We start from the raw sequence: 57,671 nt of genomic DNA on the forward strand, positions 1-57,671 counted from the left end.
TCGACATCGGTGAAGGTCGTCGTCGGCACTGCGAAGGAGAAGGCGGAGCCTACGGTGGCATTCTGGGTCGTCGTCTGGACGGCGAGCACCGGTGCGTCGTTGGCACCGTGGATGGTGATGGTCAGGCTCGCGGTGGCAGTGGCCCCGGCGCTGTCGCGCATCGTGTAGCTGAAGACATCGCTCAGCGTGTTAGTGGACTGGCGCAACGCCTGGACGGTCGCATTATTCTCGTTGATCGCATAGCTATAGGCACCCGATGCATTGAGCACGAGGCTGCCATAGGTGCCGGCGAGCGCCGTGCCGAGCGTGCCGGCCGTCGCACCGAAATTGACCGCCGTCACCGTCTTGGTGTCGCCGGCATCCGGGTCGGTATCGTTGGTCAGCACATTGCCGCTCGCAACCACGCCGCCCGAACCATTGGCGACACCACCCTTCTCGGTCGCGTCCCCCGTATCGGCTACCGCCGTCGGCGTCGTGTTCGACGACGATGTCGGATTGAACATCACATCGACCCAATAATTCGTCTGCTGGAAAGTGGCCGAGGGGAACAGGCTGCTGGCGCCGTATCTGTATACGCCGTTGCCGCTCGCAGGTGCCGTCAGCGGGCCACTGGTCACATTGGAGGCGAAGTAGTTTGCGGTCGAGGAATAATGACCGGCATTGGTGTGATAAGATGCCGTGTAGGTCTGCCCCGGCGTCAATGTCACTGGACTGGAGAAAGTCGCGGTCTGCCAGCCGCTGGCGGTCTCGTTGGTGAAGGTGAGAGTGGCGAGCTGCGTACCCGTGCTCGACCAGAGCGTCCCTGTATGCGTACCCGTATCCTGGCTACCCTTGTAAAAACGAAGGCCGGTGACGGTTCCTGCGACAGAGGTCTGGAACTTGACGCCGAGCTCGACGGCAGACGTGTCGTCGGTATTGACGACCGCCGGCGTGGCCGCGCCGAACAGGGTAGCATAACTCGGCCCGCTAACGGTGACCGTACGTCCCGCCGAAGGGGTCTCAAGGTTGACGCTATCGTCCACCGCACGAGACAGGATCGTGTAGGTACCGGCTATCTGCGGCGACCAGCTATAGGTCCAATTCTCATCGCCTGTCGCTGGATGCCAGCTCGCACCATTGTCGGTCGAAACCTCGACGCTTGCGATGACCCCACCGCCCGTGTCGACGGCGGTGCCCGTGATCGTGACAGTGGATCCAACCGCCGCCGTGGAGGGTGATGTGATGACGGAGGTCGGTGCGGCATGGTCCGTGGAACCCGTTGCGGCCGTGAGCCCGGATTGCAACGTCCCAGGCTGAATGCCCATGTCGGCAAGCAAATTGACCATCGCCTGTTGCACGCGAGGATCGGACGGGGTGGCCTGATTGTCGTGATTATCGCTCAAGCCCCATGTCCAGTAGACAGTACCGGCGCCGAACACCAGCGCACCGCTGGGGGCACGATAGAGCGTCAGATTATGGGTGGCGTTCGCATTGCCGGTCGTGTTTCCGTAGTCGAGCAAGTAAGTGCTGACCGGGAGCGTCGTCGACGACAGCTTGACGAGGCCAGCAGGATCGAAGCCATTATCCGGCGCCTCATCCCACTCGTAACCAAGATAGTTCTTGGTGAGCGTCGCCGTCTGGCCTGGTTGAAGATTGGCAACGCTCGTATTGCGCCAGAAGCGCAGGTTGGCGTCGTCATAGCCAACGGTGATCGCGCCGAGGTTGCTGCCGACATCATCGACCTTGAATAATTGGCCGGTCAGCGAATTCTCGGGATTGCCGCCGCCAATGGCGGGTGGGCTGAAGCGTGGATCGCGGAAGGTGCCTGTCCATTGGTCGGAAGGATCAATGTCGCTGCCGGCCCATGTCTCCTTGTAGGTGATCAGGGTGCGATAGGGTGTGCCGTCGGCGCTGTAGGCATTGCCCCAGCGCGTGCGCCAATAGACCTCGTTGCCGCTCCAGAACATAAGGTTGACGCCGGCATCGCGCGCAGCTTCGACATTGGTCCTCTGCTGTCCCGACCAATATTCGTCATGCCCGGCATCAACATAGGTCTTGTGATTGAGCAGTAGGCTGCCATAGCGGTCGACATCGATGCCGGACATGTAGGAGACGTCATAACCGTTCTGTTCCAGCCAATAGATGCCAGCATATTCGGCGCCGAACAGATAGTCCTGCGGACCGGCATAGGTGCCGACCCCGCCGCGGGTTGCAATCGGCCTGTTGTAGCTGACCGCATAGGCGCGGCCAGCCCCTTGCCCCGTCGCTGGACCGTTGCCGCCGTACAAGTTTGCGCCACCCCAGCCGTTATAGGCCTGCCAGGTCTCGTCGGCGGTCTGGAACACGATGTCGCTATGGCTGGCGTCGTCGCGCACGATGAACGGGATTTGATTTTCGCCGAAAGTGCCATCCTGTCGAACGAGCTTAGCGATATAGACGCCGGAAACCGCGTCGGCAGGTACGGTCCAGGAAGCCGAAACCGCCCAGTTACCGGCGTCGACCGTGCCTGTCGTGGCATTTCGCAACGGATTGGGCTGAACCTGCAGTCCGGTGTGCTGCAGGGTGTCGACCTTGCGCGCACCCATACCGCCATAATAGCCAAGCCGGTAGATATCGATGCGATAATTGGTGGAATTCGTATTGATCTTGAAGTTGATCGTATTCCCGTTGTCGACGCTGATGTCAGTCGCAAAGCCCTCGATGTTGGAGCTGCCGGCACCATCGATGCCCCACTCACTCTCCGGGTTACCCTGCTTCTGGTTTTCCAGTACGATGGGGTTGACGGCCGTCGCCGCTGCCGTTGCCGTTGCCGTCAGGCTCTGTGTCCGCAATGACGGCTGCGAACTGCGCATTGTGGTGACCGAGCCGGAAAGGGTGCCGATGCCCATGCCCGTACCGGTCGCCTTCCCCGTTTCTCCACCGCCAGGCAACGAGCCGTTCCCCGTCGGGTTCGTCCATCCGGCGGTTCCGCGCCAGCCCACAAGCGGAGACAGGTCACGGCCGAGAAGCGGATCGCTGACCGAAGCCCCGAAGGCGGCCTTGAATGTTGTCACATGGTCCGGCCCGTCGGTCAGCCTGGTGCCGGGCAGTTGACCGTCCTGCTGCATCAAAGCGCTGCCATGGGCCCAATCGAGAAGACGTATGGGCGAGGTATAGTAGCCGCATCCGCAGATACCATAGGGCATGCCAGACGCCAGTGATCGAGCTCCAGCAGCTTGCTCAATCGCCTGCGCTGACGGACTCGACTCGAGAATGACGACATTGCCGGACGCAGTGCGTTCTCCTGCACCTGTGGCCAAACCTTCTGCTGATGAGGTCAAGCTCGGCTGCAGATATGGCGCCAGGGGATCGTCGCCTATCAGGTTCATTCCAGCATAGGCGCGATAAAGGGACGATACGGCCCCGAACGCAGTTCCGCTCGCACCGTGCTCGAAAGGCGCAAAGACCGGCCCATGAACGCCCGGCAGAGGCGTGGCAGAACCACCGCTTCGAGCTCCATGGGCCACTGCAAAAGCGTCGGGCAAGGCTACGTGATTGATATTGTCACGATCGTCCGTGTCGCCGATCACCTCCACTCTCTGTTCAAGGTCATGTCCATTGAGCGCAGAGTTGTTATGGGAACTGTCGACAGGGGTGCCATGCTTTTTTGCGTCCGCAGTCTGTACGGGTGTCGCAACCTGAGCACTGTCCTCTTGCTTATCGGCGGTCTTGCGCGACCTCGCCTCTCCACCGACGGCTAGCCACCGCGGGACCCACGAATCCATCAAAATTGGGCGCGAAGCCCACCGATAAGCATTGCGATACATGGTGTGACCTCTCGCGAAATTGTCAGGATCAAAATCAATGAGGATCGTTCGATACGAGGCGCTCCAAGTATAGCTAAAAAACAGGCGGGTATATCCTACCCATTTCGACCTACATGAGGTATCCCTTTAGGCAAAAGCTCTTTCTCATAGAGAAGTCGCTCGCTTTCCACGCAGCAACCGATCGCACGATCGTGCCCGGCGACGACCTCTAACCGACTTGAGCGGTCATGTCTGTTGCCTTCCAAAATCCGTGCACTGCCTCAAAATCGTGCGCCTGACCGCGTCCGGAGCCGTTCCAATCCGAAAGAACTAGCTTTTGACGCAATCTTCGCCCGTTTGGAGTATTGATGCATCGCTGTAACAATATAGGCTCTGCCCCGCCGCAACAGCACGCCGATATCGCAGGATATCGCCTGCAAGGGAGGGAGCCCCTTGTGCGGTCAAAATCTGGAAAAAGCGAGAACTGACATGAGACAATCCATGGAGAGGGTCATGGAGCGGCGGTTGAGTGCTATACTCGCCGCCGATGTGGTCGGTTACAGCCGGCTCATGGGCATGGACGAGACGGGCACGCTGCAGGCATTGAACCGCCATCGCCGCGAGCTGATCGATCTCAGCATATCCGATTACAAGGGCCGGATCGTCAAGCTGACGGGGGATGGCATCCTGGCGGAGTTTCAGAGCGTCGTGAATGCTGTCGCCTGCGCTGCCGAAATCCAGCGAAGTATGGCCGTGCGCAACGAGAATGTACCAAGGGAGGAGCGCGTCGAATTTCGCATCGGAATCAATCTCGGCGATGTCGTGGTCGAAAATGACGATATCTTCGGCGACGGCGTCAACCTTGCCGCACGTCTGGAAACCGTCGCCCCCGCTGGAGGCGTCGCCGTCTCGTCAATCGTGCGCGATCAGGTTGGTTCACGCCTCAATGTCGGTTTCGAGTTTTTAGGTGAACACGTGTTCAAAAATATCCACCAGCCGGTCCAGGTCTATATGGTTTCCTTCGAAAGACCGAGTTCGGCGCGCTTTGTCGCTCAAAACCGCAATACGTGCTTCATCGCGGTCCTACCCTTTACCAATATGAGCGGGGATGCCGATCAGGATTATTTCTCCGACGGCATCACGGAGGATATCATCACCGATCTTTCGAAGATCTCCAGCCTGCATGTGGTACCTCGCAACACGGTCTTCACCTACAAGGGCACCTCGGTGAAGGTGAAGCAGGTCGCCCAGGAACTCGGCGTGCGTTACGTGCTGGAGGGCAGTGTGCGCATCGCCGGCAAACGCGTACGCATCTCCGGTCAGCTCATCGATACGATGAACGGCGATCATCTCTGGGCCGAACGCTATGACCGCGACCTCACCGATATCTTCGCCATCCAGGATGAGATCACCAATGCGATCGTCGAGCAGCTGAAGGTGCGGCTTCTGCCGGAGGAGCGCAAGGCGATCGCCGCCGAACCGACGGCTAATGTCGAAGCCTACACCTATTATTTGCGTGGCCGGCAGCTTTCCCACAGCTGGACCAAGTCTTATCTGCAGCTTGCCCGGCGCATGTTCTACAAGGCCGTCGAGCTCGATCCGGACTACGGCCGCGCCTATGCAGGCATTGCCGACTGCGACGCGGCGATCCGAGACTGGGCACCAGCAGACGTGCCCTTGGAGCGTATCCTTCAAACGAGCGCGAGAGCCCTCGAACTCGACCCGGACCTTGCTGAGGCCCATGCCTCCAGGGGCCTAGCGCTTCATCAGAATGGAGAGGACGACGAGGCGACGGCATGTTTCGAACGCGCCCTGGCCCTAGATCCCAATCTCTACGAGGCGAATTTCCACTATGCCCGCATCTTCTTCATGCGTGGTGATTTTGCAGAAGCGGTGCATTACTTTGCGCGCGCGGCCGACATTCGTCCCGACGATTACGTATCGCCGATCCATCTGATGTCCGCGTACCACTCTCTCGGGCGGGTGCGAGACAAAGAAAACTGGGCGCGCATAGGCATTGCAAGAGCGGAGCGGGCGCTGAACCTCAACCCGGAAAATTCGGGCCCGGCCCATCGCGGCGCCCTTGCCCTTGCCCATCTCGGCGATGCGGTGCGCGCCTACGATTGGGCTGCACGGGCAATCGCTATCGATCCCGATGATATCGTCGCCCAATACAACCTCGCCTGCGTCCACTCGGTGCTGGGCGATGTGGAGCGGGCAATCTATATCCTGGAAGGTCTGTTGCCTCGCAGCTCCGTCTACCACATCAAGTGGTTCACGCATGATTCCGACCTGGACAATCTGCGTGGCCATCCGCGCTTCAGGACGCTCTTGACAGAGGCCATGAGAGAAAGAGAACGGATCACCGAATAAGGCTGGAGTGGGAGAGATTGCTGTCTGGGCGGCCAGCATTTCCCCATCTGAAGGGCCTACATTACGACCCGGCGCTATCGCAGGGTCACCCGCGCGCGCCAAGCCGGCGGGAAAAACCGGCTCGGCAGTTTATTTGACCGGACACAGCAAAAGTGCCGCACGAACCGAACCTGTGCTTTCGATTGATTGGCGACCGAAATATCGGCCAAATTGGCTCGTTACCGTCGTTGCCTACACCAAAGTCCAGTTTGATGCCTCCGCCACTCTGGTAATTCCCAGGTTGAGAAGCTTAGAGCGAAGCCTAGCTTCCCGTTGCGATCCACCCCTAGACAAAGCACAGGAGCCTTTCGATGAAATCCAAGGTAGCTGATGTCCTGACAGAAGTGCTGCATTCGGCGGGGGTCAAGCGAATATATGGCGTGGTCGGAGACAGCCTGAACGGGCTCACGGAGGCGCTTCGGAAAAGAGGCGATATCGAGTGGGTCCATACCCGCCACGAAGAGACGGCCGCCTTTGCGGCGGGAGCCGAGGCCCATCTCAGCGGCGAACTGGCCGTGTGCGCCGGAAGCTGCGGCCCGGGCAATCTCCATCTCATCAACGGCCTGTTCGACTGTCATCGTTCGCGGGTCCCGGTCCTTGCCATTGCCGCGCAGATACCTTCGGCCGAAATCGGCAGAGGCTACTTTCAGGAAACGCATCCCGACCAGCTTTTCCGGGAATGCAGCCATTACTGCGAGCTCGTCAGCCATCCGGAGCAATTGCCGGCTGTCATCGAAACGGCCATTCGCACAGCTATCGGAAAGCGCGGCGTTGCCGTCGTCGTCATTTCGGGCGACGTGGCATTGACCGATTTTGCTGCCAAGATTTCGAACCCAGCCGCGCTCACCCTGTCCCAGCCCAACATCGTGCCGGTGAACGATCAGATCGATCGATTGGCCGCGCTACTCAACAACAGTTCGAAAGTCACTCTGCTTTGCGGCCGTGGCTGCGAAGGAGCGCATGACGAGCTAATAGCATTTGCGGATCGGCTGAAGGCGCCTATCGTCCATGCGCTCGGCGGCAAGGAACATGTCGAGTGGGACAATCCCTTCGATGTCGGCATGACCGGTCTGATCGGCTTCTCTTCCGGTTACAAGGCCATGCTTGAGTGCGACACGCTTGTCATGCTCGGCACCGACTTCCCATATCGGCAGTTCTACCCGACCGATGCCGAGATCGTGCAGGTGGATACTCGGCCGGAAAATCTCGGCCGCAGGGTGCCTTTGGATCTGGCGATCGTTGGTGATGTCAAATCGACATTGACCGCGACGCTGCCGAAGCTCACGGAGCGAACGGACAGGGATCACCTGGACGAGTGCCTTGCCGCCTACAGGAAGGCACGGGAAGGCCTCGATGACCTCGCCACCGGCCGAGAGGGCGGCAAGATTCATCCGCAATATGTGGCACGCCTTCTGAGTGAACATGCATCTGACGATGCCGTTTTCACCTTCGATGTCGGCACCCCCACGATCTGGGCCGCACGTTATCTGAAAATGAACGGAAAGCGTCGTCTGATCGGATCCCTGGTTCACGGATCGATGGCCAACGCCCTTCCTCAGGCGATCGGGGCACAGGCAACATACAAGGGGCGCCAGATCATCAGCATGTCCGGCGACGGCGGCTTTGCCATGTTGATGGGCGACTTTCTGACGCTCGTTCAACAGAATCTGCCGGTGAAGGTCGTCGTCTTCAACAATTCCGTTCTCGGATTCGTAGCGATGGAAATGAAGGCTTCGGGGCTCCTTGAGACCGGCACCGAACTCAAGAATCCGGATTTTGCGGCGGTTGCCCGCGCAGCCGGAGTCCATGGGCTTCGCGTGGAGAATCCCGCCGAACTCGATAGCGCCATCAGGGAAATCCTGGCGCACCCCGGCCCGGCACTGCTCGACGTCGTTACAAATACCCAGGAATTGTCGATGCCGCCCAGGATCGAAGCGGCGCAGGTGAAGGGTTTCGGTCTCTGGGCCATTCGAGCGGTGATGAACGGCCGGGGAGACGAACTCGTGGACCTGACTGTCTCGAATTTTCTGTCTCGATGAGGTCAGACGCTGCCCGTCGGTGCCAATACTGACCGAAGCCCCAATCAGTTCAGGTAAGCATCGCGCCAATCACTGCCGGAACCGATCGTCGTGCCAGCCGCGTCGAACAAGTGGACGAAAGGTTCGCGTATGGCGATCGGAATCCGCTCACCGGAGACCGCCCGGCTGATGCCACGCAGAGCGACGGTGAAACCATTCCCGGCCGCCGTCTCGGCATGGATGATTGATTCCGAGCCGAGGATTTCGGTATCACCGACGGTAATTTGCAGGCCGCCTTCGCCGATCTCGCAGTGTTCGGGCCTGATGCCGAATGTAATCGGGGCGCCATCGGCCAGATCAACCTGGCGACCGGGCAAGGGAACATGGGTGCCATCCTCCAGTGTGACGCCCAACAGGTCACCGGTGCGGCAGACCTGACCCGTCAGAAGGTTCATGGGCGGTGCGCCCAGAAAGCGAGCAACGAAGAGGTTTGACGGGCGCGCATAAAGCTCGATCGGTGGGCCGACCTGTTCGATGCGGCCTTCGTTGAGCACGACGATCTGATCGGCCATGGTCATCGCTTCGACCTGATCATGCGTGACGTACACCATTGTCGACTTCAGCCGCCGATGCAGGCTGATCAGCTCGCCACGCATTTTCACACGCAGCTCGGCATCGAGATTGGACAGAGGCTCATCGAAGAGAAAAGCCTTCGGTTCCTTGACGATGGCGCGGCCGATCGCAACACGCTGGCTCTGGCCGCCGGAAAGCTGGCTCGGGCGACGCGCCATCAGATGCTCGATCTGCAGGATGTTCGCAGCCTTGGCGACGCGGGCGGCAATCTCCGGCTTGGCGAGCTTTTGGTTCTCCAGGCCGAACTTGAGGTTCTGCTCGACACTCATATGCGGATAAAGCGCATAGGACTGGAAGACCATCGCCATGCCGCGTGCGGACGGCAAAAGATGATCGCAACGCTGCCCGTCAATGCGGATTTCGCCTGACGTGACTTCCTCCAGTCCCGCCATCATGCGCAGCAGGGTCGACTTGCCGCAACCGGAGGGTCCGACAAAGACAGTGAACGAACCGTCGGCGATCGTCAGATCTATACCATGGATGACTTCGAGACTTTGAAATGCCTTGCGGACATCCTTGAGTTCAATGCCGGCCATTACGCCACCGTCCCGAGTTCAATCGACTGCCCTGCTCCGATGGGCGTCTTTCCGGCAAGCCGATGCTTCAACCCGTCCACCGATATTTCGGCGGCGTTGAGGCTGCCGCCGAGCACTGCAAGACTGACGCCATCGCCCTTGCGGGTCAATGTGCCGAATGCGCTGCCGGCCGACCAGAACAGCTTGTAGTCGCCTTCCACTTTCGGTGCGAAGGCAAGCCTGCCAGAGACGAAATCGGCGCTGAGACCGGAGAAGGCGTTGACCAGCTGCCAGGCCGACATAGAGCGTGCATAGTAGGAGCCGCATTCGATATCGTTCCAAGGGTTGCGGCGCGAACCGTCGTGACGATTGCGGGCAGCGCGGACGATATCCATGCCCTCTTCGATCAGGCCATGCATAATGAGGTGTGAGGCGGCCATATATTCGATGCCGGTCCAGACCTCCTCCGCATAGGGGGCAGCCACCATCGGCTGGCGGATGCCTTCGGGATAGGTTGCGATCAACAGTCCCGCCTCATTTTCATAGGCGTAGTTGCGGCAGGGATTGAAGTGGTCCTCCAGCGTCGGGCGAAAATTGTTCTTGTGCACCGATTTCAGTGCGGTCCTCACCTTGTCCGCGTCGAGGAAATCGCCGATGCCGGCAACCTCGGCATGCCACTGGCCGAGGATTTGGTCGGCGATGCAACCCTCGCCCATCTGATATTTGAGCTCCTGGAACTCCTCCGACCAATAGGTTTCCATGAAGCCATCGGCAAGCACGCCGGCGGCGCGGCCGACATCGAAGGGGGTGAGCACCCCCTTGTCCGATAGGTCGATCTTCTGAATGAACCAGCGGCCATTGAAGAGCTCGGAATTGATATAGGCTGCGCCCGCTTTTCCCATCCGCGCTGTCTTTTCCGACAGTTCACCGTCGCCGAGGACGGCCGCCATTTCGGATATGCCAAGGAGAGCCGCCACATACATGGAGGCGAGCCAGGAGTTCGGGCCGAACAGCTCCATGTCGAGCGTCTGGTGCTGGCGGCCGGATAGGATGCCGCTTTGATCGGGATCCCAGCGATCGGGATTTTCCGGCGACCAGGCATATTCGATGGCCCGTTTGACGTTCGGCCAGTAGCGCCGCAGCCAGTCCGTATCGCCGCAGAGCTTCCAGTCGCGATAAGTTTTGATGATCGCACCGAAATGGCCGTCGGCGCAGGGGCCGATAATATCGAAACCGGAACCGAGCGGCAGTTTCTGGCGGAAGGTCAGCCCGCCCGTCGGCAGCTGATTGTAGGTGAACTCGGTCTCGCGCAGCGTCCGCTCGATTGCGGGAAAGAGGTGCGAGATCGCCTGCTGATAGTTCCAGACATGGGTGCAGCTGCCTTCGCAGGAGCCATCCTGAGTATGCTGGCCTTCCCAGGCCCAAAGCTCGCCATTCTCCAGGCGGATGCAGGTGGCCGTGCGCAGTAGCGCCAGCGTCGCGCTCGCTGCATCCTTGACTTCCGCCGGAAGCGTCGTGTCGAACAACCCGTCGCGGAAAGCGGCAGTTTGCGAGCTCAATGTATCCCAGCGCGTCAGGGCTTCGGTTGCGCTTGCCGTCGAGTCCGCCCATTGCGTCGCATAATAGTTCGTCCAGCTGGGCGTCGACCGATCGGGAATGGTGCCATCCGGTTTGTCGCGATAGGCCCAGTAGACATCTCCCTGCGGGAAGTTCCATGTGATGACGAAGCGCACCTTCTTGCGCGCCCCAGGCGCGACCACAAAGCGGGCCGCGAGTGTGCCATGTTCCGGCTGCAGGCTCATGTGCCGGGAAGTGCGCGGCTCGTCATAGTGCCGCTTCGGCAGACGGCCAGGTCGCGCGAACTCCTTCCAGTAGACGGCGAGATCGTCGAACCACTGGCCGCGATAATGATGATCGGTATGGTCGACATCATCGGCGTCTGTCGCGATCGTCAGGTCGCCCCGTTGCGTCGCAGGCAAGGTCGTATCGGACGAGGTCAGATGCAGGCTGCTGATCTTGCCTTCCTGCCTGAATGTGTGGATGCCGCTGTTCGAGCCATAATTGCCGAGTGTACCGGCAAGCGTATAGGTCAACTGATCCGGCGTATCGTTGACAACATCGAATTCGAACATCGCAACCGGCATCGAGGAATCCCGATCATTATGCGGAATGAAGGGACTTAGCGCCGAAAGCCTGACGCCGCCGGGAAAGCGCTCATCCTTGAAGACGAGATCGGCGGTCGGGAAGCGCCCGTAGAAATCGACCTCACGGAAATGCGGCACGCCGACCAGCGTCTGCCGGTTGGCGCCATGGCCAAAGCCATCGAACATCTTGCGCAAGCCCGGCGCGCCGGAGGGATTGAGATCATAGGGTCCGTTCAGGACGCGGGCATCGACGAGCTTCCCGTCCCTCTCGGCCTTGATGGCGAAATGCGAGTAGCCGTTATAGCCCTGAAGTGCTGGCCGATTGCGGATCGACCAATCGATCAGCCGGCCGCTACCCGAGATCGACAGGCCGCCCGATCCGATGCCGCCGAGCGGAAAGGCGATATAGCGCGTGCGCTCGCCCGTATAGGCAAAGCGGGCTTCGATGGAGGCGAGATCATCCCACATGAAAATACAATGTCCCTGATGTTAGTTTTTGATGCCGCTCATCGTGATGCCTTCGATCACGAATTTCTGGGCAAGGAGAAAAAGAAGAACGACCGGCAGGATCGACATGCTCATCGCTGCCATGACGACCGAGAGATTGCCCGACGCCATGTAGCCGCGCAGCACATCCATCGCGACCGGCAGCGTCAGCGATTCATTCGAGCTCAAGAGGACCTTTGCCTGGAAATAGTAGTTCCAGGTCTGGGTGAAGGTGATAATGCCGAGCGCCGATAGGGCCGGGCGAAGCTGCGGCAGCGAGATCCGCCAGAAGATCTTGAAATAGCCGGCGCCATCCATCAGCGCCGCCTCCTCCAGCGCCTTCGGCTGGCTCAGCATGAATTGACGCACCAGGAAGATGCCGAAACTGGAGGTAAGGTACATGAGCGCCAACCCGATCGGCCTGTCGAGCAGACCAAGGCGTGCGTAACCCAGATAGATCGGCAGGATCGTCACCTGTGCAGGAAACATCAGGCCGATGAGCAGGATGAAGAACAGGGTGTCACGACCGCGGAAATTCAGCCTGGCAAAGGCGAAGGCGGCAAGTGTGCAGGTCACCATCTGGCCGATGGTGACGATGACGGCGATCATCACGGAATTGAAGTAGATTTCCAGGAACGGCACGCGCGACGCCAGGACCTGCCGGTAGTTGGCGAGATTAAAATTCGGCGGCAGGAAGCTCGGCGGCAGCTTGTAGGCGTCCGAAACGGGACGGAAGGACATCGAAAACAGCCAGAGGAATGGCAGCAACATGCCGATCGCCATCACCACCATGGTGGCGATGATCGCCCAGTCGATCCAACGCTGGGCGGCGCGCGTCTGGATAAGCTCGTTCATTGCTGCACCCATTTGCGCGAGACGATCTGCTGAATGGCGGTGATGATGAGGATGATCACGGTCATGACGACGGAGATCGAGGCGGCATAACCGATCTGGAAACTTCCGAAGCCTTCCTCGACAATCTGGATCGACAGCGAGCGCGTGGCGTCACCTGGCCCGCCCTGCGTCAGGATGACGATCGATTCGAAGACCTGCAGCGCGCCGATCGAGGCATAGACGATGCAGAAGAAAACGACCGGCGAGATATAGGGCAGCGTGATGCGGAAGAACTGACGCCAGGCAGGTGTCCCGTCCATGACCGCCGCTTCCAGAATGTTCTTCGGCACGCCCTGGAGGGCCGCGATGAAGATGATCATGAAGAAGCCGGTATTCTTCCAGACGTCCATGATGATGATCGAAGTCATCGCCTGGCCGGCGTTCGTCAGCCAGCGGACCCCGGGAAGGCCGATCAGGCGGAGGTAATAGTTGATGACGCCGAGATCATCGCCGTAGAAGTAGGTCCAGACGATCGAGACGAAGGCGGCAGCGATAATGACCGGCAGGAAGAATGCCAGCCGGAAGAAATAGAGCAGCCAGCCCGGCATGGCGCGGTTCAGCGCCAGCGCCAGCAAAAGCCCGATCGAGACATTGAAGGTGACGGCAAAGAGCGCGAAGCGCAGCGTGTTCCAAAGGATCTGCAGCGAACGCTGATCGGTGAAGAAGCGGACGAAGTTGTCGAAACCGACCCATTGCGACCCGAGCATGGGATCGTAATAGGCAAAGGCAAGGATTGTCGTGACGATCACCGGCGCAATCACGAAAGTCAGATACAGTATGCCTGCCGGCAGGACGAAGAGATAGCCGGTCGCCGCCTGTGCGCGACGAAGCTGCGATGTCTGGCGTCTTTCAATGGTTGCGGTCATGGCACCTGTCTCGGATGGCGGGCATGGTTTGTCATCCGCCGCGTCCGGAGCGGCAGACGCCTTCAAGGCAATCTGCCGCCCGGCCGCGACGGCGGGAGGAAGATCGTGAGAGCCCTTGGTCGATCAGCCGCCCATGCGCTTCTTCAGCCTTTCGAAGGAGGCGTTGAGTTCGGCATCGGCCTGCTTGACGCCGTCGGCGATCTTGACCTCTCCGGCCATCATCGCCGTGTGATAGCGGATGAAGATCTTCTCGACCTCCTGGAAATTGGCAGGCGAAGGCACCGCCTTGGTATTCGGCAGCGTCTGGTAGTAGAGCGCTGCACTCGGCGGGAAACTCAGGAATCCGGGTGTCTCGGCTGCCGACTTGCGACCGGGAACACCGCCACCTTTTTCGCCCTCTTCCTTCTGCGTCTCCTCGCTCGTCAGTTCGAGGATCAGTGCCTTGGCAAGATCGGGTTGCTTGCTGGTCTTGGCGACAGCGTAGCCGCCAAAGCCAATCACCGTCGTGTCCGTCACCTTGCTCGGCGGAATGGCGACGTCCATGTTCAGCTTGTTGTTCTTGGCACTCTGAATGATCCAGTGGCCGCGGCTGATCATGGCCACCTGGCCGGCCATGAACTGATTGTCCATCGTATCCTTGCCGGGGATCGGCGAGACGCCGTCGACATGAATGAGGTCGTAGAGGAACTGCAGGCTCTCGGCGACCTTTGGATCGAGCATGTTCGATGCCGTCCACTCGTCATTGATGACGCCGGTCCCGTTCGAAAAGAACCAGGGCTGAATGAAGAAATTCTGGTTTGGCACTTCATAACCGAACTGGGTCACGTTGCCGGACGCATCTTTGACCGTCAGCTTCTTGGCGACGTCGCGGAACTCGTCCCATGTCCACTTGCCATCCTTTGGATAGGCGATGCCGGCTTTGTCGAACAAATCCCGGTTATAGTTGATCATGATGTTGTTCCAGCCGATCGGGATATAGTTGATATCCCCCTTGTAGCTCGACTGCTTGAAGAGGCTCGGCGCGAAGTCGGAAAAGCCCGGATTGGCGGCAACGAAATCGTTGAGCGGCAGAAAGAGGCCGCGCGACGAGAAGCTCTGGAAGGTCTCGATAGCCGTGCCGTAGACATCGGCTTGCTGGCCGGAATTGAATTGGCTGAAGACCTTGGTGACGTAGTCGCCCCAGCCGGTCGAAATCGGATCGACGGAGAGTTCAACCTTGACGTTGGGGTACTTCTTGTTGAAGCGCGCAATGGCGTTGGTCATGGCGGACAACTCGGCGTCGCCGCCGAAGCCCTGCATCTTCAGTGTCGCCGTTGCATCCGATTGCGCGAAGGCGCGCCCGACACCTGCGCCGGCGACAAGAGCAGCAGACGAAATCAGCAGCGAACGCCGCGAGAACTCATGCATGTAATCCTCCCTTTGCGCCTCCTTCCGGCGCGTTCCCATCTGTCCCGGCCTCCACCGGTCGAAACGTTTCGTATTCTTTTACTGAGATTTCGCGGACCCAGATCCCTCCCGGCTCCGCGAGCTGCCATTTGCTTAGTCGAAACGTTTCGTATAAGAGCATCAGAACGGCCCCATGGCAAGAGGTCCGAGAAAAAGCTCTGGAGGATGGGATGGCCACCATCAAGGATGTGGCGAAACGGGCTGGGGTCGCCATATCGACGGCATCGGCCGCGCTCAATCGTTCAGCCCCAGTCAGCGACGAGGTGATCGCCAAGGTCGAGGCCGCCGTCCGCGACATCGGCTACATCCCGCATGCTGGCGCGCGCAGCCTGCGTATGGGCCAGTCGCGGCTGATCGGCCTGATCCTGCCGGATATTACCAATCCGCATTTTGCCAAGGTCGCCAAGGTCGTCGAGTCCGCCTGCCTCAATGCCGGCTATATGGCGGCGGTCTATTCGACAAGCGAGGATCATGACCGCGAGCAGCAGATCCTGACCATGATGCGCATGCAGCGCGTCGAAGGTCTCATCATCATTCCGACGCGCTCGGATGCCGAGCATGGCGCCCGGATGATCGACAAGATCCATGTGCCCACAATCCTGCTCGACAGCTTCATTGAGGGCTTGCCCTATGACGTGATCAAGCTCGACAATATCGCGGCCGGCCGCATGGCCACTGAGCACCTTATCAGCCTTGGCCACAGACGGATCGCCGTCACCATCGGACGCAACAATATCGTCACCGGTGAAGATCGTCTTGCCGGCTATATGCAGGCGCATGCCATCCATGGCCTGCCGGTCGATCCGAGCCTGCTTCTTGAGGGGCGTTTCGACCAGGCGCTGGCGCATGACAGCACGATGAGGCGCATGCGTGAGCCGGAGCCGCCGACAGCGATTTTTGCGCTGTCGAACATGATGACGCTCGGCGTCCTGAACGCTCTGCGCGAAATGGCTTTCAAGGTGCCGGACGACGTCTCCGTCATCGGCATAGATGATTTCGATTTCGCAAATATCATGAACCCGCCGCCGACCGTCGTCGCCGCCCCGGTGCTTGAAATGGCCCAAAAGGCGATCTCCTCTCTGCTCAACGAGATCGCCACAAGAACGCCGCCAAGCGCTGCGCGCACGGTCTTTCCCCCTAGGCTGATCCTGCGCGAATCCTGTGCTGCGCCGGCGGACGAGCGAACCGAGGCATGACATTGTGGGGCCGCAGCAGATTTCGGTGCCCGCGACCGTTAACGCAGCGTTGAATGTCGTTGCGCCCGCTTCATAAAAGCATCATGCACATTTGTAATGGAAACGGCTTAATCGCCTGCCATCCTCAGTCATCACACGGATTGTCTTCATGGAATTGTCCTCGACCGCCGCGCGCCTGTCGCCGGCAGCCTCGCCCCGCCTGCTCGTGCTTGCCGAAACCGCCCTCAAGGCAGGCGAAACGGCGTGCAAGGCGCTCAGACGACGCACGGCCGCCGAGATGGTCCACAAGGCTGCCCGCGACTATCAGACCGAAATCGATGTCGCAGTCGAACGAATCATCGTCGAGGAGATGATGAACGAATTCCCAACCTATGCGATCAAAGGCGAGGAAGAGGTCGGCAACCGGCAGGGCGGCGCGGACGCGCCGGTCATCTATATCGATCCGATCGATGGAACGACCAATTTCGCCTGGGGTATCCCGCATTTCGGCATGACGATCTCGATCGCCGAGGCCGACCGTGTCGTTGCCGGGGTCGTGTATGACGCCATGCAGGACGAGCTCTTCAGCGCCGAGGCCGGCGGCGGCGCCTGGCTGAACGGCGAGCAGATCCACTGCGCCGAGGTCGCCGATATCCAGAACGTGCTCGTTGGCGCCGGCCTGCCGATCCCCGGCCAGGTGAAGGCGGTCCCGGAGGATCTCTATTTCGATGCTGTCAGACGGCTGATGGCCAATACCGCCGGTGTGCGTCGGCTCGGTTCGGCAGCGCTCTCAATCGCCTATGTCGCCTGCGGCCGGTTAGACGGCTTCTTCGAGGATGGTCTGTTAGTGCATGACTTCGGCGCTTCGGCGCTGATGGTCGAGGAAGCGGGCGGCATCGTCACGCGCTTTTCCGGCGCTGGCGTGAGCGGCAAAGGCGATATCCTCGCGGCAAGCAAGGCACTTTATCCCTGGCTGCAGGCAGGCTTTCAGCCGAAAGCCTGACTTATTCAGGCCGTAAAGAGCGGCTGCACGGTTGCAGCCGCTTCGGCCGATCCCGACTGATGGATCAGCGCGTTGTCGCGGAAGGCGAAAAAGGCGGAGCAGCTCGCAGTCACGAGCATACCGGCTCTGATCATATCGCTTGGCGCAACCATCGCCTTTAGCCTGAGGCGATCGGCAAGGTCGATATCCACGATCTTATGCGTGCCGAAATCTGTAACGCGATGGACCGTCGCCTCTGCCGCCTGGCTGGCGGGACGCACCGTCAAAGCTTCCGGGCGTATCGCAAGTGTCACCTTTCCGTCTGCAACGGGAATGGGGAAACTGAACAGCGGATGCGCGCAGACCCCGTTATGGATCTCGGTCTCGACGAAATTCATCGAGCCGATGAAGCTTGCGACGAAGGCCGTCTGCGGCGCGCGATAGATGACGCTCGGCGGTGCGACCTGCTCGGTGCGGCCGTCGCGCATGACGACGATGCGGTCGGCAAGCGCCAGGGCTTCATCCTGGCCGTGAGTGACGAAAAGCGTGGTGATGCCGAGCCTCTGCTGGATATCGCGCACTTCTTCGCGCAGCCGCTCGCGCAGGTGCTGGTCGAGGCTGGCAAAGGGTTCGTCGAGCAGCAGGATCTTCGGTTCGAGGACGAGCGAGCGCGCAAGGGCCACGCGCTGCTGCTGGCCGCCAGAAAGCTGCGTCACAGCCCGTCGTCCGTAGTCGGCAAGACCAACGAGGACCAAAGCATCCTCGACACGCCGGCGGATCTCCGCCTTCGGCAGGCGCCGCAGCTTCAGGCCAAAGGCGATGTTGTTAAAGACATCCATGTGGGTCCAAAGCGCATGGCTCTGGAACACCATGCCGGTCGGGCGCCGCTCCGGCGGCAGGGTCGTCACGTCCTTAGCGTCGATGCGGATGCTGCCGCCCGTCGGCCGCTCAAAGCCGCCGATCATGCGCAGCAATGTCGATTTGCCGGAACCTGACGGGCCGAGCAGGCAGACGAGTTCGCCATCGCCCACCTCAAGCGTAAAATCGCGAACGGCAAAGGTATGGCCGAAGCTCTTCGAAACGCCTTCGATTGCCAGATGTGCCATAGTCCTATCCTTTCTGCCGGCGCTCAGGCGCCCAAGCCCCTCGCAAAGGCGCCGGTCCCGACAACGCGTCGCGCAAACATCAATGCCGCAAAGGACGGCACCCACAGCATGACGGAGAGGACGGCGCCATATTGGACGACGATCTGGCTATTGATGAAGCTGATCATCAGCACCGGCATGGTGCGAATTTCCGGCGCGCCGATCAGCCAGGCGCCCTCCGTCTCATAGAACGTGCCGACGAATGTCAGGAGCACTGCGGTTGAGATCGTCGGCGCAGCCTGCGGCAATGTGATAGACCAGAAGACGCGAAGCGGCATTGCGCCGGCGTCGCGCGCGGCCTCCTCCATGCGCCGGTCGACATTCTGGAAGGCGGCCACCGGGATCCAGATCATCAGCATCAGCGTGCCGACGAGCTGGATCAGCACCACGCCCCAGAAGGTGCTGATCAGCCCCAGCTGCAGGAAAATGCCGGCAATCGCCACCAGCAACCCGAACTTCGGAAAGGCGTGTGAAGCGAGAAAGGAGAGGAAGAGGACGTTGCGCCCTGGAAAACGCATGCGCGCAAAGGCGTAGGCCGCAGGAAGACAGATGATCGCCGATAGCACCGTTACCGTCGCCGTCAGCCGCAGGCTGAGGAAAAGCGCATCCCAGACATCCTTGCGGGCCAGCGTCTGCGACCAGAAACGCAGCCCGAATTGCTGGGGAATGACCGAGGGAAAGCGCCAGACCTCCGTGAAGGCCCAGGTGGCAACGACCAGCAGCGGCAGTGCGATGAAGAGCGTCAGCAGCAGCGAGAGAGCCACACCAATCCAGTCGAGTTTCAATGTGGCCGCCTGGCGCATCATCGGCCCTCGCGGTTGCGGGCGATCGACCAGACGTAGACGACGCCGAAGAAGAGGCAGAAGCAAAAAGTGATGACGGCCTGTGTCAGGGCATTCAACGGGTCGTTCATATCGGCGAAGGTGCGCTGCATGAAGGGTCCCATCATCTCAGGCGAAGCGGGACCGAGCACGTAGGGGAGCGTGAAGGCCGAGAATATGCCAAGCACGGCGAAGGATGCCGTCACCAGCAGCGAATTGCCCATGCGCGGAAGGATAATCGAGATGAAAACTCTCAAAGGTCTTGCACCGACATCGCGGGCAGCCTCGATGGAGTTATTGGAAACGGATGAGAGCCCGGCCGCCAGCATCAGCACGGTCAGGGGCAGATTGTCCCAGACGAGGCCGATAACCGGTCCCCAGGGCGTCAGGTAGGGGCTCGGCAGTTTCGGCAGCCCAACGGCGTTAAGCAGGATGTCGACCGTACCATTCGGCCCGATCGTACGGATCAACGCGTAGGAGAGAATGATCGAAGGGACGAACATCGGAAAGATCGCAAGCCCCTGGACATAAGCAGCAAGGCGGCTGCCGGAAAACCGCAGGTAAAGCGCAATCGGAAAGCCGATTGCAAGCAGGAGCAGACCGCAGATAAGGGTGGTCCAGAGCGTCAGCCAGAGATTGTTCAGGCTGTACCCATCCGTGAAGAAGAAATGATAGGAGGCGAGCGAAAACGCGATCGTCCCGTCCGGTTGCCGCACGAAAATGGTCGCGGCAACTGCCGAGAAGATCGGAAAGATAATCAGCCAGCCGACCAGAAAGACCGGCATGCCGACGAGGAGGAGCCCGTAAAGGCTTCCCCTGCTAGGAGGCTGAGCGCGGTCAACGACCGCAGGCTGCGCCGTATCGACCGCCATCAGGTGCGGCTGATGCCGGGCGCGACGTTGCGGTACCAGCCGTCGTTGATCGCCTTTTCCCAGTCGCCGCCCGGGAAGGTCGGGATGGTCGCGGGGATGACGTCGGCATATTTCTTGCGCAGGTCTTCGGAAACGTGATCCCAGGAAACGCCCGGGAAGCCGCCAATCTCGGTGATGATGGCTTCCTGCATCTCGCTCGTCAGCATGAAGGCGGCGAGCTTGAGGGCAGCATCCCTGTTGGCGCCGTTGGTGAAGATCGTCATGGCAGAAAACCCGCCGCAGAGTGCGAGATCGGAGAGCTGCACGAGGCCGGTCGTCTCGGGCAGAACGCCCTGCGAGATCGCCTGCAGGACCTGATCGGACCAGACCGGGGCCATGGTAACGACGCCCTGAGCGAGAAGCTGGATCGACTGCGTGTTGCCGGCGGTATAGGCGCCCTTCTGATAGAGTGACGGCGCGAGATCATTGAGGATCTTCCAGGCCGGCGTCAGCGACTGTTCGGCAAAGTCGGCGCTGAAATTGTCGATCTTGAACTTCTTCGGATCGCGGCCATTGGCTTCGTGGATCGCACGGCGAACGAAATTTCCGCCCGAACCGCCCTTGTCCGGGCGGTTGTAGATGAACTGGCCGGGATTGGCCTTGATCCAGGCCGTCAGCTGTTCCCAGGTCTTAGGAGCGTCCTTCGGGTCGAGCTTGGTCTTGTCGCAGGCAAGCAGAACCTGCGAGCCGCGATAAGGCAGCGCGTAGGGCGTGTCGATAGCGAGGGGGTTGACGCGGTCGAAGCCAGGAACGTTCTCCGCGGAGAATTTTACCCAGAGACCCGCATCGATACCGCCGGCCGGAAGGCGCGGATCGAAGGATTCGAAGAGATCTGCCTGCGGATCGGTCTTGGTCTTCAGCGCGGCGAGAGCGCGATCGGCGATGGCGCGCAATCCGTTATTGTCGCCGCCATCGGTCACCTTCAGCGCGACTTCCGGATGCGCTTTTTCGAAAGCCGGACGGATGATGTTATTCCAGAGGTCGATGATATTGGAATCCGAGCCGCTGTAGAGATCGATCGTGCCTGCGGCGGCCGAGGCGAAACGCGGAAGGGCAAGAAGACCCGCGGCCGCCGATGAGGTGATCAGAAATTCGCGCCTATTCATACCTGTCTCCCTTCGTTCTCGAGGCCGCGCCGCAGATGAGTTCTGAGACTTGCTAACTCCGGCGCGTAACATCGGAATGACAGAAGCGAAGAAAATGCACACGTGTGCCAAATGCTGGTAGACGAGGCCGATACTCGATTCCGGGCAGCATTATCGACCCCGGAAAATTCGTCAGACAAGTTCGTTATTTCCTGAGTGAAACAGCCCGGCCAGAATGCCTGGCACCAAGGAGTGGTCAATACGCGACTTGATCGCGTGGGCGTGAGAAAGCTCGCAGTTAAGCCGCTGCCGGGCCTACAGCTGGCTTCCTTGGTCCGCTCGACCGGGTTGCGCGTCAGACCAAGAGATTGGAGGCGACGATGCGCGGAGGTGGTGGACGGGGTTAAAACGCATTTCCCAAGAGTCTCCGGAAACACCCTGTATTTCGCCGTTTACAAGCCGCATAACTCGTTTCCGACACCTTTCAGCAAACAACCCCGTCCACCCCCTCCAGCAGACGATAATCATTTCGAATCAACCGCCTAAGCCGGATGGGGTTACCCCGTCCATACACCCTCCACCTCTGTGAACCCCGTCCAGAATCTGCCGTTGATGGACGGGGTTCCAGGACCGGACGGGGTTGCCGTGGACGGGGTTCGTCATCCTTCAGGAAATAAAAACCGAGGTTTGGCCGCCTCCATCGTCTTTACTCCGCAGCCTGCCGCAGTGGGGTAAAACCGATTTGCCGTCGCTGCGGGCTTTCTTGCCGCAACGTCCGCAGCATCTCCTCGTATTCCTGCTCCATTTCCGGGGTGACGGACGGGCGGACTTCCTGGAGCGCCTTGGAGAAATCCTCTTTGGTCACGGTGGAAGCGTCGAGCGAAGTTCGCAGCGCGATGAGTCCAGCGCGACGCGTCAAGTCCTCAAGGTCGGCCCCGGTAAAGCGCACGGTCTGTTCGGCGAGTTCATCCAAATCGACATTGTCAGCCAATGGCATCTTCTTCGTATGGATACCGAGGATTTTCCGCCGCGCTTTGGCATCAGGGACCGGAACGTAGACCAGTTCGTCAAAACGGCCCGGTCTCAGAAGCGCGGGATCGAGAAGATTTGGCCGGTTGGTCGCCGCCATGACAACGACGCCCTGCATGTCCTCCAGACCATCCATCTCTGCCAGAAGCGTGTTGACCACGCGTTCGGTTACCGCCGGCTCACCCAAGCCTCCGCCACGGGCCGGAGCAAGCGAGTCGATCTCATCGATAAAGATAACCGTCGGGGCGACCTGCCTGGCGCGCTCGAACAGCCGCGAAACCTGCTGTTCGGATTCGCCATACCATTTCGACAGAAGGTCGGATGACTTCGTCGCCACGAAATTGGCTTCAGCCTCGCGCGCCACGGCTTTTGCGAGCAGCGTCTTGCCGGTTCCCGGAGGCCCGAAGAGCAGGAAGCCCTTGGCGGGGCGAATGCCCATCCGCTTGAAGGACTGCGGTGCGCGCAGCGGCAGCTCCACACCCTCCTTCAGCTTCATCTGTGCTTCGTCCAGTCCGCCGACGTCCTCCCAGCGCACGTTGGGTGCCTGGATCATGATCTCACGCAGAGCCGATGGTTGAATACGCTTCATCGCCGACAGGAAGTCATCCTGCGAAACCGTCAGCTTCTCCAGAACCTCACTCGGAATACCTTCCCGAAGATTGATGTCCGGCAGCACACGTCGCAACGCATCCATCGCTGCTTCGCGAACGAGTGCCCCCAGATCCGCGCCGACGAAACCGTAGGTCGTTCTGGCGATTTCGTCGAGATCGGTATCTTCCGCAAGCGGCATGCCACGGGTGTGGATGGCCAGGACTTCGCGCCGCCCGTTCTGGTCTGGAACGCCGATGACAATCTCGCGATCAAAGCGTCCCGGACGCCGCAGCGCCTCATCGATCGCGTCGCGCCTGTTGGTCGCACCGATAACGACAATATTCTGCCGGGGCTCCAGCCCATCCATCAAAGTCAGGAGTTGGGCAACGATACGTCGCTCGACCTCGCCAGTGACCTGTTCACGCTTCGGCGCGATGGAGTCGATCTCGTCGATGAAGATTATGGAAGGAGCGTTCTGCGAGGCTTCCTGGAAGACCTGCCTCAGCCGTTCCTCGGACTCGCCGTATCGGCTGCCCATGATTTCGGGTCCGGCGATATGGTAGAAATTGGCCTCCGTCTCGTTGGCGACGGCCCGGGCAAGAAGGGTCTTGCCGGTTCCCGGAGGCCCGTAGAGCAATACGCCCTTCGGCGGGTCGATGCCGAGGCGCTGAAAGAGCTCCGGATGGCGCAAGGGCAGTTCCACCATCTCGCGGACCTGTTCGACGGACGAGCCTAGACCGCCAATATCATCGTAGGTGACGTCCGCGCGGCGTGCCTCCTTCGGCTCCTCGAACTGCGGACGCAGCTCGACTGTGGTCTGCTCTGTCATCTGGACGATGCCACGAGGCTGCGTCGAGACGACAACGAGCCTGATTTCCTGAAGACCGTAAGCCGGAAGATTGAACCGTGGATCCCTTATTCGTTGCTGCACCGATGTCGAAACGACGTCTCCCGCAACCATCGGCATCTGGAGGAAAGTTCGCTGCAGAGCCTCACCTGATCCCTGTAGCACCAAATTCTTCTGCGCCGGCGCCAGAACCACCTTCGTCGCCGGACGCGCCTCGGCTTTGCGGATTTCGATGTGGTCTCCGCTCGTCACTCCGGCATTTACGCGTTGCAGGCCATCGAGGCGCACAATGTTCAATCCCTCGTCATCGGGATAGGGACGCATCGCGACCGCAGCCGTATGGCGCTTGCCGATAAGTTCGATGAGGTCACCCTCTCGAATACCAAGCTTGCTCATCGCGCTCGAAGATAGGCGCGCAATGCTTGTTCCCGCATCCTGCGGTCTCATGTTTGCAACTTGCAATGTGAGTATCTGATCATCTGAGACGGACACAAGAACCTCCATAAAGTCGGGAACTGAAACGCGTAAGGATCGGCACGAGGATTATTACGCCCGATGACCCTGTCGGAAGAAGTGGATCAAAGTATAGGGCATGGATGACGGTTTTCGAGCCGCCGCATTGATCCAGTCTGTGTGCGAGGCGGCTGCGACCATAAGCGATGCATCGCTAGCCGATCGGCCTTAAGGAAGGCTGGGCGAGCAATTTCGCTCAAAACTTTCTCGACTGAAAAGCCCAGAGGGTCCATGGCACGCGCAAATCCGTCGAAATGCGAATTGGTTCGGCCACTGCTGAAGAACGTGCCGATGACGGCGGCCTGACACGTCCCTCGCCGATGGCCGAGCGCCTTTACAAACAGCATCGGGACGCTGCTTTCAGGACGCGGATCGCCAACCACTCATCGAAGCAGAGAGCGGAGCGCATCTTTTGCTGCGCTCGTCACCGCATCGGTGGTGATGCCGAACTTCTCGTAGACGTCGCCGATTTTGCCCGACGCGCCGAAGCTGTGCATTCCGACGAACCTGCCGTCGAGCCCGAGATATCGGTCCCAACTGTCCCGGACGGCCGCTTCCACCGCGACACGCGCCGTTCCCTGCCCGAGAACCGCGCGCTTATAGTCGGGCGTCTGCGCCTCGAACAGCAGTCGGCAGGGGATGGAGACAACTGCAGTTGGAATGCCTTCCGCCTGGAGCCTGGCTCTTGCCTCAGCGGCGAGGTGCAATTCCGACCCGGTCGACATGATCGTCAGCTGACGCTCGCCGCCCGCAGCTTCAAGGAGAACATATCCGCCTTTTGCCGACAGGTTTTCGGAGCCCGGCTCCTTTCTCAGAAGCGGCATGGGCTGGCGGGACAGCGCAATCAGCGCAGCCCGCCGCGGGGCGTCGAGAATGGCCTGCCAGCATTCCGCCGTCTCGATCGGATCTCCCGGGCGGAATACGGCAAGGCCCGGAATGGCGCGCAGCGCCGTCAGATGTTCGACCGGCTGATGTGTCGGGCCGTCCTCGCCGAGGCCGATCGAGTCATGCGTCATCACGAAGATCGACCGCACCTCCATCATCGCCGCCAGTCGAATGGAGGGGCGCGCATAATCGGAGAAGGTCAGGAAGGTGCCGCCATAGGGGATCAGCCCGCCATGAAGAGCGATCCCGTTGATGGCTGCAGCCATGCCATGCTCACGCACGCCATAGTGAATGTAGGAGCCATTATATTGGCCAGGCGCGATCTCGATCATGGATTTGGCCTTCGTATTGTTGGAAGGCGTCAGGTCTGCCGATCCGCCGATGAGCTCAGGGAGCGCTTCTGCGAGATGGTTGAGCACAATCCCGCTCGCCTGCCTGGTCGCAAGGTCCTTTTCAGCAGAGAGAAGCTCTTCTTTTGCCGCCTCGATCGCCTTCGTCCAGTCCGAGGGCAGTTCACCCTTCATGCGGCGTTCGAAATCAGCGCGAATGTCAGCCTTCGCCGTCTGGACCCGGACCGCCCAGGCCATTCGGGCATTGCGTCCCTTCGCGCCAATCTTTCTCCAGTCTTCCAACAGGTTGGACGGAATCTCGAAAGGTGGCGCATTCCAGCCGAGTATCTTGCGGGCGCCGGCAATCTCCTCTTCGCCGGGGGCGTCGCTATGGGCCTTCTGCGTGCCGGCGCGGGTCGGAAAGCCGAAGCCGATGATGGTCTTGCACGCGATCATGGACGGGCGATCGGTGACCCGTTGGGCTTCGACGATCGCATTGCGGATGGCGTCGGTATCGTGGCCGTCGATTTCCTGAACATGCCAGTTCGACGCACGAAACCGCGCCGGCTGATCGTCGGATTCCGCCAGGCTCGTCGCGCCGTCGATCGATATCGAGTTATTGTCCCAGAACGCGATCAGCTTGCCGAGCTTCAGATGGCCGGCCAGCGATATGGCCTCCTGGCTGATGCCTTCCATCAGGCATCCGTCGCCGAGGAACACGTAGGTATAGTGGTTGGATAGATCGTCACCGAACCTGGCGTTCATGATGCGCTCGGCAAGTGCGAAGCCGACCGAATTGGCAATGCCCTGTCCGAGCGGACCCGTGGTCGTTTCGATCCCCGTAGCATGGTGATATTCCGGGTGCCCCGCCGTTCTGCTGCCGATCTGGCGAAAATTCTTGATTTCGTCGATCGTCATGTCCCGATAGCCGGTCAGATAGAGCAGGCTGTAGAGCAGCATCGAGCCATGACCGTTGGAGATCAGGAAACGGTCCCGGTCGAACCAGTAGGGATCTTCGGCATCGAATTTCAGAAATTCGGAAAAGAGCACGACAGCAATGTCGGCCATGCCCATCGGCATGCCCGGATGCCCGCTCTTGGCCTTCTCGACGGCGTCCATCGAGAGAAACCGGATGCAATTGGCCATGTCGCGCAGGTGTTGATCGCGGGGCGCCGGTACAGACTTCACGGATTCCGTCATGATCGTTTCCTCAGGTCTGGGTGAAAGGACAAACCGAAGATAGTGCCCGATGCGGACTGGGCTACTGCGACATGTTGAAATCTCGCCACGAACGCCTCATCCAATGGTCATCTCGCCGACCGTGGCTCGTTCCGGGTTCGATTGAGACATTCACACACGCCGCGATCGCTCCTCACGAGCGATCGACAATGGGTTCGAAACGCGTAATGACAAGTCCCAAAGATGGTTGCGGCTAGTTTTGCTGCAGCCGCCAAGTCCGAATTTCAAAGGGCATGATGTCGGCAGGTCCCGCACGTTCGATCGGCTCTTCTAGGATGTTCAGAGGTCCTGAAGCCTGCCACCCCGAGGGCAAGGCGATTGAAAGACGACCGCGCCGGCCCGCAGGCTCGTAAAGCCGCAGGATAAGGCCTTCGCCCTCCTCTGCCGGTTTCAGCCCCGAAATGGCAACCGGTATGCCCTGCACACCGAGGGGCGATAATGTGCCCGCCGAAAGCCCAGTCGCCTCGACGGTGACCAGCGGCTGATTGAGATCAATCGCTTCCTGCAGGACATCTCCTTCATGCCAGGCACCTTCATGCGGCATCAGCGCATAGGTGAAGTTCTGCTCCCCTTCGTCGGCGAGCGGATCGGGATAGATTGGCGAGCGCACGAGGCTCATGCCGATGACATTGCCCCGAGCGCTGTGTCCGTATTTGGCATTGTTGAGCAGAGCAACGCCAAAGCCCGGCTCGCTGAGATCGACGAATCGATGTGCGGCAGCCTCGAACATCGCCTGTTCCCACGACGTGTTGGTGTGCGTCTGGCGCTCGACGATACCGAAGGCGCATTCGAAGGTGGCGATGCGAGACCGCACGGCCACCGGGTTCAGGGTTCTCAGGAGGGTCCGCCGATCATGCCAATCGATCGTGGTTTCGATATCGAGCCGGCGCGCATTGGCGCACAGCACGTAAAGCTGGGTAACCGTCGAGTCCCGGTATCGATGGACGACGCGGATCGCGGCACGATGCGGCCCCTGTTCGACGAGCGTAATGCTCTGCGGCGCCTCAAGACGGACAGCTTTTTCGGCATAGTCGGCATCGACGTCCCAGGCATCCCAGTTGCGCGGCTTATCGGCAGGATAGACCCAGAGCTGATTTGCCGAACCCTCGATGGCCTCCCTACCCGTTGCTTTGTGAACAAGGCTCGAAACGGCGCCATCCTTGCCAATGACGACCGACAGATGCTCGTTTTCGAGACTGTGGGTATCGGCTTTCAGGAGTCCGGCGGGCTTCAACGCCTTGCGGTCGAAAACAGCCACGGAAAGAGGTGCCACGGGATCGGCAGACGACAGGACCGTGCCATCGGAAAGCTTCGCGGTGAGTGGCCGCGGCGCGAGCGACGGGTTGACGACGACCAGCGCATCGGCCACGCCACCCGCCGGAAGATGAGTGGATAGCGTCTTCAGAACCCTGGCCTGTTCAGCCCTGGCATTGCCTATGACGCCGTCGAGTTCTCGCTCGGCATCGATATAAACTTCGCGGATGCTCGAGCCCGGCAGGATATCGTGAAACTCGTTCTTCAGGACGACGCGCCAATCCGCTTCCAGGCTTTGTGGTTTGCTGCCACCCAGCAAATGGGCAAGCGAAGCAATCGTCTCCGCCGTTATAAGCGCCCGCTCGGCCTGCCGGTGCTTGCGCTTGACGCCGCTTTGCGACGTCAGCGTCGCGCGGTGCAGTTCAAGATAGATTTCTCCATCCCAGACCGGAAGCTCCTTTTCTGTCGCCGTGCGATGGGCTTTTTCGTAAAATCCCTTCACCGTGCCCCAACGCGCCCTGGGGATGGCCGGAAAGTCGCGCAATTGCACTTCGCGTTCGACCATCTCCGGTGTCACGCCACCGCCGCCGTCGCCATAGCCGACGGCCAGCAGCGAGGTGTCGTGCTGCGTCTTGCCGCGGAAATTCTTCCACGTCGGCACGAAGCAATCCGGCTGCACGAAACCATTATAGCCGTGCATGGGATTGTCGAAGGTATGGGTCAGAACCTTGCTTTCATCGAGCCCCTTCCACCAAAAAAGATCGGATGGGATATGATTGGTCTCGCTCCAGTTCACCTTGATGGTGAAGAAGCTGTCGATCCCGCCGAGCTTTAAAATCTGCGGCAAGGCACCCGAGAAGCCGAAGCAATCCGGCAGCCAGCAGACCGTATGGCGCAAGCCGAAGTTTTTCTCGAAATAGCGCTGCCCGTAAAGGACCTGCCGCGCGAGGCTCTCGCCCGTCGGCATGTTGGTGTCGGGTTCGACCCACATGCCGCCGACGGTTTCCCATTTGCCTTCGGCGACCTTCTTCTTGATCCGCTCGAGAAGCTCGGGATCATCCTCTTCCATCTGCGCATAATAATGGGCCGTCGACTGATTGAAGCGGAAGTCGTCCGACCGCTCCATCAGCGAAAGCGCAGTATTGAAGGTGCGCCGCATCTTCCGGCGCGTCTCGCCGTAAGGCCATAGCCAGGCGAGGTCGATATGGGCGTGGCCGGTGAGCAGCAACTGCCCATTCGGCGGAAAGCGTTCCTGGAGTTCCTTCAGTCGTGCGACCAGTCCATCATGGGCAGCACCTGCCGAAGCGCTCTGTACCTCGGTAAGGCCGGCCGGATTTACCTGGAGTTCCGGCAACTCCCAGATCTTTTGCTGCATCACCGCGCCGGATGTGCGCGAAATATAGGCTGACGTATCCGATGGCCAGTCGAGGCTGCGCAGCGCCCGTTCGGCCGCGTCGATCAGATGCGGCACGACCTCATGGCTTTCGAGTACGGCAGCGGCCTCGCCGATCTGCCGCAACAGGAGGTGCAGTTTGTGGACCGGCTCATCCAGCCGGATCAGCCGCGCCTCGTTGAGTCGCGGTGCCCGGTTCGGCTCTCCAAACGGAAAGCGTGCGACGCTCTCTGTGCTGATAGAGAATTCCCGGTCTTTGATTGGGAACTCCTGATGGTAGGGATCGAGCCCGAACGTCTCTACCTGGCCGCCGGAATAATGCAACGTGATCAGGCTCTCGCCACCGAGATCGAGCCGCAGGCGAACCTCATCGATCGGCCAGTCGCGCGGTACGGTCACCGATGCCGCGAAATGCACCGTCCCCTTGCGGTGCGGCCAGTCCTGATGATGAGCGATCGGCTTACCGTCAAAGGTCCAGCCGTCGATCAGGACGCTTTGCCTGTCGCGCCAGTGGGCGAGTTCGGCCGTACGGACCTTTAGACGATCGAGACGTTGGGCAATGGTGAGAGACATGGCGGGTCCTGTCGGAAACGAGCAAACTGACGGGCGGGGAGAAAGGCGGGCAATAGGCCGCAGCCCCGCGTCCCCGCCTCCTCCTCCAACCGGGCACGTGGTTTTTCTTAGATTAAGTAACTTTGTTTTGCAGTCAAGCGTGCAAGAAATAAGTTGCGAGACTTTTGCCGGTGATACACAAGCAATCAGGTGCTTAGGGAAGACGGTTATGCGGTATCTTCGATCCGGGCCGCGGCGGCGTCAGCCAGAAGAAACGGCCGTTGCACGCGGTAAAACAATCGGTCTGCGGTCAGGAGAAATCGCCGACAGAAATATCCGCGTCATCCTGGAGGCGATCCGTCGACACGGCCCGTTGACCCGCATGGAACTTGGCCAGCACTCCGGGCTCACCGGTCCGGGCATCACCAATATTCTGCGCCGCCTGAGCGACGAGGGCCTGGTGACGTCGCACCGCCGCAACGGCGCAGGCAGCGGCGCAACCGCCACCGAATTTGCATTGCGGCCCGATGGCGCGTTCTCGATCGGCGTCAGGGTCCGCCAAAATCGCGGCGAAGCCGTTCTGATCGACCTCAGCGGCCAGGTTCATGACCGCGAGTATTTTCCCCTCGTCCCGACAACGCGCGTGACGTCCGTCCTTTCGGCCACCCAGAACATGATCAGCCGGCACGACGGCCTGCCGATCATCGGCCTGGGGATCGGGTCAAACGACTGGAGCGCAGAAGAAAGCGATGAGCTCAACGCAGCATCGAGGCTTTCCCCTTGTCATGTGGAGAATGAGTGCACCGTAAGCCTGCTTGCCGAACGAACCATCGGCACGCCGGCTCCCGAAGGCGGACTGTCGATGATCATCATCGACGAGGACGTACAGGCCGGTTTCCTCATTCGCGGAATTCCCTATTCGGGCGTTCACGGTCGCGCAGGCAGCATCGGCGAGATGCTGACAGGCCCCGACAATGTCCAATTGAACACCGTTGTCGGCTTCGGCGCTTTGCGTGCGCTGGTCAGCGATAACGAGTTCAGACGGCTGATGGCGGGCGAAGAACTCTCTTCCCCGCAATTGACGCAGTGGATCCGTGATGCCGCAAGCCACCTGCTTGATCCAATCATTGCGATGGCCGGCTTCGTTGCGCCGGGAGTCATCATGATCGGCGGCGACCTGCCGCGAAGCGTCATTGAAGCGCTGATCCACCAGCTCTCCGTCGAACGCCGCGACACCTCGAAGCGCCCCTTCCTGACGCCCTGGATTTCGCCGATGAAGCCGGCAAGCTTCAGCGGCGGCGGGGTGGCGCTGGGGGCGGCACTGCTGCCCTTCCTCAACACCCTGCTGCCGCCGGTTTCGGCCTGACGCCGCAGCCTTCGCTCAGGCAAGCGCCTCGTCCATATGACTGATATCCGATGCGAGCGCCTTGTCGAGGACCTTCTGGATATTCGCTGCCCTGCGGAACGATGGTTCCTGCGTCTTGCCCGCCCGGACGGCCTGCACGAAGCGCTGGTAGTTCGTCTCCACCGGATCGAAGGGGATGTCGCGCCATGTTGCCGTGTGGACGTCTTCGCCGAGGCAGGCCCGAAGGGTCGACTTTCCAGTGTCATAGATCATCTCGATCGAACCCGTCTCGCCATAGACCCGGAGACGCAGCTGGTCCATCTGGCCGGCAGCTGTTCGCGTCGCCTGAATGGTGCCGATCGCGCCGGTCGTGAAATCGACGTTCATGGTGAAGCTGTCATTCGCATCGAGATCATATTCGCCGATCTTGTGGTCCGGCGCCTTGTTGAAGGTTTTCAACCGCGCGAAGACGTGGGCGACGTCGAGCCCCGAACCGTAGGACGCGAAATCGACGATATGGATGCCGATATCACCGAGCGCGCCGTTCGATCCATGCTTCTTGCTGAGGCGCCACAGCCATTTGCTCTCGGTTTTCCAGTCGCCCCAATGGCGGCCAACGAGCCAGCTCTGCAGATGCGACGCCTCAATGTGCCGCACCTCGCCGATCTCGCCGGCAAGCACCATCTGCCGGCCCTTCTGCAGGGCAGGCGAATTGCGATAGGTGAAATTGACCATGCCGACCTTACCCGCTTTCTCGATGGCATCGGTCATTTCCATCGCCTTGATGGCATCGGTCGCCAGTGGCTTTTCACAGAAGACATGCTTGCCCGCCGCAATCGCCTGAAGCGTCGTCGGGTGATGAATGCGGTCGGGTGTGACATTGGCAACGGCGTCAAATTCGCCCCAGGCCAGCGCCTCCTCCAAGGAGCTGAAGTGATTGGGAATACCGTGTTCCGAACAAAAGGCCGCCAGCCGCTCGGGCACGACATCGACCCCGCCCACCACGCTGACGCCTTCGATCGCCTTGAAATTTGCAGCATGCTGGTTGGCCATTCCGCCAGTGCCGAGAATGAGTAAGCGCATCTGATCCTCCATAGATGTCAGGTTCGGCTATCCTCTCGTAGCCGAGGCAAAAACTCATCGCTCCATTGCGGATGGCCGCAATGGCTCGATTTTTCAGTGATTGGGAAGTGGGGCTGCGGTCCGCTAGCTTGTGTTGAATGTCGCCAGCATCTCAATCCTCCCAAGCTGCGGCTTGACATCAAATCAAAGTAACTTAATCTAATTAATGCAGCATGGAAATGAGGAGAGGTCAACCGACCACCAGGCTGTATCCGTTTAAAATGGGGAGGAGACCCATCATGAAGAGAGCGTTCATCAGCGCACTAGCGCTGAGCACAATGTTATTTTCAGTGCCTGCCGCATTTGCCCAGGAGCTTGCGACCAAAGACCGGATCGGCGCCGCCGATGCGCCGAAAACCCTCGTCGTTCGGCTCACCAACGACAGCCCCAACAATGCCGATCCGGCAATCGCAGACGGTTATCAGAAGCTCTTTGTCGACTTCATCAAGAAGCATCCCGACTGGAAGCTGCAGATGCAGTTCATGTCGGCTGACATCGGCACCGAACAGGCCAAGATGCTGGAACAGGCCAAGGCCGGCAATGCCCCTGACTGCGCCGCGGTCGACTCCTTCGTGCTCTCGCAGTTCATGGTCAATCATGTGCTTGCCGACTTCACGCCCTATTTCTCGAAGGAGGAAGTCGCCGACCTCTTTCCCTTCATCCGCAACGGCATTACCGACAAGGATCAGACGATCCGCGCGTGGTGGTGGGATACGGACCTTCGTGTGCTCTACCGCAACAAGTCGATCGTCGCCGATGCACCGCAGACCTGGGATGATCTGAAAAAGGCCGGACTTTCTTCCGTCGAGCAGGGCATGGAAGGCATCCTCTTCAATGCCGGTCGATACGAGGGATCCACTTTCGACTGGTTGGCGAACTACTGGGCGCTCGGCGGCAAGCTCGTCGACGATTCCGGTAAACCAGTCTTCGGTGAGGGCGAAAACAAGGAGAAATTCCTGAAAGCCCTTAACTACTACAAGGACCTCGTCGATTCCGGAGCAGCACCGAAGCGCGTGACGACCATCGGCAACTATGACGACCTCAATGCTGCCGCTGCAGCCGGAACCACGGCGCTCTTCATCGGCGGCAACTGGCAATATGCCCAGCTGAAGGTCACGCTCGATGAGGACGAATTTGCCAAATGGACCTTCTCGCCGATCCCCGGCCCGACCGCCGATCAGCGCTCCACGGGTACCGGCGGCTGGACGATCGCCTCCTTCAGCAAGGACAAGGACAAGGTGGAGATGTGCGCCAATCTTGCCCGCGAGGTCTATATGGGACCGGCCAATGCGCTTCAACAGCAGCTGCCGACGCGCAAGTCGCTCTTTGACAAGTACGATGTCTTCGCAACCGACGCCAACAAGACCTTTGCCGGCGCTCTCGTCAACGGTCAGGCCCGTCCGGGCGCCCCGATCTATCCGGAAATCTCCAACCAGATACAGATCATGATGGGCGACGTGCTGTCCGGCACCAAGAAGCCGGAAGAGGCTCTGGACGCTGCGTTCAACGCGACGATGGAGGCTTACAAGCGTCTCTAACGATTGAGATCGCGGCGGCGCCCATGACGGGCGTCGCCGGTCATGTCAAACCCGGACAGAGAAGCCCTATGAGCCCCATTGCCATCGAGGCTGCCAGCCCGCCTCACAGCAGATCGTTCATGCGCCGTTTTGCCGGGGCACCCTTGCCCTGGATCATGCCGGTGATCATCGTCATCGGCATCTTCTATCTCTACCCTGTCATCGACGTGTTTCGCCTGTCGTTCACCAATGCGACGCTGATCGGCGACAATCCGGTCTACACGCTCGGCACGATTTCGAACGCGCTGAGTTCGCCGCAGTTGCCTGACATCTTATGGGCGACCCTCATCTTCGTCGGCGGCAGCGTCATCGGCCAGCAGATATTCGGTCTCGCCGTTGCCGTCGTCGTCATCAGAGGCGAGAAACGCGGCCTCTTCGGCACCACGATCCTGCGCACCACGGCACTCGTCGCCTGGGTGGTCCCTGGCATTGCCGGCGGCATCATCTGGCAGATGCTGTTTTCCGAAGCCCCCTATGGGGCGCTGAACAGCATCCTGCGGCTCATGCACCTGCCAACCGTCGCCTGGCTTTCCGATCCGGCGATCGCCCCATGGTCTGCGCTGATCTCCAACATCTGGCGTGGCACGGCCTTCTCGATGGTTGTCATGTATGCCGCCCTCAAAGCGATCGACCCCTCGCTCTACGAAGCGGCCGACGTCGATGGCGCAACAGGCCCGCAACAATTCTTCTTCATCACGCTGCCCCAGCTGCGCGCGGCCATGCTCGTCAACATGATCCTCATCACGATCATGACGCTCAACACATTCGACGCGATCATCACACTGACAGGGGGCGGCCCCGGACGCGCGACCGAGGTGATCTCGCTTTATGTGTTCAATATCGTCTTCCGCAATTACGACCTTTCCGGCGGTAGCGTGCTCTCCGTGCTGATGCTGATCATCAGCCTCGGGCTTGCCTTCGTTTACGCATCGTTCCTGCCGAAGGAGGAAGAGCAATGAGCAGACGTACCGGCACGCGCTTCGGTGATTTCTTAAGCTACCTCTTCATGCTGGCGATGTTCATCTTCTTCGCCGGCCCCCTCAGCTACCTCCTGTCGATGGCCTTGCGAGACAGACGCGAGATCTATCGGGGTGTGGCGCGCTACATCCCTAAAAATCCGACCATCGACAATTTCATTACCGTGCTCAACAACAGCTACTTCCCGATCTATCTCTGGAACGGCCTGAAGCTCGCAGCACTTAGCGGTTTTGGCGTTCTGATCGTTGCGTTGCCCGCAGCTTACGCATTTTCCCGCTACCAGTTCCGCGGCAAGGGGCTGTCGATGATGGGGCTCCTCCTGTTCCAGATGATCTCGCCACTCGTCATTATGGTACCGCTTTACCGCTACATGAACCGTCTCGGCCTGCTCGATACGCATTTCGCAGTGACGATGGTCTACATCGCCCTCGGCGTGCCGCTCGCGACCTGGCTTTTGAAAAGCACGATTGACGGCATTCCGCGCAGTCTCGACGAGGCGGCGATGATCGATGGATGCAACCGATTTTCGGTCTTCTGGCGGATCGTCCTGCCGCTTTCGGCGCCTGGTATCGCTTCCGTCTTCATCATCACCGTGATTGCGGGCTGGTCGCAATTCCTCGTGCCTTTTCTTCTGCTCACTCAAAACAATCTGATGCCGATCGGCGTCGGGATCTTTAACTTCCGTGGCATGCAGACCGACTCGTCCATTCAGCTGCTTGCGGCCGCCTGCCTGATCTCCGTCGTGCCGGCGATCGTGGCATTCCTGTCGCTCCAGCGGCTGATCCTCGGCGCCATGACCAGCGGCGCGGTGAAGGGATAGAGCCTGCTTGCGTGAGTGGCTGACAGAGGATCCCAACCCATGAACCAGATGACCGGCGCCAGACTGTCTCCTGACCTGACGGGGGCCAATGTCGAGGATGCGGGCGAGCACAACAGAGCGGTCGTCCTTCGCTGCATCCATCGACAGGCTCCGATTTCGCGCGCCGAGATCGCCCGGCAGACAGGTTTTACAAAGCCGGCGATCGCCCGGATCGTCGACCGTTTGCTCGACGAGGGCCTGATCATCGAGGCCCGCCGCCGGCATGGGCTGAGGGGCCAGCCGGCAATCGAACTCGAGATCAACCCCGATGCGTTTTTCGCGATCGGCATCAACATCGATCGCGATCATCTGACAATCGTCGCCGTCGATGCCGTCGGTAATATCCGGGCTCGTGTGCACCACGAAAAGCGCCACGTCCGGCCGGCGGAATTCATGCAGCTGACGGCGGACGCTATCTCGCATTTCCAGCGGAGCCGCCTGATCGATGATGCGCATCTGGCTGGTATAGGGCTCGCCATGCCGGACTGGCTTGGCGAAATCACCTTTCTCGGCATGCCCGACGACTATTCGGAATGGATGGAATTCGACGTGCGGGCTGCGCTTGAAAACCTGACGCAGCATCCGGTCTTCATCGAAAACGAGACAAATGCCGCAGCCCTTGCCGAGCTTGACTATGGGCTCGGGGCCGAAAGCCGCAGCTTCTTCTATATCGCGATCAACGCCTGTCTGGGCGGCGGCCTCGTGCTCGACGGCAATGGCCATCGCGGCGCCATGGCGCTCAGCGGCGAAATCGGCTGGCTGCCGATTGCCAACGGCCGCGATAAGGCGGCGCAGAAGGTCGACCTTCTCGGCGAAATGGTGACGCTCCTCTTTCTCTATAAATTCCTGGCCGAACACGGCATCCGGGCAAGCGTGCCCCAGGACCTGCTTTCACTCGACGCACATGGCAGGGCGCTCGTCTCGAAGTGGCTGAAGGACATGAGCGCGCATCTGGCCGTCGCGGTCAAGCATATCGGCATGATCGTCGATCCTGACGCCATCATCATCGGCGGCCGGCTGCCGATCCGCATGATCGACGAGTTGCTGCGCTACGTTCACGAACACCTGACGGCCGAAGACACCACTTTGCCCACGCTGCATCGCGCCTCGATCGGCGAGGACGCATCGGCGCTCGGAGCAGCAGCGATGCCGATGGCGGCCGCCCTGATGCTCGCCTCGGCTGACGCCGTTCAACGCACCCGTTCGCCCCTCAAATTCATGGATCGCCTGAACAATTGAAACTGCCCGCAAGGCCACTGGGAGGATTTTGATGAGGATTGGCTTTTATACGTCGACATTCAACGACCGGCCGCTTGAGGAAGTGGTGGATTTTGCGGCCTCGTCCGGTTTCGACGCGATCGAAATCGATCTCGCCGGCCACATCAAGACGCCAGACAGAGTGCGGGCCGCCGTCGCACTTGCCCGCGACCGTGACCTCTTCGTCTCCTCGATCACCTATTTCGGCAATCAGCTCGATGCCGACAGAGCCAAGCGCCGCGAGCTTCGTGCCCGCACGGAGGAATTTGCTCACGCGATCGCCGAAGCGGGCGTGCCGATCTTCGTGATTTTTCCCGGCCGTGACGACAATGCAGACGATGAAGCTAACTATGATGATTTTGCCGAATTCGCCAACCGGCTGATTGGCAGGACGACGTCGAGCGGCCTCGTCTTCGCGATCGAAAACTGGCCGGGCCCCAAGGACAACTTCATCGGAACCACGCCGAAGGGCTGGCAGGAACTGTTCAAGCGGATTCCTGACCGGCGCTTCGGTCTCGAATTCGACCCATCGCACCTCATCCGCATCGGCGTAGACCCCTATGCCGCAATGGACGCGGTCAAGGATCGCATTGCCATTCTTCATGCCAAGGATACTGCAATCGATGCGGCCGCACAGCAGGCTGTCGGCTATCACGGCAAGGGCTGGTGGCAGTACAAGCTGCCGGGCCACGGCCTCCTCGACTGGCAGCGATTCCTGCGCCAGGCGCGGACCGGCGGTTTCGACGGCACGCTTTCGATCGAGCACGAAGATGCTGCCTACGGCTGGCCGGGCAAGGATCTCGAAGCCCGAAAAGAGGGAGAACGCCTCGGTCTTGCCTACCTCAGAAACGTCTTGAACACGCTTTGATAGTGACCGCGGAGGACGGAAATGGCTCATGTCAGAGTGAACAATGCGCGCAAGGATTATGGCGCGTTCAAAGCCATCAAGGGTGTGTCGGTCGATATCCGCGACGGCGAGTTCGTCGTTCTCGTCGGCCCCTCGGGCTGCGGCAAATCCACCCTGCTCAGGATGATCGCGGGCCTGGAGGACATCAGCTCGGGTGATATCCAGATCGGCACGCATATCGTCAACGAGCTGGCGCCAAAGGATCGCGATATCGCCATGGTGTTCCAGAACTATGCCCTCTATCCGCACATGACGGTCGCCAAGAATATGGGCTTCTCACTGCGGCTAAAGCGCATGCCGAGGACGGAGATCGATCAACGCGTCGGCAATGCCGCAAAGATCCTCGGCCTGGAGGCTCTTCTCGAACGCTACCCGAAACAGCTGTCAGGCGGCCAGCGGCAGCGTGTCGCCATGGGCCGCGCGATCGTTCGAGATCCTGCCGTCTTCCTCTTCGACGAGCCGCTGTCGAACCTCGATGCCAAGCTCCGCGTCCAGATGCGCACGGAGATCAAGGAACTGCACCAGCGGCTGAAGACCACGACGATCTATGTTACGCACGATCAGATCGAGGCGATGACGATGGCAGACAAGATCGTCGTGATGAAGGACGGCCTGATCGAGCAGTCGGGCTCGCCGCTCGAACTCTACGATCGTCCGAGCAACCTCTTCGTTGCCGGCTTCATCGGCTCACCCGCCATGAACTTCATCAAGGGAAACATGACGAATGAAGGTTTCCAGACGGCAGACGGGCTCATCCTGCCCAGCGAGCGGCGCCCGTCCGGTGCCGTCACCTACGGTATTCGCCCCGAGCATCTCACGCTCGACCCCAACGGCATCGAAGTGACGACTGCCGTTGTCGAGCCGACGGGGTCCGAGACATTGGTGATCGCCCGCCTTGGCGCGCAGACGATCAGCTGCGTCTTCCGGGAGCGGATCAGAGCAGCCCCTGGCGATGTGCTGCGGATCGCTCCGCTCCATGATGCCGTCCACCTGTTTGATGAGGGCGAGCAGCGCATTACCGCTGGCGAACCGGCGCTGAATTAGCAATGAAACTGGTCGCGGGTCACGTCCACCGAAGCGGCGTGACCCAGAGTATTCAAAGCGAAAAGAACGCCCTTCGGCACCGGTATTCAAGCCTCTCGTCAGAGGTCGAGCAGCAATTCGCCAGCGCTTTGACCGTGGCTCAGGCTGCTGATTTCGAGCGGCTTGGAGCTCGTAATCTCTTTGCGCTTCCTGGAACTCGTCCTTCTGCCTTTCGGCGGCAGATCTCCTGAGAATTCAAGAAGTTTTGCGGCCGGCGCCGCAGGCCCGGGCGCTGCCGCAGATGGCATTTCCACCTTATTGGTTCCATCCTTAACGGCAGCGATGGAAGTCTCCGCCAGCTCGACGTCGGATCTTATGTCGACGTTCGACTTTGCAATTTTGATTGGCGGAGCCGTATCCTGTTGTGCCTTGGGCGCAAAACGTATCACGAACGCTGATCTCCTTCTTGTTGTTCGCTTTTTGTTCTCATCAAAAGGCGTGCTTGTCAACTGGCCCGCATCAGAGCAGCAAGTGTAGTAACAACCTCTGCGCCATGCGCGAACATGGCGCGGGTTGCCGGGCGGCATTGTTCGCCCGACACTGACCCAAATGCTTCCGATTGCCAAACAATCAGCCTGCGATCCGACGCAACCAATAAGGAGAGAATGAAGCCTGTCTGAGCTTTCAGCATGGACCATTTGCCGCGCGCGAACGTTGGATAAACATCACACGATGATCGCAAGCGGGGCAACCGCAGGTGCCTCACGCGGCATCATGCTCCAGCGTCACCGCCCCCGAGAGGTCGAACTGCAGTTCGGCAAGCTTGGCATATGCTCCCCCCTTGCGCACTAGGGCGGCGTGTGTCCCCTCCTCGACTACCTTTCCGCCATCGATCACCAGAATTCGATCCGCCTTGAGCACTGTCGCCAGCCGATGCGCAATCACGATCGTTGTGCGATTGCTCATCAACTCGTCGAGCCCCTTTTGCACGAGCATTTCGTTTTCTGCGTCGAGCGATGCCGTGGCCTCATCCAGCAAAAGAACCGGCGCGTTCTTCAGAATAGCACGGGCGATAGCGAGTCTTTGCCGCTGGCCGCCAGAGAGCGTCAGACCACGCTCGCCGACGACGGTGTGATAGCCGTCTGGCAGATCGGAAATGAACCCGTGCGCCCTTGCCGTTGTCGCTGCGGCCGCGATCTCATCCTGCGATGCGTCTGGTCGTCCGAGACTGATATTGTCCGCGATGGTCGTTGCAAAAATGGTCACATCCTGCGGCACGACAGCAATTTCACTTCGGACCTCAGCGGTTGCGGTTGCCCGCACATCGCTGCCATCGAGAGAGATGTTGCCGGAATAATCCCTGTAGAAGCCGAGCAGGAGCGAAAAGATCGTGCTCTTGCCCGAACCCGAAGCACCTACCAGTGCTACGGTCTCGCCGGGCCGGACGCTCATTGACAGGCCGGCGAGGACTTGCCTGTCGGGAGAGCCCGGATAGGCGAAATGCAGATCGCGGATTTCGATCGCGCCTTTTGCAGGCTGGCTGAGTGGAGCACGCGGGACCGGCTCGCTCTCGCCGGCGTTTTCATCGAACAATTCGAAAAGCCGTTCGGCCGAACCCGCTGCCTGTGCCAGCTCGCCCCAGACCTCCGAGAGCGAACCCAGCGAGCCGGCGGCGATGACGGAATAGAGCAGGAATTGACTGAGGCTGCCGGCCGACAACGTTCCGGAAAGCAGATCATGGGCGCCGATCCAAAGAACCCCGACGACGCTTCCGAAAATCAGGGCAATGGCAACGGCGGTCAGCAGCGCCCGAGAGCGGGCGGCAAAGACGGCGGTGCGGTAGGAGGCCTCGACTTCTCGTGCATATCTGTCGCTTGCCGCAGCCTCCCCGTTGAACGCCTGCACCGTTCGGCTTCCAGCGATGATTTCGCTGGCAAAGGCGGATGCGATAGCAAGCGTGTCCTGCGCCGCCCGCGATTTTCTGCGAACCGAGCGGCCGAAAAGAACGAGCGGCGCAATGACGAGCGGGATGGCACCCAACGTGATGGCGGAAAGGCCCGGGCTCGTAACGAACATCATCACCAGCGCGCCCAGGCACAGCAACGAATTGCGCAGGGCCACCGATGCGGCGAGGTTCAATGCGGACTTGATCTGCGCGGCATCCGCCGTCAGCCGCGATGCGATATCGCCGGATTTGTTGGCGTCAAAAAACTTCGCCGGCAGACGAGTCACGTTCCGGAAGGTTTTCACACGGAGATCGCTGACGATGCGCTCGCCGAGCGTCGTGACAAAATAATAGCGGCAGGCGCTTGCCAGGGCGAGCGCGATTGCGAGCCCAAGAAGCATCAGGAAATAGTTGTTGATGAAGCCGCCGTCGGACTGGCCAAAACCATGATCGATCATCCGGCGGACTGCCATCGGCAGGGCAAGTGAGATCAGAGCTGCAGCCGCCAGCGAGAGGAGTGCCGACAGTAACAAGCCCCGGTGGGGTCGCAGCAGGGGCAGCAACCGGACGAGACCGGAGACGGGCGGATTCCTTTCTCCGGACCGCGGTCGGGAACCTGCGATCTCGTCGGTGGAAGAAGTGGCGGATCGGTCGTGCGCGGCAATCATCAAGGTGAGAGTCTCCGGACTGAATGCCTCCTTTTGGGCACTGGCGCGGCGGTCGTCTTTGACCGCGATCAATTACCAGTCGGTTCCGCCGGAGCGTTGGCAGAAGGTCCTTCAATAAGCCGCGGTACGAGCGCTGCTTTGACGGTCAGAGGCCGGACCCTGAGGAAAATAGAGACGTGTGACCGCACCAATAGCCGCAGGTTGATCCGGGTCAATTAACGCGAGGGGTTTGGACGCTAGATCAGGCCATGACCTATGTCAGACCCATCAAAGACATCATCACCGGGCTTTCGCAGCCCACCAGATTTCTGGAACTCGCGGATCGGGTCCTGCCTGGACTTACGATCGCCACCATCCTCTGTTTGGCGCTCGGACTCTATCTGAGTTTTGTCTCGGATGGCGATTACCAGCAGGGCGAGACAGTCAGGATCATGTATGTCCACGTCCCGGCGGCGTGGATGGCAATGTTCTGCTATGTGGTGATGACCGTAAATGCCACCGGCTCACTGGTATGGCACCATCCGCTTGCCGATGTCGCCGCGCGCGCTGCTGTGCCGATCGGCGCTGCCTTTACCTTCATATCGCTCGTGACAGGCGCAATCTGGGGCAAGCCGATGTGGGGAACCTGGTGGGTGTGGGACGCGCGCCTGACTTCGATGTTCGTACTTTTCCTGATGTATCTCGGACTGTTGGCGATCAACCGTGCGATCGACGAGCCGACGCGCGCCGCTCGTGTCACGGCAGTTCTCATCATTGTCGGCTTCATCAACATTCCGATCATCAAGTTCTCGGTCGACTGGTGGAACACGTTGCATCAGCCGGCAAGCGTGCTGAGGCTGAATGGCCCCGCTCTGGACATCGAATTCCTTCGTCCGCTGCTGACTATGGGGCTGGCCTTCGCGGCACTCTTTTTTACCCTCCACGTAGCCTCGATCAGGAACGAGATCTGGCGACGGAAACTCATGTCGCATCACCGCCTGGCCGCGCGGGCCGTAGCACAAAGGGAAAATTGAAATGACCCATCAGCATTATGTTCTGGCAGCCTATGCCGTCGGACTCACCGTCATGATTGCCATCAGCGCAACGACCTGGTTTCAGGGCCGCGCCTATCGTCGGCAGGTCGAGGTGGTGGCGAAGATCAGGCGTAGCGCGCGGCGCGAGGCACGCTAGGTGCGCCGCTATATGCTGGCTGCAGTGCCGCTGCTCGTCTTTGCGACGATCGCCGGCGCCGCCGGGCGCATACTTTATCGAGAGGCGGCCGAGGGGTATTCACCCTCCACCCTCCCCTCCGCACTGATCGGCCAGGCACACCCTGCGATCGATTTGCCGCCGCTTGCCGGTCTGCACTCTCCTGGCTTTCGAAATGGCAGCCTTTCTGGCCAGGTCGCGATCGTCAACGTGTTCGCGTCATGGTGCATCCCCTGCCGGCAGGAACATGCCGCGCTCATGCGCCTGTCCAAGGACAGGCGCATCAAGCTGATGGGCATCAATTACAAGGACGACAGCAGCAACGCGCTGGTCTTCCTGCGCGACAACGGAAACCCTTACGCTGCTGTCGGGGTCGATCCGACTGGCCGGGAGGCGATCGATTGGGGAGTCTACGGCGTGCCGGAAACCTTTGCCATCGGGCGAGATGGCCGCATCCTGTTCAAGCATGTCGGCCCGCTCGACGATAAGGCTCTGTCTGCAGGAATCGGTCTCGTGCTCGAGAAGGCGTTGGCTGCTGGCGGGTGACCGGAAGCCCCTCGTTCGCAGCACTTCAGCAATCGGAATTTAGGCCGGTTGCGACCGCTTTCCGGATCTCACTCTGCGGCAAGCTGCAGTCGATCGAGGCAACCTCCCGATCCGAGATTCTCGACGAGCGCCAGCACGGCACGGCGTTGCAAGTCGGTCGCCACACTTCCTTCGAGGACGATCTGCCCGTTCCGGACGGAGACGCGGACCCTTTGCGGCGTCACGCCGAGATCGTATTTCAGGCGTGTGCGAACCGCCAGGAGAATCGCGTCGTCCTCACGCGGCAACCTTGGGGTCGGCGCGTCTGCTATCAAAGCGAGAATATCGCGCCGGCTGATGATACCGACCAGTCGTCCGGCCTCGACGATCGGAATACGCTTGATGCGATGAACCTCCAGGCTCTCGGCGATGTCGGAGACCTCACTGTCCGGGCTGGCAACGATGACGTCGCGTGACATGATATCTCTGACTGACCAGCCGTTGCCGCGAATGTAGCGATCGAGATCGACATCGGACGTAACCTCCGCGCCACGCTGGGCGCGCGGGGCAAGTCGGATCTCGCGACGCAGCAGCAGGTCGCCTTCAGTCACAATCCCGCAGACCCGCCCTTCATCGTCAACCACGGGAAGTCCGCTAACATTGTTCTGTATCATCATCGCGACGGCGTGACGGACCCCAACCGCAGGGCCGATCGAAACCACGTTATTCGTCATAATATCCTTGGCCTGCATGCGCGCACCTTCTTCCCGGAAACATCTGATAGGGTCAGGGTAAAGCGGACCGAATGGAGCGACCTTGACCTCCGTCAAAGTCGCAGTGTCGGATCGAGCAACTTCGCAAGCCTTTCCTGCTCTTCCGCCGTGAGTTTGCTTCCGGTCGGCTTGCCGGCTCGCTTGCGGGCAAAGACGACGAGGGAAGCTCCACCCGCGAGGATCAGCAGCACGGGCGCGCCCCAGAGGAGCAGCGTGCGCAGACTAAAGCGCGGCTTCAGCAGGACGAATTCGCCATAGCGCGAGACGATATAGTCCAGCACCTGCTGGTCGCTGTCACCATCGGTGATGCGCTCACGCACGAGCAGGCGCAGATCCTTGGCGAGATCGGCGTTGGAATCGTCGATCGACTGGTTCTGGCAGACCATGCAGCGCAGTTCGGCTGAGAGCGTCCGGGCGCGGGCTTCGAGGGCGGGGTCGGCGAGCATCTCGTCGGGGTTGACGGCGAAGGCCGGGGCGGCCGCCATCAACAGGGTCAGGGCGAGGAGGAGCCGCCGCATCATTCCGCCGGCTCCATGGCCGGTGCTGCCGGCTTGCCGGTCTTTGCCTTCGCCTTCCTGCTCGGCGCCCCGACCCGCAGGCGCCGGTCGGTCAGCGACACGAAGCCGCCGAGCGCCATGACGAGCGCCCCGCCCCAGATGCACAGAATGAACGGCTTCCACCAGATGCGCACGACGATGCCGCCGTCATGGGTGGCGTCGCCGAGCGACACATAGAGCTGGCTGAGGCCGAAGGTCAGGATGCCGGCCTCCGTCGTCGGCATCTGCCTTGCGGTGTAGAGGCGCTTGGCCGACCAGACATCGGCGATCTCGGCGCCGGCGCGGCGGATCGAGAAGTGGCCGCGATCCTCGGTATAGTTCGGGCCGGTCGCCGGCTGCATGCCGTCAAAGACGATGCTGTAGCCGCCGGCTTCCGTCGCCTGGCCCTGCTTCATCTCGATCACATGCTCGGTCTGGAAGGTGGTCACGGCGACGATGCCGAGCACGGTGATGCCAAGGCCGGCATGGGCAAGCGCCGTGCCGAAGGCCGAACGCGGCAGGCCGGTCAGCCGCCGCCAGGCAATATCGGCCTTCACCTTGCCGATGCCGGCGCGATACCAGAGATCGGCGGCCGCGCCCAGGATCAGGAACAGACCGGCGGCAAGGCCGAGCACGGCCATGACCGGACCGCCATGTTCGATATAGAAGAAGACCAGGGCGGCGGCGAAGGCGAGGCCGGCCACGACATAAAGCCGCTGCAGGGCGCCGAGCAGATCGCCGCGCTTCCAGGAAAGCAGCGGCCCGAAGGGCACGATGACGAGCAGCGGTGCCATCAGCAGGCCGAAGGTCAGGTTGAAGAAGGGCGGGCCGACCGAGATCTTGTCGCCGGTCAAGGTTTCCAGCACCAGCGGATAAAGCGTGCCGGTCAGAACCGTGCCGCAGGCAACCGTCAGGATCAGGTTGTTGACGACGAGCGCCCCCTCGCGCGAGATCGGCGCAAACAGACCGCCGGCCGACAGTAGCGGAGCGCGCAAGGCAAACAGCGACAGCGCCCCGCCGATGAAGATCAACAGGATGCACAGGATGAAGACGCCGCGGCTCGGGTCGCTGGCGAAGGCATGCACCGAGGTCAGGACGCCGGAGCGCACCAGGAAGGTGCCCATCAGCGACAGCGAGAAGGTGAGGATGGCGAGCAGCACCGTCCAGATCTTCAAGGCCTCGCGCTTTTCCATGACGAGGGCCGAGTGCAGCAGTGCCGTGCCGGCAAGCCAGGGCATGAAGGAGGCATTTTCCACCGGATCCCAGAACCACCAGCCGCCCCAGCCGAGTTCGTAATAGGCCCAGTAGGAGCCCATGGCGATGCCGAGCGTCAGGAAGGTCCAGGCCGCCAGCGTCCAGGGCCGCACCCAGCGCGCCCAGGCGGCATCGATGCGGCCGTCCAAGAGGGCAGCAACGGCAAAGGAGAAGCAGACCGAGAAGCCGACATAACCGAGGTAGAGCAGCGGCGGATGAATGGCGAGGCCGACATCCTGCAACACCGGGTTCAGATCCTTGCCTTCGGCCGGGGCCGGATCGAGGCGGATGAAGGGATTGGAGGTCAACAGGATGAAGAGGATGAAGGCGACCGAGATCCAGGCCTGGACCGAGAGCACATTGGCCTTCAGCCTATCGGGCAGATTGCGGCCGAAGATCGCCACCAGCGCGCTGAACAGCGACAGGATCAGGAGCCAGAGCATCATCGAGCCCTCGTGATTGCCCCAGACGCCGGAATATTTGTAGATCAGCGGCACCAGCGAGTGCGAGTTCTCCCAGACGTTCTGGACCGAGAAGTCGGAGACGACATGCGCATAGGTGAGCACGCCGAAGGAGAAGGCGACGAGACCAAAGAGCAGGATGGAGCCCAAGGGCGCCACATCCATCATCGCCTGATCGCCGCGCCTGGCACCGATGACGGGCACGACCGACAGGACGATTGCCGTCGCGAGCGCCAGAACCAGCGCATAGTGGCCGATCTCGATGATCATCGCGTCGCCCTTGTCTGTTGTCCTTGGGCTTCCTGGCCCTTTGCTGCCTCGCCTTGCGGTGCGGCGCCCTTGCCCTCTTCCCACAGGCCTTGTGCCTTCAGCTTGTCGGCGACGTCCTTCGGCATGTAGGTCTCGTCATGCTTGGCAAGCACGGTATCGGCGGTAAAGACATTGCTGCCGGTTTCGAACGTGCCTTCGGTCACCACACCCTGCCCTTCGCGAAACAGGTCCGGCAATATGCCCTGATAGCGGACATTGACGATCTCACCGCTCGGATCGGTCACCGCAAAACGCACCACCGAGCCCTCGCCACGCATCACACTGCCCGCTCCGACCAGGCCGCCGAGGCGGATGCGGGTGCCCGGCGCGATCGGGTTATGGGCGAGATCACCCGGCATGTAGAAATAGGCGACCGACTGGCTGAAGGCGAACATGACGAGCAGCACGGCAGCAGCAATGAAGCCCATGCCGCCGGCAATCACCGCCAGGCGTTTCTGCTTGCGCGTCATTCACTCTTTCCTTCCGTGGCCACCGATCCGTCCGTGGCAATGCCAAGTTCTTTCGCCAGCGCCAGCAATTGTTTGCCCTCTTCCCCTGGGGCCGGGAAGGCCGCAAGCCCGCGCTTCAGGGCATCTGCGGCGCGATCCTTGTCGTTTAAAACGGCGTAAGAGCGGATAAGACGCATCCAGCCGTCAAAATTGTTGGGATCGGCAGACAGTTTGGCATCGAGGCTTTCCACCATGGTGCGGATCATCTGCTGGCGATCGCCGCTGCTCATCGTCTCGGCCGCCGCGACATCCTCGGCGGTCGGTCCGCCGGGCGCTGCCGATTGTGCGGCAGGCGGTACTTGTGCTGCCACCGCCCTGCCGCCGTTCTTGGCGATGTGCTCGTTGACCAGCGGCAGCCATGGCGCATCGGCCGGAGATTGCTTCGCCAATTCCTCGAAGGCGCCACGAGCCTCATCCGACTTGCCCGCCTGCTCCAGGCTCAGCGCAATGTAGAAACGCGCCCGCGGGTTGTTCGGCTCCAGGGAGAGGATCTGCATGAGTTCATCGAACGCTTCCCCGGATACTTGGCCATTTGAGGTGGCCATGAGCGTTTCCGACAGCCCCTCCAGGCGATGAACATTGGTCCCGTCCAGGCGAAGTGCCTTTCGATACGCCTTCGCTGCATCATCAATCCTGCCCATCTTGAGGTAAACGGGGGCGATGACATCCCATCCCCGACCGTCCTCGGGATGGCCAGCCAGATGATCCTCCATCTTCTTGACGAGAATTGCGAGATCCTGGCCAGGCTCCGCGAGCCTTGCCGCTAAGGGACGCGAGGGGAGATCCGGAGAACCGAGAGAGACGTAAAGAGTGATGCTGAGCAAGGGCAGGAACGCGGCGATCGCGTGTTTCAGCCATCTGCCGGCCCGTTGCGGGCTCTGCGCCGGCCGGCTGTCATCGGCGGCCTTGAACAGGCGTCGCGCCGTTTCCGCTCTTGCCAACTCGTACTCGCCCGGCGCGATGCGTCCGGAGGCGATATCCTCGTCTAGTTCAAAAAGCTGGGCGCGGTAGACCCTGCCGGCATCCGCTTTGGCGCTTGCCGCCTTCCGGCCGCCCGTCGAGAGCGGATGAAGCAGGATGGCAGTCGCTGCGGTCGTCATTACCGCGAAAAGAATCCAGATCGTCATTGTTGCAGCCATAGTGGCTCAACACATAGCCGGAGCAGCGGACCGGACATTGACGAGGATCAATTATCTCGATGTTCGTCCCAGTCGACCGGTGAAGACATAACCGACGCCTCGCACCGACTGGATGAGATCCGGGCTCTTCGGATCATCCTCGATCTTCTTGCGCAAACGGACGATCTGGGCATCGATTGCGCGATCGAAGGCTTCGAGATTGCGGTTTCTCGTGAGATCCATGAGGGTTTCGCGCGAAAGAACCCGGCCGGGATTGCGCACGAAAACGAGCAACATGTCGAACTCGCCCGTCGTCAAGGCAACGTCGCTCCCCTGGGGTGAGGTCAGCCGCCTTCGCGACACATCGAGAGACCAGCCTTCGAAGGCAAGCGTCTCGTCCTCTCCATTGACCTGGCGGGTCGCATCAGAGGACATGCGGCGCCGCAGGATGGTTCTGAGACGAGCCAGCAGTTCCCTCAGATGAAATGGCTTGGCGATATAGTCATCGGCGCCGACCTCGAGGCCGACGACCTTGTCCGTGACATCGTCCTGACCGGTCAGCATGAGAACCGGCACGTCAGACGTGCTGCGAAGCTCCCGCAGCAATTCAAGGCCGTTCTCGCCGTTCGGGAGCACCAGATCGAGAAAAATTGCAGCGAAAGAGCCTTTGGCGAGTTCGGAACGCATCGCCGCGCCGTTTGCGACCGCGTTCACCCTAAATCCGTTGTCTTCGAAGTAACGCACCAGCATCTGCCTGATCCGCGCGTCATCATCGACCACCAGAATACGGTCCGGTTCCATTGTCCTCGTTGAGCTCGCTTTCGATCTTCCAATCAGATAGCGCAGGAATTCGGCGAGCGCCACCGCTCTCAGCGTCTTATGCAATAGTTCCCAAAGAAACCTTGTGTTGATTGGCTCGCCTGGCGGACTTCTTCACGATAGCGTCCGACAGTTTGGCTTCGGGCGCGACCGCCGCTAGCAGACCTGGCGCAGCAGAGCGACGTTTGCGATGCGGACCGTTCGACCTTTGACGTCGACCCCGCACCGCGCGAGAGCGGCAAATGCCCGTGATAGGGCCTCCGGTCCGAGCCCGAGTTTTCCAGGCAGAATCTGCTTCTTGTAGGGAAGGTGGAATGTCGCCTGAAAAGTCGCCTCCGGGCACTGGCGCAACAGGAAAATTGCCACGCGATGGGCTGCCGTGTGCAAGCGATCGCCGGCAATGCCGTCGAACGCTTCAAGAAGGTGGCGGGCCGATATCGTTAGCAGGTTACGCTGGAGCTGAGGGCATTTATCGGCAAGTGCACGCAGCGCCGCAGCTTTGAAATGCACGAGCTCGCTCGAGGCGCCGGCACAGGCGCCATGCGCGTAATTGCCGCCGAGTGCGATCGAATATTCGGCGATGAAGTCGCCCGGTTCGCAGACGCGGATATCCGTATCACGCCCGCTCGATTCCGTTCGCGTCAGCCTGACCACAGCGCTTGCGACATAGACGACGTGGATACCAGGCTCACCTTCCGCGAGGATTTCTTCGCCCAATACATAGGTGCGCCGGCGCGCAAGGGCGACCAGTCTCCTCGCTCAGCCCGCAAAACAGGTCTGACTGTAAAAGTCGTTCGTTGTTGAAGAGTATCGGTTCTTCCCGGCTGACGCGATCACTTAGCTGTCGGATCGGAATCATCGTCGGCAATCACCCGCCAGGAGGCGCCCTCCAGATCGTCATACTGACCGCTTTTCAAGGACCAGAGGAACGCCGCCAGTCCAAGGCCGCCCATGAAGAGCGCAATCGGGATCAGGTAGATGAGCATGTTCATGCGACTTCTACCTCCCTTTCGCGGATCGGGCTCTGCAAAGCTGGCCGAGGCGCGCTTCGCGCTCCAAAGGCGTTGAGACGCAGGGCATTGGTGACCACGATGATCGAGGACGTCGACATCGCGACGGCAGCAATCAAAGGCGTCGCAAGGCCTGCGATCGCAATCGGCACGGCCAGGATGTTGTAACCGATCGCGAGCGCAAAATTTTGCCGGATAAGCGCAGCCGAGCGCCGGGCAATCCGGATGGCGTCGGGCACTGCGTTGAGCCGCTCGTTGAAGAAGACGAGGTCGGCCGCCTGACGTCCGATATCGGAAGCGCTGGACGGCGCCATCGAGACATGAGCTGCGGCCAGCGCCGGCGCGTCATTTATGCCGTCGCCGACCATCAGCACGCGCCGTCCCTTCTCCCGCAGGGCCTCACAAGCCTCCACCTTCTGCTTCGGGTTCAGCGCGCCAAGAGCGCGATCGACGCCGAGGCTGCGTGCCGTTCTTTCGACGACGGATCGACGGTCTCCCGAAAAAATCAGCGTCTGGAAACCGGCCGCTTCCAGATCGGCGACCGCCTCGCCTGCCCCCGCACGAAGCGTGTCATCGAAGAAGAAGCGCGCCAGCGCCACCCCGTTTGCTGAAAGCACGACTTCGGAAAGCGGACTGTCGGATGTCGCGATCTCGGCCTCTCCGCAGGCGAAAGACGCGTTTCCGAGTCTATAGACGACATCCTCACGCGCGGTTTCGAGACCGCCGCCTGCGATCTCGACCGCGTGCTCGAATCGCTCCGCCACATCAGCCTGGCGGGCAAGCGAGAGCGAGAGCGGATGCCGGGAGTGCTGGGCAAGTCCCGCGGCGATCGCGATAGTCCTGGCGTTGTCTGTCTCGGTCCGCACGAGTCTCGGTCGCCCGAGCGTCAGCGTTCCCGTCTTGTCGAAGGCGACGGTATCGACCTCGGCGAGCCGCTCAAGCGCCGAACCGTCCTTGACCATGACGCCGCGGCGAAAGAGCTCGCCGGCTGCAACGACCTGCACAACCGGGACAGCCAGCCCGAGAGCACATGGGCATGTGATGATGAGTACGGCAACGCCGACGAGCATCGCCTGCTTCCAGTCTCCGCCGATGATCCCCCAGCCTAGAAACGACACCAGCGCGAGCAGGTGCACGGCGGGCGAATAGAGCGCTGCCGCCCTGTCGGCGATCCGCCGGTAACGCGCCCGCCCGCCTTCGGCGGCCTCCATGAGGCCGATAATCTCGGCAAGCAGCGAGTTGCGGGCGAGCTTGGTGGCGCGCACGGTCAGTGAGCCGGTCAGGTTCATTGCGCCGGAATGGATTTGCGCGCCGGGCTTCACGGCCACCGGGCTGCTTTCGCCTGTGACGATCGACAGATCGAGATCGCTCGCACCGCTGGCGACGATACCGTCGACCGGGATGCGGTCACCGGCTGCCACGGCAATCTCGTCGCCGATAGCGATCTCCTCGACCGCCACGTAACGTCTCGATCCGTCGACAGCCACCACCAGCGCGCCACGCGGGGCAAGCCGCGCCAGTCCGTTGATCGCCGCACGCGCTTTCTCGCGCATGATATGGTCGAGGGTCCGTCCGATCAGCAGGAAGAACAGCAGCGATACGGTCGCGTCAAACCAGGCATGCTCACCATGATGCATCGTCTCCCACAGCGAAACGACATAGGAGAGCGTCACGGCAAGTGAGATCGGCACATCCATGTTCGTGCGTCCGCGCTTCAACGCGTTCCAGGCCGATCGGAAGAAAAAGCGGCCGGAATAGACGAGCGCCGGGGCCGCGATCATTGCCGATATCCAATGGAACATGTCGCGAGTGGCAGCATCCGCACCGGACCAGACGGATACCGACAGCAGCATGATGTTTGCTGCGGCAAACCCGGCAACCCCGACCGCAAGAAGAAGCTGGTTCCGTGTCTTGTCGCTTTCCGGCGCAAGTGGGGCAAAGAGATGAACCCTGTAGCCAGTCGCACTGACGGCCGCGGTAATACCGGTAGGATCGACCGCTTTATTGTCCACCTCCTCGGCATAAACGCAACTTACGCGCCTCGCGCTGAGGTTCACCCTGGCTTTTCGCACGTAGGGTAGAGCCAACAGGGCCCGCTCGATTGTCGATATGCAGGCGCCGCAATGGACGTCGGGCACGCTGAGATCGAGCTGGCGAAGACCGCCGCCGAGCGCGTGGCTGGCAAGCCCGATCTCCTCGGCGCTGAAGGAGGTCGTGCTCATTGCAAGGACACCCTCCGCATTCACGGTGCAGCAGGTCATTGGGCGAACTCCGCAGTGTCGATGCGCACGGCCTCATGCATGATGATTTCGCCGCCACGGCGCGAAGTCACCTCGACGATCCAGTCGCCTGTCGCGACCGCACGATCCGCCTTAAACCGTCCTTCTGAGAGTTTGGTCAGACCAACGTGAAAGTCCTCGTGATCACCGACTGGCCTTTTGAAGTTCGCCACGACGTCGTCGACAACAGCCGGCGAGCCATCCTTGTTGCGGATATCGTAGTGGATTTCGTCGCTCGTCAGCGAAAGTTTGCCTGCAATCCCCGAAGCGGCCATCGCCTTCATGGCGGCAGCCCTCCCATTGAACTCCTGGCTGGCGACATAGGTGTTTTCGACAACGAGCCCGCTCCAGCTCGACGAGGCATACCAGGCCATCGTAAAGTTGACAGCGATAATCACACCGAAGAAGGCACAGGTGGTCAGCAACATATGCATGCCGGTAAATCCTTGCGTGCGAGTGCTCATCTCACATCTCCTGGGGCGTTGAACGCGGCCCGATAGGTCGCGCGGTCGGCATGGCCGGCATCTTCAATCGAAAAGAGGAATTCGTTGACGGCGTCGCCGGTCGGCTTGCGGGTGATGAACACCTTGAGCGTCGTCGCTGCGTCGGGGGCGGCATCGATCATGAACCGACGTCCTTCCTGCTTGCCGAGCTCTGGAATCCGCATCGTCGCGCCATCAATGCCCGACAGGGTCAGTTCGATCGTGCGCGGCGAGGGAACCATGTTGAGAACGCGCAGCGTGTAGCCGTTGCGGATCGATCCGTTGCTTTCCAGCACATATTGCGGATTGCGGTCATGCACGACATTGAGCTCCAACCGTTCGCGCATTGATAGATGCACGAGCATGGCAACGCCGATGCAGGCCCAGACGGCGGCATAGAAGACGACACGGGGTCGGAAAATGATGCGCCAGTTGAAGTGGCGAATGCCGTCGACAAACGAGCCGTCCGGCTTTCTGACGCGCGCCGGCTGGACGGGCGCCTTGCCTCCGTCGGTGGCAATATTCATATTGCTGGCATATTCGCTGAGTGTCGCATAGGCGATCAGACCGCGCGGTTTGCCGATCCTGTCCATGACGTTATCGCAGGCGTCGATACAGAGCGCACAGGTGATGCACTCCATCTGCTGCCCGTCGCGGATATCGATTCCCATCGGACAAACCGCAACACAGGCATTGCAATCGACACAATCGCCGACGGCCTGCCCCTCCGCTTGCGTCTTCTTGGCATGACGCGAGCGTTGCTCCCCGCGCCAGTCGTTATAGGTCACGACCAGCGAGTTTTCATCGAGCATGGCGCCCTGGATGCGCGGCCAGGGGCACATATAGGTGCAGACTTGTTCACGCAGCAGTCCGCCGAGGACATAGGTGGTGGCCGTCAGAATGGCGACCGTCGCATAGGCCACAGCCGGAGCCTGCCCCGTGAAAAGTCCTTTGACGAGGGTCGGCGCGTCCGCGAAGTAGAACACCCATGCGCCGCCGGTCAGGACGCCGATGACAAGCCAGATCGCATGCTTGAGCAGGCGCTTGCGCAGCTTGTCGAACGTCCATGCTCCGGCGTCGAGTTTCATTCTGGCGTTGCGGTCGCCTTCGATGGCGCGCTCGACGACGAGAAAGAGATCAACCCACACCGTCTGCGGACAGGCGTAACCGCACCAGGCGCGGCCGACGGCCGATGTGACCAGAAACAGCCCGAAACCTGCCATGACTAGCAATCCGGCGACGTAGTAGAATTCCTGCGGCCAGATCTCGATGAAGAAGAAAAAGAAGCGGCGGGAAGACAGGTCGACCAGGATCGCCTGGTCGGGCGCAAAAGGACCGCGATCCCAGCGGATCCAGGGTGCAAGATAGTAGATCGCAAGCGTGATCAGCATCACGATCCACTTGAACCGGCGAAAGCGCCCTTCGACCCGTTTGGGGAAGACTTTCTTGCGCGCCGCATAGAGCGGCTGACGGTTTCGACGGGCGTTGACCGGCTCCGCATTGACGCGTTCCACTGATTTGGGATCGGGTGCTGTGTAGAGATTCATGGGCCTGTTCCGGTTTGTGACTGCCCTTCTCCTCTGTTTCCGGCGCGTGATCCTTGATTCATGTCAAGAACGCGGTTTGCGCGGAGGAGGCCTTGCCCGGGCAGGAGGTGCAGCCCTGAAGAGCCGGGCAACCGACAGGCATAGGCATTTGCGCCCGATCGTTTCCTTGCCTTTGACCAATCGAAAAGGCCGCGCCCGGGAGAGGGGGCACGGCCGTGGAGGACAACGGGGAGAAGCCGCTGGGACGTCCTCGCCTACAGATCTAGCGGCTGGTCGGATTGTGATCTTTGAGGCAGATCAAACTTATAATCGAACTGCCGATCCTTGCCGGGTCTTCCTGCTCGCAAGCAGGCGGGGCAGACCTTGCACGTATCGACACACGCGAGCGGATCACTGCGCGCGGGGTGCCATAGAGCTCAAGGAGCGCATTATGATCATGGTTCGTCATCGTACTGTTCCCTCATTGGCCGCCGCCGAGCGCGTGGACGAAGACGGTGAGTTCCTTGACGGTCGTATTACCGAGGCGCACCGACCAGCCCGGCATGACGCCATGCTTTGGAGCTGTTACCTGCTGGACGATCGCCTCCTCACCCCTGCCCTTCAGCCAGATGGCATCGGCAAGGTTCGGTGCGCCCATCTCTAGCTTGCCCTTGGCATCCTCGCCGTGACAAGCCGCGCAATTGTCGAGGAATACCTGCTTGCCGGCTTCCGCGAGGGCCTCGTCCGATGGCTTGTTCGTCAGGCTCCAGACATAGGCAGCAACCTGCCGGATCTGATCCTTGTCGAGCATGTCGGCGAAGGCCGGCATTTCCGAGACATGTGTGTCGGCGTCATTGTCGAAACGGATGCCGTGGGCGATCGTCGTCTGAATGGAATCGAGATCACCGCCCCAAAGCCAGTCGTCGTCGTTGAGGTTGGGAAAGCCGGGTCCGCCGCTCGCGCCGGAACCGTGGCACGGCGCGCAGTTGACCTTGAAGGCGGAGGCACCGCCGGCGATCGCGAATTCGCGAAGCGCCGGATCGGCGTCGATTTCCTGCACGGTCTTGGCAGCGATCATGTCCTGGAACTTCACCTGCGACGCCTTTGCAAGGTCAAGGTCCTGCTGCAGTTCGGCACGGCTGGAAAAGCCGAGATAGCCTTTCGTGGCCGATGTGATCATCGGTATGGCCGGATAGGCGATGGCATAGCCGATCGCCCACAGGATCGTCGCGTAGAAGGTCCAGACCCACCACCGGGGCATGGGATTGTTCAGTTCACGGATGCCGTCCCATTCATGGCCGGTCGTCTCGACGCCGCTGATTTCATCGATATGTTTTTCCGACATCTCAATCATCCTTCAGAGGAATGTTGGCGGCATCCTTGGCAGCCTGCTTGCTGCCAGGGCGGAGGGTGAAAATGATCGCTCCGACGAAGAAGGCCGTCATTGCCAGGAGACCCCAGCTATCGGCGAAGTGCCGCATTGCGGTGTAGGTTTCCATTTTTCACCTCATCGGTAGCCAGTGGCGTCGTCATAGGTCGAAAAATCGACCAGCGTGCCGAGCATCTGCAGATAGGCCACAAGGGCGTCCATCTCGGTGAGCTTCTTGGGATCGCCGTCGAAATCGCCGATCTTGGCCTTGGGATATCGCTCGAGAAGCGCGGTCGTATCGGCGTTCGGGTCGGCCTGAACCTTCATGTCCGCCTCCGCATTGGCGATCATGTCGTCGCTATAGGGCACGCCCACATCCACATTCGCCTTGAGGTCCATGCCGACGTCCTTGACCGTAACCTCCTGCTCCTTGAGGAAGGCGTAGCTCGGCATGATCGACTCCGGCACGACGGCCCTCGGGTTCGACAGGTGCTGGACATGCCACTCGTTGGAGTAACGGCCGCCCACGCGCGCCAGATCCGGACCCGTGCGCTTCGATCCCCACTGGAAGGGATGGTCGTACATGGATTCGGCAGCAAGCGAATAATGACCGTAGCGCTCCACCTCGTCTCGGAAGGGCCTGATCATCTGGCTGTGGCAGAGATAGCAGCCTTCGCGGATGTAGATGTTGCGGCCTGCCAGCTCGAGGGGCGTATAGGGACGCATTCCCTCCACCTTCTCGATCGTGTTCTGCAGGTAGAACAGCGGGGCAATTTCGACGATGCCGCCGATGCTGACCACCAGGAGCGAGCCGACCAGAAGAAGCGTCGCGTTTTTCTCAAGGATCTGATGCTTGTCCAGGATTGATGCCATGTGTCACCTCACTCGGCAGCCTGTGCCTGCGGCACATAGGCAGTAGGGATTTCGGCTTCGTCGCGCAGATGGCCACGGATGGTCATGAAGACGTTCCAGACCATCACGAGACCGCCGGCCAGATAGAGACCGCCGCCAAGCGTGCGCAGGACGTAGTAGGGGAACATCGCAGCCACGGTTTCGGCGAACGAATAGACGAGGAAGCCCTGGGAATTGTATTCACGCCACATTAGGCCCTGCTGGATGCCGGCGACCCACAGGACCGCCGCATAGACGACGATACCGAGCGTTGCGAGCCAGAAATGCCAGTTGACCATGCGCAGGCTGTAGAGCCGTTCGCGGCCCCACAGCTTCGGCGTCATGTAGTAGATCGCGCCGAAGGTGATCATGCCGACCCAGCCGAGAGCGCCCGAATGCACGTGACCGATGGTCCATTCGGTATAATGGCTGAGCGAGTTCACGGTCTTGACCGACATCATTGGGCCTTCGAAGGTCGACATGCCGTAAAAGGCGATGGCGACGATCATCATGCGGATGATGGGATCGGTGCGGATCTTGTCCCAGGCGCCTGACAGCGTCATCAGGCCGTTGATCATGCCGCCCCAAGACGGCATCCAGAGCATGACCGAAAAAACCATGCCGAGGGTCTGCGCCCAGTCGGGCAGCGCGGTATAGTGCAGGTGATGGGGACCGGCCCAGATATACATGAAGATCAGCGCCCAGAAGTGGATGATCGACAGCCGGTAGGAATAGATGGGCCGATTCGCCTGCTTGGGCACGAAATAATACATCATCCCGAGAAAACCGGCGGTCAGGAAGAAGCCGACGGCGTTGTGGCCGTACCACCATTGCGTCAGCGCGTCCTGAACGCCCGAAAACAGCGAATAGCTTTTCGAGCCGAGGAATGAGGCCGGCACCGCAAGATTGTTGACGACGTGCAGCATCGCAATCGTCACGATGAAGCCGAGATAGAACCAGTTCGCCACATAGATATGCGGCTCCTTGCGCTTCAGGATGGTGCCGAGGAAGA

At 60.6% G+C, this 57,671-nt stretch carries 45 protein-coding genes and 1 pseudogene (1 of these 46 running past the window's edge); 14 read left to right on the plus strand and 32 right to left on the minus strand.

The window, feature by feature from the left end; all coding sequences use genetic code 11:
* The coding region (locus tag FHX08_RS19995) for a N,N-dimethylformamidase beta subunit family domain-containing protein (protein ID WP_184327604.1) at positions 1-3,785 on the minus strand (3,785 nt) is incomplete at its 3' end.
* A 492-nt stretch (positions 3,786-4,277) separates the two neighbouring features.
* Between FHX08_RS19995 and FHX08_RS20000 the strand changes: the two genes are divergently transcribed.
* On the plus strand, positions 4,278-6,137 hold the full coding sequence (locus FHX08_RS20000; protein ID WP_132658647.1) for an adenylate/guanylate cyclase domain-containing protein: 1,860 nt from the start codon (positions 4,278-4,280) through the stop codon (positions 6,135-6,137).
* Positions 6,138-6,487: 350 nt separating this feature from the next.
* Positions 6,488-8,215, plus strand: a complete 1,728-nt coding sequence (poxB, locus tag FHX08_RS20005; RefSeq protein WP_132658643.1) for a ubiquinone-dependent pyruvate dehydrogenase — start codon at positions 6,488-6,490, stop codon at positions 8,213-8,215.
* A gap of 44 nt (positions 8,216-8,259) precedes the next feature.
* On the opposite strand, the gene FHX08_RS20010 is transcribed toward poxB, so the two are convergent.
* From FHX08_RS20010 to FHX08_RS20030, 5 genes are all read right to left on the minus strand, one after another.
* Positions 8,260-9,363 carry an ABC transporter ATP-binding protein gene (locus FHX08_RS20010; RefSeq protein ID WP_132658642.1) on the minus strand — a complete coding sequence of 368 codons (1,104 nt, stop codon included), beginning with the start codon at positions 9,361-9,363 and terminating at the stop codon, positions 8,260-8,262.
* The gene (locus FHX08_RS20015; protein WP_132658641.1) at positions 9,363-11,954 is read right to left on the minus strand and encodes a GH116 family glycosyl-hydrolase; all 2,592 of its coding nucleotides are present in this window, start codon (positions 11,952-11,954) and stop codon (positions 9,363-9,365) included. Before FHX08_RS20015 ends, FHX08_RS20010 begins: the two co-directional genes overlap by 1 nt.
* Before the next feature lie 21 nt (positions 11,955-11,975).
* The gene (locus FHX08_RS20020) at positions 11,976-12,827 is read right to left on the minus strand and encodes a carbohydrate ABC transporter permease (RefSeq protein ID WP_132658640.1); all 852 of its coding nucleotides are present in this window, start codon (positions 12,825-12,827) and stop codon (positions 11,976-11,978) included.
* Entirely contained in the window at positions 12,824-13,732 is a 909-nt protein-coding gene (locus FHX08_RS20025) for a carbohydrate ABC transporter permease (RefSeq protein ID WP_132658639.1), read from the minus strand. Before FHX08_RS20025 ends, FHX08_RS20020 begins: the two co-directional genes overlap by 4 nt.
* A gap of 123 nt (positions 13,733-13,855) precedes the next feature.
* Entirely contained in the window at positions 13,856-15,139 is a 1,284-nt protein-coding gene (locus tag FHX08_RS20030; protein ID WP_132658638.1) for an ABC transporter substrate-binding protein, read from the minus strand.
* Between the two features lie 209 nt (positions 15,140-15,348).
* Here FHX08_RS20030 and FHX08_RS20035 point away from each other — a divergent pair, with 209 nt between their 5' ends.
* Both FHX08_RS20035 and FHX08_RS20040 read left to right on the plus strand, forming a co-directional pair.
* On the plus strand, positions 15,349-16,374 hold the full coding sequence (locus FHX08_RS20035; protein WP_132658637.1) for a LacI family DNA-binding transcriptional regulator: 1,026 nt from the start codon (positions 15,349-15,351) through the stop codon (positions 16,372-16,374).
* Positions 16,375-16,522: 148 nt separating this feature from the next.
* Complete coding sequence (locus FHX08_RS20040) at positions 16,523-17,356, plus strand: inositol monophosphatase family protein (RefSeq protein WP_132658636.1); 834 nt, start codon at positions 16,523-16,525, stop codon at positions 17,354-17,356.
* Between the two features lie 5 nt (positions 17,357-17,361).
* Here FHX08_RS20040 and FHX08_RS20045 read toward each other — a convergent pair whose 3' ends face one another.
* The 7 genes from FHX08_RS20045 to FHX08_RS20075 form a co-directional block, all read right to left on the minus strand.
* Entirely contained in the window at positions 17,362-18,441 is a 1,080-nt protein-coding gene (locus tag FHX08_RS20045) for an ABC transporter ATP-binding protein (protein ID WP_132658635.1), read from the minus strand.
* A gap of 23 nt (positions 18,442-18,464) precedes the next feature.
* A complete protein-coding gene (locus FHX08_RS20050) occupies positions 18,465-19,286 on the minus strand; it encodes an ABC transporter permease (RefSeq protein WP_132658634.1) in 822 nt (273 codons plus the stop codon).
* Positions 19,283-20,173: an ABC transporter permease gene (locus FHX08_RS20055; protein ID WP_132658633.1), complete on the minus strand. Its 891-nt coding sequence runs from the start codon at positions 20,171-20,173 to the stop codon at positions 19,283-19,285. The genes FHX08_RS20050 and FHX08_RS20055 overlap by 4 nt, the downstream gene beginning before the upstream one ends.
* A complete protein-coding gene (locus FHX08_RS20060; protein WP_132658632.1) occupies positions 20,173-21,318 on the minus strand; it encodes an extracellular solute-binding protein in 1,146 nt (381 codons plus the stop codon). Before FHX08_RS20060 ends, FHX08_RS20055 begins: the two co-directional genes overlap by 1 nt.
* A 685-nt stretch (positions 21,319-22,003) precedes the next feature.
* Positions 22,004-24,256: a CDC48 family AAA ATPase gene (locus FHX08_RS20065; protein ID WP_132658631.1), complete on the minus strand. Its 2,253-nt coding sequence runs from the start codon at positions 24,254-24,256 to the stop codon at positions 22,004-22,006.
* A 404-nt stretch (positions 24,257-24,660) separates the two neighbouring features.
* Complete coding sequence (tkt, locus tag FHX08_RS20070; protein WP_132658630.1) at positions 24,661-26,691, minus strand: transketolase; 2,031 nt, start codon at positions 26,689-26,691, stop codon at positions 24,661-24,663.
* A 232-nt stretch (positions 26,692-26,923) separates the two neighbouring features.
* Positions 26,924-29,950: a glycoside hydrolase family 38 C-terminal domain-containing protein gene (locus FHX08_RS20075; protein WP_132658629.1), complete on the minus strand. Its 3,027-nt coding sequence runs from the start codon at positions 29,948-29,950 to the stop codon at positions 26,924-26,926.
* Positions 29,951-30,158: 208 nt separating this feature from the next.
* Between FHX08_RS20075 and FHX08_RS20080 the strand changes: the two genes are divergently transcribed.
* Positions 30,159-31,295 (plus strand): ROK family transcriptional regulator, encoded by a 1,137-nt coding sequence (locus FHX08_RS20080; protein ID WP_132658628.1) that lies wholly within the window; start codon positions 30,159-30,161, stop codon positions 31,293-31,295.
* Between the two features lie 15 nt (positions 31,296-31,310).
* Here FHX08_RS20080 and FHX08_RS20085 read toward each other — a convergent pair whose 3' ends face one another.
* On the minus strand, positions 31,311-32,357 hold the full coding sequence (locus FHX08_RS20085; protein ID WP_132658627.1) for a Gfo/Idh/MocA family protein: 1,047 nt from the start codon (positions 32,355-32,357) through the stop codon (positions 31,311-31,313).
* Positions 32,358-32,635: 278 nt separating this feature from the next.
* On the opposite strand from FHX08_RS20085, the gene FHX08_RS20090 reads away from it, so the two are divergent.
* The 6 genes from FHX08_RS20090 (at position 32,636) to FHX08_RS20115 (ending at position 39,018) form a co-directional block, all read left to right on the plus strand.
* Positions 32,636-33,934: an extracellular solute-binding protein gene (locus tag FHX08_RS20090; RefSeq protein ID WP_132658626.1), complete on the plus strand. Its 1,299-nt coding sequence runs from the start codon at positions 32,636-32,638 to the stop codon at positions 33,932-33,934.
* 68 nt (positions 33,935-34,002) lie between these two features.
* Positions 34,003-34,932 carry a carbohydrate ABC transporter permease gene (locus FHX08_RS20095; protein WP_132658625.1) on the plus strand — a complete coding sequence of 310 codons (930 nt, stop codon included), beginning with the start codon at positions 34,003-34,005 and terminating at the stop codon, positions 34,930-34,932.
* The gene (locus tag FHX08_RS20100; protein WP_132658624.1) at positions 34,929-35,771 is read left to right on the plus strand and encodes a carbohydrate ABC transporter permease; all 843 of its coding nucleotides are present in this window, start codon (positions 34,929-34,931) and stop codon (positions 35,769-35,771) included. Before FHX08_RS20095 ends, FHX08_RS20100 begins: the two co-directional genes overlap by 4 nt.
* A gap of 39 nt (positions 35,772-35,810) precedes the next feature.
* The gene (locus FHX08_RS20105) at positions 35,811-37,049 is read left to right on the plus strand and encodes an ROK family transcriptional regulator (RefSeq protein WP_132658623.1); all 1,239 of its coding nucleotides are present in this window, start codon (positions 35,811-35,813) and stop codon (positions 37,047-37,049) included.
* A gap of 31 nt (positions 37,050-37,080) precedes the next feature.
* The gene (locus FHX08_RS20110) at positions 37,081-37,935 is read left to right on the plus strand and encodes a sugar phosphate isomerase/epimerase (protein ID WP_132658622.1); all 855 of its coding nucleotides are present in this window, start codon (positions 37,081-37,083) and stop codon (positions 37,933-37,935) included.
* A gap of 21 nt (positions 37,936-37,956) precedes the next feature.
* Positions 37,957-39,018, plus strand: coding sequence for an ABC transporter ATP-binding protein (locus FHX08_RS20115; RefSeq protein ID WP_132658621.1), 1,062 nt, complete (start codon positions 37,957-37,959; stop codon positions 39,016-39,018).
* 98 nt (positions 39,019-39,116) lie between these two features.
* On the opposite strand, the gene FHX08_RS20120 is transcribed toward FHX08_RS20115, so the two are convergent.
* Entirely contained in the window at positions 39,117-39,506 is a 390-nt protein-coding gene (locus FHX08_RS20120) for a hypothetical protein (RefSeq protein WP_210288349.1), read from the minus strand.
* Between the two features lie 253 nt (positions 39,507-39,759).
* Positions 39,760-41,610, minus strand: coding sequence for an ABC transporter transmembrane domain-containing protein (locus tag FHX08_RS20125; protein ID WP_132658645.1), 1,851 nt, complete (start codon positions 41,608-41,610; stop codon positions 39,760-39,762).
* A 248-nt stretch (positions 41,611-41,858) separates the two neighbouring features.
* Between FHX08_RS20125 and FHX08_RS20130 the strand changes: the two genes are divergently transcribed.
* Genes FHX08_RS20130 through FHX08_RS20140 form a run of 3 tightly spaced genes read left to right on the plus strand, consistent with a single transcriptional unit; the run spans position 41,859 to position 43,344 of the window.
* A complete protein-coding gene (locus tag FHX08_RS20130; protein ID WP_132658620.1) occupies positions 41,859-42,623 on the plus strand; it encodes a heme ABC transporter permease in 765 nt (254 codons plus the stop codon).
* Position 42,624: 1 nt separating this feature from the next.
* Positions 42,625-42,780, plus strand: a complete 156-nt coding sequence (locus FHX08_RS20135) for a heme exporter protein CcmD (protein WP_165912019.1) — start codon at positions 42,625-42,627, stop codon at positions 42,778-42,780.
* Entirely contained in the window at positions 42,781-43,344 is a 564-nt protein-coding gene (locus FHX08_RS20140) for a DsbE family thiol:disulfide interchange protein (RefSeq protein ID WP_245508418.1), read from the plus strand. It abuts the gene before it with no gap.
* A gap of 68 nt (positions 43,345-43,412) precedes the next feature.
* Here the strand turns inward: FHX08_RS20140 and FHX08_RS20145 are convergent, their stop codons facing one another.
* The 16 genes and pseudogenes from FHX08_RS20145 to ccoN all read right to left on the minus strand — a co-directional run.
* The gene (locus FHX08_RS20145) at positions 43,413-44,075 is read right to left on the minus strand and encodes a CBS domain-containing protein (RefSeq protein WP_132658619.1); all 663 of its coding nucleotides are present in this window, start codon (positions 44,073-44,075) and stop codon (positions 43,413-43,415) included.
* Positions 44,076-44,149: 74 nt separating this feature from the next.
* Positions 44,150-44,617, minus strand: a complete 468-nt coding sequence (locus FHX08_RS20150) for a cytochrome c-type biogenesis protein CcmH (protein WP_132658618.1) — start codon at positions 44,615-44,617, stop codon at positions 44,150-44,152.
* Positions 44,614-46,617 (minus strand): heme lyase CcmF/NrfE family subunit, encoded by a 2,004-nt coding sequence (locus tag FHX08_RS20155; RefSeq protein ID WP_184327605.1) that lies wholly within the window; start codon positions 46,615-46,617, stop codon positions 44,614-44,616. Before FHX08_RS20155 ends, FHX08_RS20150 begins: the two co-directional genes overlap by 4 nt.
* The gene (gene ccmE, locus FHX08_RS20160; RefSeq protein WP_184327197.1) at positions 46,614-47,126 is read right to left on the minus strand and encodes a cytochrome c maturation protein CcmE; all 513 of its coding nucleotides are present in this window, start codon (positions 47,124-47,126) and stop codon (positions 46,614-46,616) included. The genes FHX08_RS20155 and ccmE overlap by 4 nt, the downstream gene beginning before the upstream one ends.
* Complete coding sequence (gene ccmI / locus FHX08_RS20165) at positions 47,123-48,292, minus strand: c-type cytochrome biogenesis protein CcmI (RefSeq protein WP_184327606.1); 1,170 nt, start codon at positions 48,290-48,292, stop codon at positions 47,123-47,125. Before ccmI ends, ccmE begins: the two co-directional genes overlap by 4 nt.
* 63 nt (positions 48,293-48,355) lie before the next feature.
* Complete coding sequence (locus FHX08_RS20170; RefSeq protein ID WP_132658460.1) at positions 48,356-49,084, minus strand: response regulator; 729 nt, start codon at positions 49,082-49,084, stop codon at positions 48,356-48,358.
* Between the two features lie 174 nt (positions 49,085-49,258).
* A pseudogene (locus FHX08_RS20175) lies at positions 49,259-49,913 on the minus strand (Crp/Fnr family transcriptional regulator).
* Positions 49,914-49,935: 22 nt separating this feature from the next.
* Positions 49,936-50,094, minus strand: a complete 159-nt coding sequence (gene ccoS, locus FHX08_RS20180) for a cbb3-type cytochrome oxidase assembly protein CcoS (RefSeq protein ID WP_132658459.1) — start codon at positions 50,092-50,094, stop codon at positions 49,936-49,938.
* Complete coding sequence (locus tag FHX08_RS20185) at positions 50,091-52,373, minus strand: cation-translocating P-type ATPase (protein WP_132658458.1); 2,283 nt, start codon at positions 52,371-52,373, stop codon at positions 50,091-50,093. The genes ccoS and FHX08_RS20185 overlap by 4 nt, the downstream gene beginning before the upstream one ends.
* Entirely contained in the window at positions 52,370-52,855 is a 486-nt protein-coding gene (locus FHX08_RS20190) for a FixH family protein (RefSeq protein ID WP_132658457.1), read from the minus strand. Before FHX08_RS20190 ends, FHX08_RS20185 begins: the two co-directional genes overlap by 4 nt.
* Positions 52,852-54,420 (minus strand): cytochrome c oxidase accessory protein CcoG, encoded by a 1,569-nt coding sequence (gene ccoG, locus FHX08_RS20195; RefSeq protein WP_132658456.1) that lies wholly within the window; start codon positions 54,418-54,420, stop codon positions 52,852-52,854. Before ccoG ends, FHX08_RS20190 begins: the two co-directional genes overlap by 4 nt.
* Before the next feature lie 262 nt (positions 54,421-54,682).
* On the minus strand, positions 54,683-54,868 hold the full coding sequence (locus tag FHX08_RS31555) for a hypothetical protein (RefSeq protein WP_132658455.1): 186 nt from the start codon (positions 54,866-54,868) through the stop codon (positions 54,683-54,685).
* 12 nt (positions 54,869-54,880) lie between these two features.
* Positions 54,881-55,744, minus strand: coding sequence for a cytochrome-c oxidase, cbb3-type subunit III (gene ccoP / locus FHX08_RS20200; protein WP_132658454.1), 864 nt, complete (start codon positions 55,742-55,744; stop codon positions 54,881-54,883).
* Between the two features lies 1 nt (position 55,745).
* Positions 55,746-55,898, minus strand: a complete 153-nt coding sequence (locus FHX08_RS20205) for a cbb3-type cytochrome c oxidase subunit 3 (protein WP_132658453.1) — start codon at positions 55,896-55,898, stop codon at positions 55,746-55,748.
* Between the two features lie 8 nt (positions 55,899-55,906).
* Positions 55,907-56,641 carry a cytochrome-c oxidase, cbb3-type subunit II gene (ccoO, locus tag FHX08_RS20210; protein ID WP_132658452.1) on the minus strand — a complete coding sequence of 245 codons (735 nt, stop codon included), beginning with the start codon at positions 56,639-56,641 and terminating at the stop codon, positions 55,907-55,909.
* Positions 56,642-56,649: 8 nt separating this feature from the next.
* Positions 56,650-57,671: the 3' portion of a cytochrome-c oxidase, cbb3-type subunit I gene (gene ccoN, locus FHX08_RS20215; RefSeq protein WP_132658451.1), read on the minus strand. Its footprint extends 601 nt past the window's final position; 1,022 of the gene's 1,623 nt are visible here — the last part of the coding sequence; its start codon lies beyond the right edge, outside the window; it ends in the stop codon at positions 56,650-56,652.

This window comes from Rhizobium sp. BK529 (assembly GCF_014194105.1).
Classification (GTDB): domain Bacteria; phylum Pseudomonadota; class Alphaproteobacteria; order Rhizobiales; family Rhizobiaceae; genus Rhizobium.

Coding starts and splice junctions, on each gene's coding strand:
- FHX08_RS20000 (WP_132658647.1), top strand. CDS start 4,278: ATGGAGCGGCGGTTGAGTGCTATACTCGCCGCCGATGTGGTCGGTTAC.
- poxB (WP_132658643.1), top strand. CDS start 6,488: ATGAAATCCAAGGTAGCTGATGTCCTGACAGAAGTGCTGCATTCGGCG.
- FHX08_RS20010 (WP_132658642.1), bottom strand. CDS start 9,363: ATGGCCGGCATTGAACTCAAGGATGTCCGCAAGGCATTTCAAAGTCTC.
- FHX08_RS20015 (WP_132658641.1), bottom strand. CDS start 11,954: ATGTGGGATGATCTCGCCTCCATCGAAGCCCGCTTTGCCTATACGGGC.
- FHX08_RS20020 (WP_132658640.1), bottom strand. CDS start 12,827: ATGAACGAGCTTATCCAGACGCGCGCCGCCCAGCGTTGGATCGACTGG.
- FHX08_RS20025 (WP_132658639.1), bottom strand. CDS start 13,732: ATGACCGCAACCATTGAAAGACGCCAGACATCGCAGCTTCGTCGCGCA.
- FHX08_RS20030 (WP_132658638.1), bottom strand. CDS start 15,139: ATGCATGAGTTCTCGCGGCGTTCGCTGCTGATTTCGTCTGCTGCTCTT.
- FHX08_RS20035 (WP_132658637.1), top strand. CDS start 15,349: ATGGCCACCATCAAGGATGTGGCGAAACGGGCTGGGGTCGCCATATCG.
- FHX08_RS20040 (WP_132658636.1), top strand. CDS start 16,523: ATGGAATTGTCCTCGACCGCCGCGCGCCTGTCGCCGGCAGCCTCGCCC.
- FHX08_RS20045 (WP_132658635.1), bottom strand. CDS start 18,441: ATGGCACATCTGGCAATCGAAGGCGTTTCGAAGAGCTTCGGCCATACC.
- FHX08_RS20050 (WP_132658634.1), bottom strand. CDS start 19,286: ATGATGCGCCAGGCGGCCACATTGAAACTCGACTGGATTGGTGTGGCT.
- FHX08_RS20055 (WP_132658633.1), bottom strand. CDS start 20,173: ATGGCGGTCGATACGGCGCAGCCTGCGGTCGTTGACCGCGCTCAGCCT.
- FHX08_RS20060 (WP_132658632.1), bottom strand. CDS start 21,318: ATGAATAGGCGCGAATTTCTGATCACCTCATCGGCGGCCGCGGGTCTT.
- tkt (WP_132658630.1), bottom strand. CDS start 26,691: ATGACGGAATCCGTGAAGTCTGTACCGGCGCCCCGCGATCAACACCTG.
- FHX08_RS20075 (WP_132658629.1), bottom strand. CDS start 29,950: ATGTCTCTCACCATTGCCCAACGTCTCGATCGTCTAAAGGTCCGTACG.
- FHX08_RS20080 (WP_132658628.1), top strand. CDS start 30,159: ATGCGGTATCTTCGATCCGGGCCGCGGCGGCGTCAGCCAGAAGAAACG.
- FHX08_RS20085 (WP_132658627.1), bottom strand. CDS start 32,357: ATGCGCTTACTCATTCTCGGCACTGGCGGAATGGCCAACCAGCATGCT.
- FHX08_RS20090 (WP_132658626.1), top strand. CDS start 32,636: ATGAAGAGAGCGTTCATCAGCGCACTAGCGCTGAGCACAATGTTATTT.
- FHX08_RS20095 (WP_132658625.1), top strand. CDS start 34,003: ATGAGCCCCATTGCCATCGAGGCTGCCAGCCCGCCTCACAGCAGATCG.
- FHX08_RS20100 (WP_132658624.1), top strand. CDS start 34,929: ATGAGCAGACGTACCGGCACGCGCTTCGGTGATTTCTTAAGCTACCTC.
- FHX08_RS20105 (WP_132658623.1), top strand. CDS start 35,811: ATGAACCAGATGACCGGCGCCAGACTGTCTCCTGACCTGACGGGGGCC.
- FHX08_RS20110 (WP_132658622.1), top strand. CDS start 37,081: ATGAGGATTGGCTTTTATACGTCGACATTCAACGACCGGCCGCTTGAG.
- FHX08_RS20115 (WP_132658621.1), top strand. CDS start 37,957: ATGGCTCATGTCAGAGTGAACAATGCGCGCAAGGATTATGGCGCGTTC.
- FHX08_RS20125 (WP_132658645.1), bottom strand. CDS start 41,610: ATGATTGCCGCGCACGACCGATCCGCCACTTCTTCCACCGACGAGATC.
- FHX08_RS20130 (WP_132658620.1), top strand. CDS start 41,859: ATGACCTATGTCAGACCCATCAAAGACATCATCACCGGGCTTTCGCAG.
- FHX08_RS20135 (WP_165912019.1), top strand. CDS start 42,625: ATGACCCATCAGCATTATGTTCTGGCAGCCTATGCCGTCGGACTCACC.
- FHX08_RS20145 (WP_132658619.1), bottom strand. CDS start 44,075: ATGCAGGCCAAGGATATTATGACGAATAACGTGGTTTCGATCGGCCCT.
- FHX08_RS20150 (WP_132658618.1), bottom strand. CDS start 44,617: ATGATGCGGCGGCTCCTCCTCGCCCTGACCCTGTTGATGGCGGCCGCC.
- FHX08_RS20155 (WP_184327605.1), bottom strand. CDS start 46,617: ATGATCATCGAGATCGGCCACTATGCGCTGGTTCTGGCGCTCGCGACG.
- ccmE (WP_184327197.1), bottom strand. CDS start 47,126: ATGACGCGCAAGCAGAAACGCCTGGCGGTGATTGCCGGCGGCATGGGC.
- ccmI (WP_184327606.1), bottom strand. CDS start 48,292: ATGACGATCTGGATTCTTTTCGCGGTAATGACGACCGCAGCGACTGCC.
- FHX08_RS20170 (WP_132658460.1), bottom strand. CDS start 49,084: ATGGAACCGGACCGTATTCTGGTGGTCGATGATGACGCGCGGATCAGG.
- ccoS (WP_132658459.1), bottom strand. CDS start 50,094: ATGAACATGCTCATCTACCTGATCCCGATTGCGCTCTTCATGGGCGGC.
- FHX08_RS20185 (WP_132658458.1), bottom strand. CDS start 52,373: ATGACCTGCTGCACCGTGAATGCGGAGGGTGTCCTTGCAATGAGCACG.
- FHX08_RS20190 (WP_132658457.1), bottom strand. CDS start 52,855: ATGAGCACTCGCACGCAAGGATTTACCGGCATGCATATGTTGCTGACC.
- ccoG (WP_132658456.1), bottom strand. CDS start 54,420: ATGAATCTCTACACAGCACCCGATCCCAAATCAGTGGAACGCGTCAAT.
- FHX08_RS31555 (WP_132658455.1), bottom strand. CDS start 54,868: ATGACGAACCATGATCATAATGCGCTCCTTGAGCTCTATGGCACCCCG.
- ccoP (WP_132658454.1), bottom strand. CDS start 55,744: ATGTCGGAAAAACATATCGATGAAATCAGCGGCGTCGAGACGACCGGC.
- FHX08_RS20205 (WP_132658453.1), bottom strand. CDS start 55,898: ATGGAAACCTACACCGCAATGCGGCACTTCGCCGATAGCTGGGGTCTC.
- ccoO (WP_132658452.1), bottom strand. CDS start 56,641: ATGGCATCAATCCTGGACAAGCATCAGATCCTTGAGAAAAACGCGACG.